This window comes from Halosimplex rubrum, from assembly GCF_013415885.1.
Classification (GTDB): domain Archaea; phylum Halobacteriota; class Halobacteria; order Halobacteriales; family Haloarculaceae; genus Halosimplex; species Halosimplex rubrum.
Window position 1 is genome coordinate 1,452,166 of sequence record NZ_CP058910.1, and the last position, 55,034, is coordinate 1,507,199.

General features: G+C 70.8%; 56 protein-coding genes and 1 pseudogene (2 of these 57 only partly in view). 29 read left to right on the top strand and 28 right to left on the bottom strand.

Annotated features, from left to right (window positions below):
• On the top strand, window positions 1–379 hold the final stretch of the coding sequence (locus tag HZS55_RS07160) for an LVIVD repeat-containing protein (RefSeq protein ID WP_179911015.1). Its footprint begins 1,361 nt before the window's first position; 379 of the gene's 1,740 nt are visible here — the last part of the coding sequence; the start codon falls outside the window, past its left edge; its stop codon occupies window positions 377–379.
• A 59-nt stretch (window positions 380–438) separates the two neighbouring features.
• Window positions 439–2,100 (top strand): LVIVD repeat-containing protein, encoded by a 1,662-nt coding sequence (locus tag HZS55_RS07165; protein WP_179911016.1) that lies wholly within the window; start codon window positions 439–441, stop codon window positions 2,098–2,100.
• A gap of 4 nt (window positions 2,101–2,104) precedes the next feature.
• Here HZS55_RS07165 and HZS55_RS07170 read toward each other — a convergent pair whose 3' ends face one another.
• From HZS55_RS07170 to HZS55_RS07180, 3 genes are all read right to left on the bottom strand, one after another.
• Entirely contained in the window at window positions 2,105–3,595 is a 1,491-nt protein-coding gene (locus HZS55_RS07170) for a DUF402 domain-containing protein (protein WP_179911017.1), read from the bottom strand.
• Window positions 3,592–3,966 carry a DUF7532 family protein gene (locus HZS55_RS07175; RefSeq protein WP_179911018.1) on the bottom strand — a complete coding sequence of 125 codons (375 nt, stop codon included), beginning with the start codon at window positions 3,964–3,966 and terminating at the stop codon, window positions 3,592–3,594. The genes HZS55_RS07170 and HZS55_RS07175 overlap by 4 nt, the downstream gene beginning before the upstream one ends.
• 108 nt (window positions 3,967–4,074) lie before the next feature.
• Complete coding sequence (locus HZS55_RS07180; protein WP_006881971.1) at window positions 4,075–4,233, bottom strand: preprotein translocase subunit Sec61beta; 159 nt, start codon at window positions 4,231–4,233, stop codon at window positions 4,075–4,077.
• 185 nt (window positions 4,234–4,418) lie between these two features.
• Between HZS55_RS07180 and HZS55_RS07185 the strand changes: the two genes are divergently transcribed.
• Window positions 4,419–4,685: a thioredoxin family protein gene (locus tag HZS55_RS07185; protein ID WP_179911019.1), complete on the top strand. Its 267-nt coding sequence runs from the start codon at window positions 4,419–4,421 to the stop codon at window positions 4,683–4,685.
• A 126-nt stretch (window positions 4,686–4,811) separates the two neighbouring features.
• Complete coding sequence (gene ribH, locus HZS55_RS07190) at window positions 4,812–5,228, top strand: 6,7-dimethyl-8-ribityllumazine synthase (RefSeq protein WP_179911020.1); 417 nt, start codon at window positions 4,812–4,814, stop codon at window positions 5,226–5,228.
• A gap of 14 nt (window positions 5,229–5,242) precedes the next feature.
• On the opposite strand, the gene npdG is transcribed toward ribH, so the two are convergent.
• The 5 genes from npdG to arcS form a co-directional block, all read right to left on the bottom strand.
• Window positions 5,243–5,911 carry an NADPH-dependent F420 reductase gene (gene npdG, locus HZS55_RS07195; RefSeq protein ID WP_179911021.1) on the bottom strand — a complete coding sequence of 223 codons (669 nt, stop codon included), beginning with the start codon at window positions 5,909–5,911 and terminating at the stop codon, window positions 5,243–5,245.
• A gap of 103 nt (window positions 5,912–6,014) precedes the next feature.
• Window positions 6,015–6,890, bottom strand: a complete 876-nt coding sequence (locus tag HZS55_RS07200; RefSeq protein WP_179911022.1) for a TIGR01548 family HAD-type hydrolase — start codon at window positions 6,888–6,890, stop codon at window positions 6,015–6,017.
• Window positions 6,891–7,376: 486 nt separating this feature from the next.
• Window positions 7,377–8,525 (bottom strand): archaeosine biosynthesis radical SAM protein RaSEA, encoded by a 1,149-nt coding sequence (locus tag HZS55_RS07205; RefSeq protein ID WP_179911023.1) that lies wholly within the window; start codon window positions 8,523–8,525, stop codon window positions 7,377–7,379.
• 81 nt (window positions 8,526–8,606) lie between these two features.
• On the bottom strand, window positions 8,607–10,616 hold the full coding sequence (locus HZS55_RS07210) for a hypothetical protein (protein WP_179911024.1): 2,010 nt from the start codon (window positions 10,614–10,616) through the stop codon (window positions 8,607–8,609).
• A gap of 444 nt (window positions 10,617–11,060) precedes the next feature.
• Window positions 11,061–12,854 carry an archaeosine synthase subunit alpha gene (gene arcS, locus HZS55_RS07215; RefSeq protein ID WP_179911025.1) on the bottom strand — a complete coding sequence of 598 codons (1,794 nt, stop codon included), beginning with the start codon at window positions 12,852–12,854 and terminating at the stop codon, window positions 11,061–11,063.
• Window positions 12,855–12,993: 139 nt separating this feature from the next.
• Here arcS and tmk point away from each other — a divergent pair, with 139 nt between their 5' ends.
• Entirely contained in the window at window positions 12,994–13,599 is a 606-nt protein-coding gene (tmk, locus tag HZS55_RS07220; RefSeq protein ID WP_179911026.1) for a dTMP kinase, read from the top strand.
• A 48-nt stretch (window positions 13,600–13,647) separates the two neighbouring features.
• On the opposite strand, the gene HZS55_RS07225 is transcribed toward tmk, so the two are convergent.
• Entirely contained in the window at window positions 13,648–14,001 is a 354-nt protein-coding gene (locus HZS55_RS07225; RefSeq protein WP_179911027.1) for a hypothetical protein, read from the bottom strand.
• Window positions 14,002–14,119: 118 nt separating this feature from the next.
• On the opposite strand from HZS55_RS07225, the gene HZS55_RS07230 reads away from it, so the two are divergent.
• Window positions 14,120–15,217 (top strand): thiamine pyrophosphate-dependent enzyme, encoded by a 1,098-nt coding sequence (locus HZS55_RS07230; protein ID WP_179911028.1) that lies wholly within the window; start codon window positions 14,120–14,122, stop codon window positions 15,215–15,217.
• A 63-nt stretch (window positions 15,218–15,280) separates the two neighbouring features.
• Here the strand turns inward: HZS55_RS07230 and HZS55_RS07235 are convergent, their stop codons facing one another.
• Entirely contained in the window at window positions 15,281–15,511 is a 231-nt protein-coding gene (locus HZS55_RS07235) for an Lrp/AsnC family transcriptional regulator (RefSeq protein WP_179911029.1), read from the bottom strand.
• A 182-nt stretch (window positions 15,512–15,693) separates the two neighbouring features.
• Here HZS55_RS07235 and HZS55_RS07240 point away from each other — a divergent pair, with 182 nt between their 5' ends.
• Window positions 15,694–16,374, top strand: a complete 681-nt coding sequence (locus HZS55_RS07240; protein WP_179911030.1) for a potassium channel family protein — start codon at window positions 15,694–15,696, stop codon at window positions 16,372–16,374.
• A 1-nt stretch (window position 16,375) separates the two neighbouring features.
• Complete coding sequence (locus HZS55_RS07245) at window positions 16,376–16,606, top strand: Lrp/AsnC family transcriptional regulator (protein ID WP_179911031.1); 231 nt, start codon at window positions 16,376–16,378, stop codon at window positions 16,604–16,606.
• A gap of 21 nt (window positions 16,607–16,627) precedes the next feature.
• On the opposite strand, the gene upp is transcribed toward HZS55_RS07245, so the two are convergent.
• Complete coding sequence (gene upp, locus HZS55_RS07250; RefSeq protein ID WP_179911032.1) at window positions 16,628–17,308, bottom strand: uracil phosphoribosyltransferase; 681 nt, start codon at window positions 17,306–17,308, stop codon at window positions 16,628–16,630.
• Between the two features lie 143 nt (window positions 17,309–17,451).
• Here upp and uvrB point away from each other — a divergent pair, with 143 nt between their 5' ends.
• The 6 genes from uvrB (at window position 17,452) to HZS55_RS07280 (ending at window position 29,430) form a co-directional block, all read left to right on the top strand.
• The gene (gene uvrB, locus HZS55_RS07255) at window positions 17,452–19,515 is read left to right on the top strand and encodes an excinuclease ABC subunit UvrB (protein ID WP_179911033.1); all 2,064 of its coding nucleotides are present in this window, start codon (window positions 17,452–17,454) and stop codon (window positions 19,513–19,515) included.
• A gap of 235 nt (window positions 19,516–19,750) precedes the next feature.
• Window positions 19,751–21,004: a sensor histidine kinase gene (locus HZS55_RS07260; protein ID WP_179911034.1), complete on the top strand. Its 1,254-nt coding sequence runs from the start codon at window positions 19,751–19,753 to the stop codon at window positions 21,002–21,004.
• A gap of 215 nt (window positions 21,005–21,219) precedes the next feature.
• A complete protein-coding gene (locus HZS55_RS07265) occupies window positions 21,220–23,778 on the top strand; it encodes a ribonucleoside-diphosphate reductase subunit alpha (RefSeq protein ID WP_179911035.1) in 2,559 nt (852 codons plus the stop codon).
• Window positions 23,779–23,803: 25 nt separating this feature from the next.
• Entirely contained in the window at window positions 23,804–24,799 is a 996-nt protein-coding gene (locus HZS55_RS07270; RefSeq protein ID WP_179911036.1) for a ribonucleotide-diphosphate reductase subunit beta, read from the top strand.
• Between the two features lie 161 nt (window positions 24,800–24,960).
• Window positions 24,961–27,774, top strand: coding sequence for a PQQ-binding-like beta-propeller repeat protein (locus HZS55_RS07275; RefSeq protein ID WP_179911037.1), 2,814 nt, complete (start codon window positions 24,961–24,963; stop codon window positions 27,772–27,774).
• 144 nt (window positions 27,775–27,918) lie between these two features.
• On the top strand, window positions 27,919–29,430 hold the full coding sequence (locus HZS55_RS07280; protein ID WP_179911038.1) for an aryl-sulfate sulfotransferase: 1,512 nt from the start codon (window positions 27,919–27,921) through the stop codon (window positions 29,428–29,430).
• 45 nt (window positions 29,431–29,475) lie between these two features.
• On the opposite strand, the gene HZS55_RS07285 is transcribed toward HZS55_RS07280, so the two are convergent.
• The 5 genes from HZS55_RS07285 to HZS55_RS07305 form a co-directional block, all read right to left on the bottom strand.
• A complete protein-coding gene (locus HZS55_RS07285; RefSeq protein ID WP_179911039.1) occupies window positions 29,476–30,540 on the bottom strand; it encodes a DUF7350 domain-containing protein in 1,065 nt (354 codons plus the stop codon).
• Between the two features lie 111 nt (window positions 30,541–30,651).
• Window positions 30,652–31,962: a DUF7405 family protein gene (locus HZS55_RS07290; RefSeq protein ID WP_179911040.1), complete on the bottom strand. Its 1,311-nt coding sequence runs from the start codon at window positions 31,960–31,962 to the stop codon at window positions 30,652–30,654.
• A gap of 130 nt (window positions 31,963–32,092) precedes the next feature.
• The gene (locus HZS55_RS07295; RefSeq protein ID WP_179911041.1) at window positions 32,093–32,605 is read right to left on the bottom strand and encodes a winged helix-turn-helix transcriptional regulator; all 513 of its coding nucleotides are present in this window, start codon (window positions 32,603–32,605) and stop codon (window positions 32,093–32,095) included.
• Between the two features lie 19 nt (window positions 32,606–32,624).
• Window positions 32,625–32,963, bottom strand: a complete 339-nt coding sequence (locus HZS55_RS07300; RefSeq protein WP_246308380.1) for a DUF7471 family protein — start codon at window positions 32,961–32,963, stop codon at window positions 32,625–32,627.
• Between the two features lie 87 nt (window positions 32,964–33,050).
• On the bottom strand, window positions 33,051–33,902 hold the full coding sequence (locus tag HZS55_RS07305) for a ZIP family metal transporter (protein WP_179911042.1): 852 nt from the start codon (window positions 33,900–33,902) through the stop codon (window positions 33,051–33,053).
• A gap of 119 nt (window positions 33,903–34,021) precedes the next feature.
• On the opposite strand from HZS55_RS07305, the gene HZS55_RS07310 reads away from it, so the two are divergent.
• Window positions 34,022–34,678: a rubrerythrin family protein gene (locus HZS55_RS07310; RefSeq protein ID WP_179911043.1), complete on the top strand. Its 657-nt coding sequence runs from the start codon at window positions 34,022–34,024 to the stop codon at window positions 34,676–34,678.
• Window positions 34,679–34,804: 126 nt separating this feature from the next.
• Window positions 34,805–35,236: a dCTP deaminase/dUTPase family protein gene (locus HZS55_RS07315; protein WP_179911044.1), complete on the top strand. Its 432-nt coding sequence runs from the start codon at window positions 34,805–34,807 to the stop codon at window positions 35,234–35,236.
• Window positions 35,237–35,255: 19 nt separating this feature from the next.
• Here the strand turns inward: HZS55_RS07315 and HZS55_RS07320 are convergent, their stop codons facing one another.
• A complete protein-coding gene (locus HZS55_RS07320) occupies window positions 35,256–35,432 on the bottom strand; it encodes a hypothetical protein (RefSeq protein WP_179911045.1) in 177 nt (58 codons plus the stop codon).
• 54 nt (window positions 35,433–35,486) lie between these two features.
• Window positions 35,487–35,714 (bottom strand): hypothetical protein, encoded by a 228-nt coding sequence (locus HZS55_RS07325; RefSeq protein WP_179911046.1) that lies wholly within the window; start codon window positions 35,712–35,714, stop codon window positions 35,487–35,489.
• Here HZS55_RS07325 and HZS55_RS07330 point away from each other — a divergent pair.
• The 3 genes from HZS55_RS07330 (at window position 35,713) to HZS55_RS07340 (ending at window position 37,122) form a co-directional block, all read left to right on the top strand.
• Window positions 35,713–36,267 carry a GNAT family N-acetyltransferase gene (locus tag HZS55_RS07330; RefSeq protein ID WP_179911047.1) on the top strand — a complete coding sequence of 185 codons (555 nt, stop codon included), beginning with the start codon at window positions 35,713–35,715 and terminating at the stop codon, window positions 36,265–36,267. The two genes, HZS55_RS07325 and HZS55_RS07330, sit on opposite strands and share 2 nt — an antisense overlap.
• Before the next feature lie 130 nt (window positions 36,268–36,397).
• Window positions 36,398–36,784 carry a 30S ribosomal protein S6e gene (locus tag HZS55_RS07335; protein ID WP_179911048.1) on the top strand — a complete coding sequence of 129 codons (387 nt, stop codon included), beginning with the start codon at window positions 36,398–36,400 and terminating at the stop codon, window positions 36,782–36,784.
• A gap of 125 nt (window positions 36,785–36,909) precedes the next feature.
• Window positions 36,910–37,122 carry a hypothetical protein gene (locus HZS55_RS07340; RefSeq protein WP_179911049.1) on the top strand — a complete coding sequence of 71 codons (213 nt, stop codon included), beginning with the start codon at window positions 36,910–36,912 and terminating at the stop codon, window positions 37,120–37,122.
• On the opposite strand, the gene HZS55_RS07345 is transcribed toward HZS55_RS07340, so the two are convergent.
• The 3 genes from HZS55_RS07345 to HZS55_RS07355 all read right to left on the bottom strand — a co-directional run bounded on the left by HZS55_RS07345 (window position 37,086) and on the right by HZS55_RS07355 (window position 39,265).
• Entirely contained in the window at window positions 37,086–38,258 is a 1,173-nt protein-coding gene (locus HZS55_RS07345; RefSeq protein ID WP_179911050.1) for an inorganic phosphate transporter, read from the bottom strand. The genes HZS55_RS07340 and HZS55_RS07345 overlap by 37 nt on opposite strands.
• An 84-nt stretch (window positions 38,259–38,342) precedes the next feature.
• Window positions 38,343–39,044 carry a DUF5828 family protein gene (locus HZS55_RS07350; RefSeq protein WP_179911051.1) on the bottom strand — a complete coding sequence of 234 codons (702 nt, stop codon included), beginning with the start codon at window positions 39,042–39,044 and terminating at the stop codon, window positions 38,343–38,345.
• Window positions 39,044–39,265, bottom strand: a complete 222-nt coding sequence (locus HZS55_RS07355; protein WP_179911052.1) for a hypothetical protein — start codon at window positions 39,263–39,265, stop codon at window positions 39,044–39,046. Before HZS55_RS07355 ends, HZS55_RS07350 begins: the two co-directional genes overlap by 1 nt.
• 244 nt (window positions 39,266–39,509) lie before the next feature.
• Between HZS55_RS07355 and HZS55_RS07360 the strand changes: the two genes are divergently transcribed.
• The gene (locus HZS55_RS07360) at window positions 39,510–40,142 is read left to right on the top strand and encodes a hypothetical protein (RefSeq protein ID WP_179911053.1); all 633 of its coding nucleotides are present in this window, start codon (window positions 39,510–39,512) and stop codon (window positions 40,140–40,142) included.
• On the opposite strand, the gene HZS55_RS07365 is transcribed toward HZS55_RS07360, so the two are convergent.
• The 4 genes from HZS55_RS07365 to HZS55_RS07380 all read right to left on the bottom strand — a co-directional run bounded on the left by HZS55_RS07365 (window position 40,139) and on the right by HZS55_RS07380 (window position 44,172).
• Complete coding sequence (locus tag HZS55_RS07365; RefSeq protein ID WP_179911054.1) at window positions 40,139–42,004, bottom strand: carbon starvation CstA family protein; 1,866 nt, start codon at window positions 42,002–42,004, stop codon at window positions 40,139–40,141. The genes HZS55_RS07360 and HZS55_RS07365 overlap by 4 nt on opposite strands.
• A 199-nt stretch (window positions 42,005–42,203) precedes the next feature.
• The gene (locus tag HZS55_RS07370; protein WP_179911817.1) at window positions 42,204–43,283 is read right to left on the bottom strand and encodes an ArsA family ATPase; all 1,080 of its coding nucleotides are present in this window, start codon (window positions 43,281–43,283) and stop codon (window positions 42,204–42,206) included.
• Window positions 43,284–43,359: 76 nt separating this feature from the next.
• Window positions 43,360–43,674: a hypothetical protein gene (locus HZS55_RS07375; RefSeq protein WP_179911055.1), complete on the bottom strand. Its 315-nt coding sequence runs from the start codon at window positions 43,672–43,674 to the stop codon at window positions 43,360–43,362.
• 87 nt (window positions 43,675–43,761) lie between these two features.
• The gene (locus tag HZS55_RS07380; protein ID WP_179911056.1) at window positions 43,762–44,172 is read right to left on the bottom strand and encodes an SRPBCC family protein; all 411 of its coding nucleotides are present in this window, start codon (window positions 44,170–44,172) and stop codon (window positions 43,762–43,764) included.
• Between the two features lie 192 nt (window positions 44,173–44,364).
• On the opposite strand from HZS55_RS07380, the gene HZS55_RS07385 reads away from it, so the two are divergent.
• From HZS55_RS07385 to HZS55_RS07395, 3 genes are all read left to right on the top strand, one after another.
• Window positions 44,365–44,889, top strand: coding sequence for a hypothetical protein (locus HZS55_RS07385; protein WP_179911057.1), 525 nt, complete (start codon window positions 44,365–44,367; stop codon window positions 44,887–44,889).
• Window positions 44,890–44,970: 81 nt separating this feature from the next.
• Window positions 44,971–45,417, top strand: coding sequence for a thiol-disulfide oxidoreductase DCC family protein (locus HZS55_RS07390; RefSeq protein ID WP_179911058.1), 447 nt, complete (start codon window positions 44,971–44,973; stop codon window positions 45,415–45,417).
• A 358-nt stretch (window positions 45,418–45,775) separates the two neighbouring features.
• Window positions 45,776–46,831 carry a lysylphosphatidylglycerol synthase domain-containing protein gene (locus tag HZS55_RS07395; protein ID WP_179911059.1) on the top strand — a complete coding sequence of 352 codons (1,056 nt, stop codon included), beginning with the start codon at window positions 45,776–45,778 and terminating at the stop codon, window positions 46,829–46,831.
• Window positions 46,832–47,092: 261 nt separating this feature from the next.
• Here the strand turns inward: HZS55_RS07395 and HZS55_RS22925 are convergent.
• Window positions 47,093–47,380: pseudogene (locus HZS55_RS22925) on the bottom strand (FAD-binding oxidoreductase); the annotation flags it as partial.
• Between the two features lie 119 nt (window positions 47,381–47,499).
• Here HZS55_RS22925 and HZS55_RS07405 point away from each other — a divergent pair.
• Together HZS55_RS07405 and HZS55_RS07410 are read left to right on the top strand one after the other, a co-directional pair.
• A complete protein-coding gene (locus tag HZS55_RS07405; protein WP_179911060.1) occupies window positions 47,500–47,790 on the top strand; it encodes a DUF211 domain-containing protein in 291 nt (96 codons plus the stop codon).
• A gap of 2 nt (window positions 47,791–47,792) precedes the next feature.
• A complete protein-coding gene (locus tag HZS55_RS07410; RefSeq protein WP_179911061.1) occupies window positions 47,793–48,371 on the top strand; it encodes a VIT1/CCC1 transporter family protein in 579 nt (192 codons plus the stop codon).
• A 45-nt stretch (window positions 48,372–48,416) separates the two neighbouring features.
• Here HZS55_RS07410 and HZS55_RS07415 read toward each other — a convergent pair whose 3' ends face one another.
• Together HZS55_RS07415 and HZS55_RS07420 are read right to left on the bottom strand one after the other, a co-directional pair.
• Complete coding sequence (locus HZS55_RS07415; protein WP_179911062.1) at window positions 48,417–48,866, bottom strand: pyridoxamine 5'-phosphate oxidase family protein; 450 nt, start codon at window positions 48,864–48,866, stop codon at window positions 48,417–48,419.
• A gap of 92 nt (window positions 48,867–48,958) precedes the next feature.
• Entirely contained in the window at window positions 48,959–51,673 is a 2,715-nt protein-coding gene (locus HZS55_RS07420) for a cation-translocating P-type ATPase (RefSeq protein ID WP_179911063.1), read from the bottom strand.
• Between the two features lie 166 nt (window positions 51,674–51,839).
• Between HZS55_RS07420 and HZS55_RS07425 the strand changes: the two genes are divergently transcribed.
• The 4 genes in view from HZS55_RS07425 to HZS55_RS07440 are tightly spaced (at most 41 nt apart) and all read left to right on the top strand, a layout consistent with a single transcriptional unit that may run on beyond the window.
• Entirely contained in the window at window positions 51,840–52,514 is a 675-nt protein-coding gene (locus tag HZS55_RS07425; protein ID WP_179911064.1) for a helix-turn-helix domain-containing protein, read from the top strand.
• A 41-nt stretch (window positions 52,515–52,555) separates the two neighbouring features.
• A complete protein-coding gene (locus HZS55_RS07430) occupies window positions 52,556–53,416 on the top strand; it encodes an SDR family NAD(P)-dependent oxidoreductase (RefSeq protein ID WP_179911065.1) in 861 nt (286 codons plus the stop codon).
• Window positions 53,413–54,681, top strand: coding sequence for an MFS transporter (locus HZS55_RS07435; RefSeq protein WP_179911066.1), 1,269 nt, complete (start codon window positions 53,413–53,415; stop codon window positions 54,679–54,681). Before HZS55_RS07430 ends, HZS55_RS07435 begins: the two co-directional genes overlap by 4 nt.
• Window positions 54,682–54,712: 31 nt before the next feature.
• Window positions 54,713–55,034: the 5' portion of a cupin domain-containing protein gene (locus HZS55_RS07440; RefSeq protein ID WP_179911067.1), read on the top strand. 59 nt of this gene lie beyond the right edge of the window; the window shows 322 of its 381 coding nt (coding positions 1–322); the start codon lies at window positions 54,713–54,715; its stop codon lies off the right edge, out of view.

Sequence of the window (55,034 nt, forward strand, 5' to 3'; positions counted from 1 at the left end):
CGACAACGCGGCGACGGTGACGCCCTCCGGCGCCGAAGTCGACCTGCCGACGGCGACGGCCGACCCCGTCGAGACGACGGCGTCGACCGGGACCGCGACGCCGACCGATACGCCCGCGGGCTCGCCGACGGCGACCGCGACCCCGACGGATTCGCCGACGCCGACCGACTCGCCGACCGCGACGAGCGGGATGGCCGGCGAGACCGCGACGGCGACGGCCGGCGGGGCCGCGGACGCCACCGACACGGCGACGGACGGGTCGACCGGCGGGGCCACCGACACCACCAGCGGCGACGGTCCCGGCCTGGGCGTGCTGTCCGGGCTGGCCGCGCTGGGCATCGGCGCCTGGCGGCTCGGCGACCGCGACGACGACGCGTGAACGCGTCGGTCCCGGCACCCACCGGGAAACTGATACCCGTCGACCGCTAGACCGGGGACGTGCATCGACGCCAGTTCCTCCGGGCGGTCGCGGGGACCGCCGGCCTCTCGACCGTCGCCGCCCTGACGGCCCGCGAGGGCGACGCTCGCCCGTCGTCGCGAGCGGGCGCCGCCGGGGACGCGACCACCGCGAGCGCCGACCCGACCGCGACGGTGACGCCGTCCGGGACGCCGACGCCCACCCCCACGGAAGCGGTCGCGACGCCCACCGCCGGCTACGAACCGCTCGGCAGCGTCGCGGTCGAGGGCGCGACGGGGGCGGTCCTGACCCCCGACGGAGGGACGGCGTTCGTCGCGGTCGGCGACGGGTTCGCCGTCCTCGACCTGCGCGACCCCGCGAACCCGACGGTCGTCGCGAGCGAACGGGAGATCTCGCCGCCGGGGACGACCCAGACGATGGGCGGCATCCGGGACGTGAAGTACGACGACGGGCGCCTGCTCGTCGCCGGTCCCGCGGGTTACGACCCCGGCAGCTTCTACGGCGTCGCGCTGTTCGACGTGAGCGAGCCCGCCGACCCCGCGTTCCTGCGGGCCTACGAGACGGCCTACCCGGTCCACAACTGCGACCTCGCGGGCGAGTACGCCTACCTCACTCGGAGCGACCGCGACGCCAACCCGCTGCTCGTCGTGGACGTGGGCCGCGCGGAGCCCCGCGAGGTCGCCCGCTGGTCGGTGCTGGACCACGACCCGGTCTGGGAGACGGTCCCCGGGCAGTTGCGGACGCTCCACGACGCGTTCGTCCGCGACGGCTTCGCCTTCCTCGCGTACTGGGACGCCGGAACGTGGGTCCTCGACGTGTCCGACCCCGCCGACCCAGAGTACGTCGCGGACGTGCGCGAGCGCGACCCCGAGACGCTGGCCGAACTCGACGGGCTGGCGGTCGCCCGCGAGCGCTCGGAACCGCCCGGCAACGACCACTACGCCGCGACCGATCCGGATAGCTCGCTGCTCGCGGTCGGCAAGGAGAGCTGGAACTCCAACTTCGGGAAGGAGGGCACCACACCGGGCCCCGACGATCCCGGCGGCCCGAGCGGGGTCGCCATCTACGACATCGACGACCCCCGTTCGCCCGAGCACCTGTCGACCATCGACCCGCCGCCGACGGCGGATTCCAATATCAACGGCGTCCGGACGACCGCGCACAACTTCGAACTGGCCGCGGGCCACCTGTACTCGTCGTGGTACCGCGGCGGCGTCGCCGTCCACGACCTGTCGGACCCGGCCGAACCCGAGCGCGTGCGGTACTTCCGGCGGTCGTCGTCGACGAGTTTCTGGACGGCCCGGCTCGCGGCGCCCGGCGAGGCGGTCGTCGCCACCAGTTTCGAGGACCCGTCCGACCTCGACGCGCCCGCGAGGGTCTACACGTTCCCCGACGTGGCCCGAGCGACGCCGACGCCCGCTCCCGGGCCGACCGACGCGACTACCGTCCCGACCGAGTCGGGCGGGCGACCGGCGACCGACGCGGGCGACGGGAGCGGGAACGACGGCGGTGACGGGAGCGGGACCGACGCGACCGAACCGGCGGGCGGGACCGGCGCGACCGAACCGGCGGGCGCGACCGCCGGCGACGGCCCGGGGTTCGGTCCCGCCGCGGCGCTGGCGGGGCTCGGAATCGGTGCGTGGCGACTGCTGGACGGGAGCGCGGGCGAGAACGAGGAGTAGTCGGTCAGAGCGCGTTCTCGACCGCACCGGCGACGCTGCGGGCCTTCTCCGCGAGGGCCTCGGGGACGTGGCCGGCCGCCACGGCGGCGTCGAGTTCGTCGTCGTCGACCCGCTCGACGCGGCCGTCGGCGTGTTTGACCACGTCGACGTGCAGGTCGACGTAGCGAACCGCCGACGGGAACACCTCGACCGGCGTGCAGATGTTGACGTAGGTGCCGCGCTTCTCGCCGTCCTCGCCGCGGTAGACCGTCGGGTACCACCACTTGCCCTCGGTGAGTTTCGTGACGGCCACGTCGCCCGTCTGCTGGTCGACGCCGAGCGCGTCGTAGGTGCCGCGGCCGGACATCTCCCGCTCGACGACGACGGTGCCGTCGGCGTCCCGACGGGTCACCTCGCCGGTCCCGAGCGAGAACATGCGCCCGTCGGGCTTGCCGTGGTCGATGCGGACGCCGTCGCCCTCTATCGGGCCGAACTGCCGCGTCACGGCGTCGAACGGGAAGTCCGTCTCGCCGCCGGTCCCGGCGTCGGGACAGACCGCCTCGACGAAGTCGACCGCCGCGCTGGCGCCGTTGGTCGCGGCCTTCGTGCGGTGGTGACCGGGCATCGTCGCCGTCACGTCGCGGCGGCGGTCGTCGAGGCCGAACCGCGACTCGCGGCCGAACCAGAGCCAGGCCGTCGCCTCGCCGGCCCAGTAGCAGTGCGGCGCCGCCTCCTCCGGGGCGGGCGCGTCGTCGAACGCCGAATCGAGCGCGGCCGCCCGCTCGACGAGGCCGTCGAGGGCGTCGCCAAGTGCGTCGAGGTCCGCGTCGTCGGCCGCCCGGTCCCAGTCGATCCCCCAGCCCTCGGGCGGGTCGACCGGGAGCAGATCGGCCAGTTCCGGCCCGTTACCGCCCGGCGACGAGCCGCGGACGAGCGTCGCCAGCCCGGCCTGAACCCGGACGGTCGTGTCGAGGACCGGTCGACCCGACCCCCACGGCGCCGCGGGTTCGCTCACCTGGACGCGCAGGCGATCCCCTTCCTCGACGTGGGCCGCCGTCTTCGAGTACGGCAGGAACCCCTCGGGGTCGGTCCCGGCGACGGGCGGTAGTGACGTGGACTCGGGCTCGGACGACGACCGCTCGTCCTCGACGGCACCACCGCCGAGTTCGACGACCGCGCCGCTGCCGAGCGTCTCGATCACCTCGCCGGCGTAGACGGCGCCCCGCGGCGTCGGGTCGCGCCAGGCCAGCGCGTCCGTTCCGACCCCGAGGGCGGCGTCGAGCGCCGCCGCGACCGCTTCGGCGTCGCCGACGATCCCGACCCCCTGTCGGTCGTCGGTCGTCGAGACCGCGGCGCCGGCGGGCGCGACGGCGAACTCGTCGTCGAAGCGGTCGCGGATCGGCGGCGACGCCTGGACGACCGACAGGCCCCGATCCTCGAACAGCCGCGTCAGCGCCGTCGTGTAGATGCCGCGGACGCGGACGGTCGAGTCACCGGTTTGCTCGTCGCCGCTCATAGGGCGTCGCGGTCGGCGGCGAAGCGGACCCGGTCGTCCACCGTCGGCCCCAGCGACAGTTCGACCACGTCGTCGGAGAGAATCCGACCGCCCTCGACGGGCACGCCCCAGGAGTCGAACCGGAGGTACCCGCGGATGTCGTCGGCGTGGGTGAAGAGATCGAGGTACTCGACGGTGTGCTCGGGGAACTCCTCGGCCGAGTGGGCCTGGTCCATGTCGGAGTAGACGGTCCCGCTGTCGGCGAAGAACGCTTCGAGGCCGTCGGCGGCCTCGCGGGTCGCCGCGACGACGCGCTCGGAGGCGTCTTGGATCTCCTCGGTCGAGAGACCGGCCTCGCGGAGCGCCGCCTGCGTCCGCTGGTCGAAGTGCATACCCGCGGGTTCGCGGCCGGGGCTTGAAAACGTCGCGGTCACGGCTCGCGACGGCGGTTCGCAGCCGTCGCCACTCTGGTCGTCCGCGGACTCGGAACGCCGCCTCCCTCAGAGGGTCGCGCGGAGGACGAGCACGAGGAAGCCGAACATGGCGCCGAAGGCGATGACCGTCTTCGGGTCGATGCGGATGGCGTTGCGGTCCTCGGCGTCGAAGTACCGGACCAGGCCCGCGCTGGACATCAGTCCGCCGCCGTCGTTGCTGCTCATGTCTCTCCCTCCCGCCCCCGCCCGCCTAAGCCTTTCGTCCTGACCCCGGCGCGCCGGGCCGCTCCCACCGGAAGTGCGCGCCGGCGACGGAGCCGCCGAAGCTGTCACTCGCGCGACCGTCACGGCGGCCGATCGGCGGTAGTGGAAACCCTTATCTCTCCGGATTCGCAACTTTCGGTGAACCCATGACAGTCACGCTCAAGGACTTCTACGCCGACTGGTGTGGCCCCTGCAAGACTCAGGACCCCATTCTGGACGACCTCGCGGACGAGTACGGCGAGGTGCAGTTCGAGAAGATCAACGTCGACGAGGAGCAGGACGTGGCCAACGAGTACCACGTCCGCTCGCTGCCGACGCTCATCGTCGAGAACGACGACGGCATCGTCGAGCGGTTCGTCGGCGTCACCCAGGCCGACGACATCGAGGACGCGCTCAACCAGGCCTCCGCCTGAGCCGCCGCTTTCGCTCTCCGTTTCTCGAACGCCCCGAGCGACAGCGGGAGCGACGCGGCCATCGTCGTTTCCTGTCTCGTTTCTGGGAACGATAACGGATTTATGGCTCTGTGACGGACCGCGCTCATGGTCTCGCTCGGACTCGTCGTCGCGGAGTTCTACGAGGGCCTCGCGGCGGAGATGGAGGAACGGGCGCGGACGAACGCCGACCGGCGCGACGCCACGGTCGCCGAACGGGTGGCCGTCCCCGGCGTCTACGACGCGCCGCTGGCGACCGACCGACTCGCCCGCCGGGAGGCGATCGACGCGGTGGTCGCACTGGGCGTCGTGATCACGGGCGACACGGGCCACGACCGGGTCGTCACGCACGCGGCCGCACGGCAACTGAGCGCCGTGAGCGTGGACCGCGACACGCCGGTCACCTTCGGCGTCCAGGGACCGGACATGAGCGCGGCGGAGGCGCGGGAGCGCATCGAAAAGGGAGCGGCCGCCGTCGACGCGGCGGTCGATCTGGTCGAATCGCTACCGGGAGCGACCGAGTGAGCTCGAGTCAGCCGCTAGTCGAACTTCACGCCCACGTCGTGCATCCCCTCGTTGTTCATCGCGATGTTGATCAGGAGAGGCGTCAGCCCCTCGACTTCCGCGGCGTTGGCGATACCGCCGGCGGAGACCGCGCGCAGGCCCTCGATGCCCTCGGCGAGCGCGGAGACGGTGTCGACGGCGTCCTCGTCGTCGCCGACGACGAGCGTGTCCACGTCCAGTTCGGCGTCGAGGTTCGCGAGGCGGTCGGCGGCGAGGTTGTGGAACGCGCCGACGACGGCCACGTCGTCCGGGGCCGCACCGGCCGCCAGCGCGGTGACGCTGCCGGCGCCCGGTCTGTTGTAGTGCATCCCGTCCTCGTCGCGTTTCATCCCGACGGCGGGGGAGACGAGCACGTCGCCAGCGTCCAGTTCGTCGGCGACGGCCTCGATCGTGTCGGTGAGGTGGTAGGCCGGGACCGCGGCGACGACCACGTCGGCGCGGGCGGCGGCCGCGGCGTTCTCGGCGCCGGCGATGTCGCTGTCGACCCCGCGGCTGTCGAGTTCGGTCGCGTACTCCTCGGCCTTGTTCTCGGCGCGTTCGGCGTCCCGGGAGCCGACGACCACGCTGTGGGAGGTGTGGTACGCCCACCGCAGCGCCAGTCCCTCGCCGATGTCGCCGGTCCCGCCCAGCAGTGCGATGTCCATACCGGAGCGTGGGCCGAGATCAGGATAAGGGTTAGCGATTCGGCGAACGGCCGGGTCACGTGTCGTCGGCCCGACGGACTACCCGTCGCCGAACGACGGGCCCTCAGTCGTCGCCGTCCAGCCACTCGGGCAGGTCGTTGACGGAGTCGATCACTGCGGTCGCGCCCGCCCGCTCGTACTTCCGGCGACCCTCCTCGCCGGTCAGCCCGCCGGTGAGGACGCCGACGCCCCGGTAGGTTCGCTCGGGGTCCTCGTCGGCGGCGTTGACCGCTGTCCGGATGTCGTCGAGCGTATCGCCGACGAAGACGACTCGCTCGGCGTCGAAGCGCTCGGCCAGCGTCACGAGCGCCCGGGGGTGGGGCTTGCCCGCCTCCCAGTCGTCCATCGTGAAGCGGTGCTCGTCGGGCACGTCCAGACCCGCGCGGTCGAGCGCGATGTCGGCTTCGGGCGCGGGTCGGCCCGTCAGGACGCCCACGTCGTAGCGAGCGTCGAGGGCCTCGATCGTCTCGTCGTCGATGATGACGGGTTCGTCGTGGATGTAGCCCGGCGTGTCCGCGTCGGGCTCGGCGCCTTCGAGGTCGCGGTAGAGGTCGCTCCCGAGGTACAGCTGCTGGAACACCTGCCGGAGGCGGTCGGGGTCCCACTCGTTCATGACGCGCTCGCGTTCGGCGGGGCCGAGCGCGTCGAGGACGACCGTCTCGGCCGCGGAGACGCCGCCGCCCGTGGCGGCTACCCGGTCGGTGAAAGAGGAGAGCGAGAGCGCGAGCCCCTCGTCGCGCGCGAGCACGTACAGCGCGGCCGCGTACGTGAGTTCCCAGTCGTTGTTGAAGCCGCCAGCGTCCTTGAACTGCTGGATATCGGCTTTCTCGATAGTGTCGCCGTAGACCCGGGACACCGACTCGACGATCGCCCGGCGGTAGGAGTCGGCCACGTCGACGAGTACGCCGTCGACGTCGAGCACGACCGCGTCCGCGTTCATCGGTGTCTCCGGGAATGCGCTCCTGGCAAAAGTCCGTTCCGACTCGGGGAAGCGTGTTCGGTCGCGTCGGTGCGGTGACGATGCGATGGCGGTGCAGTGACGGTTCGGTGCGGTGGCGGTGCGGTGGCGGTGCAGCGGCGTGGGTTTTCGCCCACGGACCGCTCCGATTTTCGGAGGCCGCGACCGCGGTCGCGGCGAGGGGTCTCGGCGTTCGCCCGCACCGAGGCCTCGATAGAGCCGAACACGGCGTCGTCACTGCGGACGATAAGGATAGGATGGGGGAACGTAGGGGCTGGAGCGTGTGACAGTCGGGGTCTCCAGGGCCCCTACGATTGCCTTGATCGTAGACGCATAAAAACCCACGGCAACCGGAGTGAAAGTGTAATCGCAGGACTGTACCGGACCGACCCGTGCCAACGGCAGACACACCGACGCGCTCAGGAGGGGATCGTTTCGGGTCGAACCGCCCGGGGAGCGGTCGGACGGCTATCGCGCCAGGGGGAGGGAGTAGCTGCGCTCGCGTTCGACGACGGCCTCCCAGGTGCGCCGGCAGTCGCAGGAGACCTGGTCGAAGACGGCGGGGTCCTGGCGCTGGTCGAAGTCCTTGACGGCGCGCTGAAGGCGGTCGTCGCAGTCGCCGCAGTTGTGCGGGCCGCGCTCGGAGCCGTGGCCGACGGGGTCGGAGACGACGATGCCGTCGACGTCCGCCGTCGCCTCCAGCACCTCGGCGACCGACCAGAGCCACGGCGGACGGTAGCCGCCCTCGTGGTAGAGGTCTTCGACCATCGTGTAGCGCTGGACGTTACAGGGGTTCATCGAGACGGTGTGACACCCCGCCACGTCGAGACAGCGCCGGACCGACCGCTTCATGTCCGCGACGGCCTCGCCCTCCGAGAGGAAGGGCGGTTTCATCAGGAGGTAGGCCTTGACGCCGCCGCGTCCCTGCTCGCGGCTCTCGTCGGTCGCCGCTCGCTCGTCCGGCGGTGGTCGCTCCGCTCCCACCGCCCGCGCCTCCTCGCAGGCGTCCTCGAAGTCGGAGAAGTCGAAGTACTTGTTGACGCAGTCCCGGCGGACGCGGTCAGTGGCGGTCTCCAGCCCGATGGCCACGTCGCAGTCGAGCCCGTGTTCGGTGAACTCCCGTATCTTCTCGCGGTCGACGAAATCGGGCAGGGACTCGACGACGATGCGGTCCCGATCCGCGAAGGTGTCGGCGATGGCCTGGCGGGTCTCGGCGGGCACCTCGCGCTCGTCGAGGAAGGACCCGGAGGTGTAGATCTTGATCAGATCGGCCTGCTCGCCGCGGAGGTCCTCGGCGTTCTCCTGCTCGTGTTCGAGGCAGGCGTCGATCTGGGCCATCAGGTCCTCGTGGGGGACGCTGCCGCCGTCGACGGACTCGGCGACGTAGCCGCACATGGTGCAGCCGCCGGCGCGGGCCCAGCGGCAGCCGCCGGTGTTGAGGATGATGGTGAGCGAGTTGACGAAGCCGTCGGGGGTGTTGTCCTCGTCGAGCCAGACCCGCGTGGGCTCGCGCGGGTCGTAGCTGGCGTCGTTGCGCGAGCGCACCTCGCGCATCACCTTGTTGTGGGCGTCCATCCCCTTGCCCTGCTCGTAGACGTCGGGGCTCGGCTGGCTCATTGCCCCGTCCTATCCGGTCGGGCGATAAAACCTCCGCGGTCGCGGGCTTGCCTCGCGGAGCGCGAGCGGGGTGGTCGCGGGTCAGCCGTTCGTCAGCGCGAGCCAGCGGAACTCGCCGCTGAGCGCGTCGACGGCCGGCAGCGCCGAGGGGCCGTAGTGGAAGAGGACGAACGACGTGAGCAGGAGGTAGACGGTCGCCATCGCGGTCGCGACGCCGAAGGCGCCCGCGGCGACCCCTCTGGCGCGGTCGTCGCGGCGACCGGCCAGCAGCGCGACCGCCAGGACCGCGGCGGCGGCCAGCGACGCCAGCCCGAACGGCTGGACGACCTCGCCCTTCGACGCGTCGAAAAACAGGAGCGCGCCGAAGGCGACGGGCGCCCCCAGCAGGATGCCCGCCTCGTAGCCGAGGGCGGCCGCCCGGGTTCGTTCGGTGAGCAGCGACCGGACCTCCGGGATCCGGAAGATCCCGTAGACAGCGAGCGGATAGATCGGGTGGAGATAGCGGACGGTCGCCTGGACCTGTACCGGGAGGTTGCCGACGTACAGCGAGAGGAACAGCGCCGCGAACACGAGGACGAGGAGGTCCACGGGGTCGACGGCCTCGCGGAGGCGCCGCTCGCCGGCGCGGACGCGGCCGCTCCACCGGCCGAGTACCGGCGGCAGCGCGACCAGCGCCGCGAGCACGGGCGCCGATTCCAGCACCGAGAGGTTCGTCTTCCCGTCGAAGAAGAGGTTCGAGACGTTCTTGTCGGCCTCGCCCCAGCGGACGAACGTCCGGAAGACCCCCTCCGGCTCGGTGAGCAGCGCGACGAACCCGCCGACGTACATGTCCAGCGCTCGCCGCGCCAGCGGGCGGACCGCCTCGAACCCGGCGACGACCGTCCCCGCGACCGCGGCGACGGTCCCGACGATAGCGGCGAGGGCGCCGCCGGACGCCGATCCCGCGCTCCCGCCGGTCCCGCCTGCGGCGTCGCCACCGCCGGCCGACGCGGCTCCGCCGCTCCCACCGTTCCCGCCGCCCGCCGCCCCACCGTCGGTGAGTTCGGCCAGCGACTCGCCGTGGTAGGAGTCGAGGAAGTGCGGCGGGAGCAGCGGGTTGCCCGAGACGACGGCGTTGGTCGCGAGGTACGGGACGAGCGAGAGGCCGGCCAGCCCGGCGACGACGGCCAGCGTCCGTCGGTCGTTTCTCGGGGCGGTCGGCAGGTCGACGGCGGCCAGCGCACCCAGCAGCGTGATCCCCTCGGGGGCGTGGACCCACGCGAGCAGGCCGCCGCAGGCGTAGGCACCGCCACGGAGCGCCGCGGCCTCCAGCGGCGCACGGTCGCGCTCGCGGCTCGCCGCGAACGCGTAGACGGCGAGTACGACGAACATCGCCGAGAGCGTGTGGCGCTTGGGCGTGCTCGCCCAGAAGGCGACGGGCGTCCCCAGCAGGACGGTCGCGCCAGCGAGCAGCCCGACGGTCGTCCCGTGACGCGACGCCAGCAACCGGTAGACGGCCGCGACGAGTACCGCGCCCGCGAGCATCGTCGCGATCTGAAGCGCGAACATCGACAGCTCCCCGATGTAGGACTTGTAGAACCAGGCGTTGCCAGCCAGTGCGAGCGTCCCCAGCCCGACGCCGGCCGCGAGACCGCGTCGGCGGTGGCCGACCAGGTCGCCGACGAGCAGCGCCGTCGCGAGCGTCAGCCCGCTGAACCCGACCACGACCAGCCAGCGCAGGTCGACCAGCGGGTCGAGGACTTCGACCGCCCAGTAGACCGGCAGCGCGAGCGCGACGAGCCCGTAGCCGCGACCCCACACCCGCCCGTCCCGATAGTGTATCCCGGGGTACCCCTGGTCGAGCTCGCCCGGGACGCCCAGCGACAGGTGGCCGTCGGCCAGCCGTTCGAGCATCCACGGGTACAGCCCGATGTCGTTGAAGAAGACGCCCATCCGCCAGGTCAACACGTACAGGGCGAGCGCCCCGCAGAACAGCGCCAGACCGGGACGGCCGCCGAACACCACGCGCGTCAACGTCGCGGCGACGCGGGCGACCCGCTCGCTCCGGGCCGATTCCGGGAGCCACGCGTACCGCACCGAGTCGCCGCTCATCGGCGTCCCCCGCTCGCGCGTCCGCGACCCGCGCCACCCCGTCGGTCGGTCCGTCCCGTCACGTTGGCTCCACGTTCCCCGCTCCCCGAGATAACTATTTGGGGGCGATTATCGCACGCGATAAGCGTCATCGGGTGTCTCGCGAGTTCGTTCGATTCGTGTCTCAGTTGTAACGGCTGTTTCTGTTTGTGTCGGTCTGGAACAAACAGTGACGACCGCGAGCGATAGCACGCGATGAACGCCCGCGAGCGATAGCACGCGATGAACGCCCGCGAGCGCGTCTCGCCCTTTCAATCCACCAGAATCGAAACCGCGACAGCGACCGTAGACGGCCACACACCTCCCCAACCGATTCGCTCGTTCGCTCCGCTCACTCACTCATCCCTCGCACGGCTACGCCGCGCGCATGAAAGCGCGCGACAGCGCGCGCCACCGCACCGCCGACTACAGTTCGTCGACGTGGCGGACCTGCGCGGCGATCCCGCGGGTCGAGCGGGCCATCTCCGGGCCGGACATCTCCGCGCGACCGACGGCGAAGGCGCTCGGTCCCTCGAAGACCACCTCGTCGCCGACGCGGATCGATTCGTCGGCGTCGACGATCCCCGGCGCGAGGACGCTCCCGTGGGGGACGAAGTCGTCGATCTCGACGCGCTTGGTCGGCGCGTCGCTCTCGGCCCAGTGGCGGGCGCCGGCGAGCGTGAACGCCAGCGTGCCGTAGGGGCGGACGACCACCGCGAGCTGCTCGCCGTCGCCGTCGTGGGCCTGCAGGCCGGGGTGGCTGCCGCGGATCGTCAGGTCGTCGAACAGCTCGTCGCCGGCACCGGCGCCGAACTGGTAGTCGGCGATGGCGCGGACGGTGTTGTGCTGGCGCTCGCGCTTGCCGTATTTCAGCTCGCCCGAGAGCTCGCTGGCGAGGTTCCCGAGCGACTCCGTGGTGGTGGGGTGGTCCTCGACGGTGTAGGTGAACTCGGTGCCGAGCGACCGCTCGACGCGCTCGCAGATCGGGCGGTAGTCCTCGGGGACGTGCGCGATGACGCGGGGATAGTCGGTGTGCTCCAGGTAGCGTTCCAGCACGCTCGCGACGAACTCGATCTCGTTCGCGCTCCAGCGGCCGGTCACGACGGAGTCGTAGTGCTGGGCGGGGTAGGTGAGTTCGAGTTCCTGCGGGACGCACCCGATGGGCGAGGTCATCGACACCTTGTGGGCGCGCCACTGGACGGCGTCGTGGTACTGGCCGTGACTCTGGGAGTCGCTGTAGGGTTTCCGCGCCGAGCAGGGCACCAGCACGAGCGGGTTGTCGAAGCGGTTGCGATAGCGCGAGGTGACTCGCTCGGCGAAGCGCTGGATCTCGACTCGCCGGACGGTGTCCTCGGTCGCGGCGGTGATCTCGGCCTGGCGCAGAATGGGGGTGCGCTCCTCCAGATAGCCGTACTGCTGGTCGAGCCGCCGGAAGACGGCGGTGAGCCACTGCTCGTGGCGGGCCTGGCCCTCGATGTAGTCGCGCAGGCGGCCGTCGCGGATCCGTCGGCGGACGGTCTTGAGCGCCGCTTCGAGGGCGTTGACGTTGTGGCGGGCGCAGTCCATCCGGTCGAACGCCTCGCGGGGCTGCTGGCAGGCCGGACAGGCGCAGGGGAGTTCGTCGAGGTCTTCGAGGAACTGGTGGCCGTCGACGGTGAGATAGCGGCCCTGCGTGCCGCGGACGACGGCGCGGTCGGCGTCGACCAGATCGACGCCAGCGTAGACCAGCGTCGCGACGTTCGCGGGCGTGGCGACGCCCGGCAGGTAGAGCGCGGCGTCGTAGGGGATCGCCTCGCGGACCCGAACCATCGAGTCGACGAACTTCTCGGCGTGGCCGGCGATACCGGGTGCTCCGGAGAGGACGTAGGCGTCGGTGCCCAGGTCCGCGGCGGTGTCGGCGGAGATCACGGCGGCGCTCGGATAGTCGGTCTCGGGGACCTCGGGCGCGAACGCCTCCTGCACCTCGTCGGGGGTCCCCGAGGGGAACCCGCGGGCGGGCAGGACGGTGAGTCGCGCGTCGTCGCCGTCGGGGGCGTCGGGTTCGGTCGCCCAGCCGGTCCCGGGGTCGGCCAGGACCGGCGCCGCGACCCCCGCTTCGGGCGCGTCGTCGTCGCGGTCGGCGTCGGTGACTAAGGCGGGCGTCGTCACCGGCGAGTCGAGGCGCACCTCGGCGAGACGGGCCGCCCCGTCGCGCTCGTGGACCTCGAAGTGGTCGGTCATATCCACCTCGTCGGTGTCGGCCGGGATGAGGCTATCGTCTCGGGCCGTTCGGCGCCGTCTCGGTGACTCGGCCGCGATCGTTCGTCTCGCCTCGTCGCGCTACCGAGTCGTTTAGGTGGGGCCACCGAGACGGGCAGGTATGCTCGTGACGCTGGAGGGGCTCGACGGCAGCGGGAAGTCCTCTGCGGCCGCCCACCTCGCCGAGAGCGACGCCCTGCCCGCCGACGCGGTGTTCACCCGCGAGCCCACCGACTCGTGGTACGGCGAGGCGGTCGCCCGTTCGATCGGCGACCCCGACGCCGACTCGCTGGCCGAGCTGTTCCTCTACACCGCCGACCACGCCGACCACCTCGACCGGGTGGTCCGGCCGGCGCTCTCGGAGGGCCGGCTCGTCGTCTCCGACCGCTACTCCGACTCCCGGTACGCCTACCAGGGCGCGACGCTCGACGCCCACCCGCACCTCGACGTTTCCGATCCGCTCGACTACGTCCGCGACGTACACGCTCCCTTCACTCGCCGCCCGGACGCGACGGTCTACCTCGACGTCGACCCCGAGACCGGCGCCCGCCGGGCGGGGTCGACCAACAAGATGGAGCAGGTGGGGTTCCTCGAATCGGTCCGCGAGAACTACGAGCGACTGATCGACGACGACCCCGAGCGGTTCGTCCGGATCGACGCGACCCGCCCCCAGGAAGCGGTGCTCTCGGACGTGGAGTCGGCCGTGCTGGACGTGCTGGGGGAGTGAGCTCGCGGTGCGGTCCGCGCCGGCGGGCTCCGGCGTCGCGGCGACCGGTCAGCGGTTCTCGTAGCGGCTGGGTCGCTCGTCCCTGTCCCAGCGCTCGGGCAGGTCCACCTCGTCGGGGGAGGGCATCCAGAAGTAATCGAAGGTGATGCCCGCCACCGTCGGCAGGAGGATGATCAGCGTCACGACGGCGCCGGCCGACCCCAGGTTCGGTCCCAGCGGCAGGATGCCGCTGAAAAACAGCGTCGACAGCAGTAACGCGAAGGGCACGAGGACGCCGGCGTAGAGGAACCCACCCCACCGGGTCGACAGGCGCACGCGGAAAAAGCGCGTCATCAGGGCGGCGACCGCGCTGTGGACGACGATCAGGAAGACCAGTTCGACCGCGTCGACGGCGGTGACCATACCGGCCGTTGGCGCCGCGCGCTCTTTGAGGTGTCGACTGCGAGCGGGCGCCGTCTCGGCCGGGTCGCCGTCCGGACCGACGCAATCGCTTTCCCGCCGCCGCTCCACAGTCTACGGCATGCACCGCGTCATCGGCGAGCGGTCGCTGAGCGAGACGAGCGTCGACCCGGACCTGGCGCGCGCGCTGCTTCGGGACATCGTCCGCGCTCGCGTCTTCGACGAGCGGGCGGTCGCGCTCCAGCGCCGCGGGTGGATGAGCGGCTATCCCCCCTTCGTGGGCCAGGAGGGGTCCCAGGTCGGCGCCGCCCGCGCCCTGACCGACGACGACTGGCTCTTCCCGACCTACCGCTCGAACGCCATGCAGCTCGCCCGCGGTCGCTCGCCCGCCGATATCCTCCGGTTTCGCCGCGGGTTCTCCGAGTACGAACCCGCGGACGGGTCGGAGACCCACGCCGGCCGGCGGCCGGTCACGTTCACGCAGGCGACGCCGATCGCGACCCAGCTCCCCCACGCGGTCGGCGCGGGGATGGCCGCCGCACACCGCGGCGACGAGCGCGTCGCGTGCGCCTGTCTCGGCGACGGCGCCACGAGCGAGGGGGACTTCCACGAGGCCCTCAATTTCGCGGGCGTGTTCTCGGCGCCGGTCGTCTTCTTCTGCGAGAACAACGGCTGGGCGATCAGCGTGCCGACCGACCGCCAGACCGCGAGCGAGACCGTCGCCGGGAAGGCCCGCGCCTACGGGTTCGAGGGCGTGCGAGTCGACGGCAACGACCCGGTCGCGGTCTACGAGACCGTCGCCGAGGCCCGGGAGTCGGCGCTGTCGGGCGACCCGGTCCTCGTCGAGAGCCTGACCTACCGGCAGGGGGCGCACACCACCAGCGACGACCCCGACCGCTACCGCGACGCCGCGGCCGAGGACCTGCCCGACTGGCGGACCGCCGACCCGCTGGAGCGGTACGGCGACTACCTGCGCGAGGCGGGCGTCGTCGACGATGGGTTCGTCGAGGCGGCGCGCGAGGCGGCCGAAGGCGAGATCGACGAGGCCGTGGCGGCCGCGGAGAGGAGCGAGCGCGACCCCGGCGACGTGTTCGACCACGCCTACGCGGCGCTCCCGCCTCGGGTCCGCGACCAGCGCCGGGCGGTCGCCGAGCGAGCCGCCGGCGACCGGCCCGCCGCCGGGAGCGAGGGGCTCCCGGGCGACGAGTCGCGGGAGTGACCGAAATCGGTGCCGAACGGCGGGCGGCGAGCGGAGGGCGACGGGGTCCGACCGCGGGAGCGGTCAGTCCAGACAGATGTAGGTCTTCGTGTCGGCGATACCGTCGAGGTCGCGGAGCCTGGTCGCGACGCCGTGCATCAGGTCGTACACCTCCTCGCCGGTCGCCTCGACGATGATGTCGTACTGGCCGGCGACGATGTGCGCCTCCTCGACCCCGTCGATCCCCCGGATCGAGTCGAGCAGCTGTTCGGACTTCCCGGCCGCCGTCTTCACCATGATAAAGGCCCGCACCATCGTAGGACGATCTTCTCTCGGTGACTCCAAAAACCTTCCCCCGTCCCTCGAAGCCGGCAGTAATTGGCTAGGGTGAGACTGACACGCACACAAGCGGCTGGGGGATCGATCGGGGGTTCGGAGCCACAGATCGGGGTGCGATCGGAGGTAGCTTTATTCCCCGTCTGGTCGTACGCGTTACCATGCGATTCGTTATCGTGGGTGCCGGCCGCGTCGGGCTGCGAACGGCACGCGCACTCGAAGACAGCGGACACGAGGTGGTCCTCATCGAGCGCAACCCGACGAAGGTCGACCGCGCGACGGCGGAGGGCTACGAGGTCATCGAGGGCGACGCCAGCGACGAGCAGGTGTTGCTCGCCGTCGACCTGGCAGCGGCCGACGCCGTCGGCGCGCTGACGGGCGACCTCTCGACGAACTTCGTCGCGTGCATGGTCGCGAAACACCACGGCTGTCGCACCGTCCTCCGGATCGACGAGGAGTACCGCGAGGACATCTACCGCAAGTACGCCTCCGACGTGGACGAGGTCATCTACCCCGAGCGGCTGGGCGCCATCGTCGCCAAGAACGCCCTCCTCGGCGGGAACATCCGCGCCGTCGCCGACATCGCGCAGAACCTCCAGCTCGTCGAGCTCACCGTCTCGCCGGAGTCGCCGATGCGCGGCTACACCCTGAGCGAACTCGAACTGCCCGCCGACACGGAACTGCTCGCCTTCGGCAAGCAGGGCGACCCGCTCATCATCCCCGACGAGGACGTGTCGCTCGAAGTTGGCGACACGCTCGCCATCCTCGCGGACTTCGAGAAACTGGACGACGTGCGCCAGATAGTCGTCGGCGAGGCAGTCGCCGCGACGGGGGGCGCCTGAGATGGTCCGCGCCTACGTCATGGTCAAGGCCCACTCCGGCGACGCGGAGCGGCTCAAATCCGAGATACTCGACGTGGAGGGGGTCGACGACGCCTACATCGTCGCCGGCGACGTGGACTTCATCGCCACCGTCACCGTCGACGAGACCGCCGACGTGAAGGCCGTCGCCGCCACCCACATCCAGAATTTGGAGGGCATCGAGGACACCCAGACCTACGTCGCGATGGACTGACCGACGCCGCGCCGCCGTCTCCTACTCCGTCGTCCGGAACGCCCGGTCGCCGGCGTCGCCGAGTCCGGGCACGATGTAGCCGTCCTCGTCGAGTTCGTCGTCGATCGCGACGGTGAGCAGTTCGGCCTCCGGGACGGCCTCGCTCACTTGCAACAGCCCCTCCGGGGCGCTCACCGCCGAGAGGACGAACAGGTTCTCGGGCTCGGGTTGGCCCTCCAGTACCCGCTCCAGCACGGCGCACATCGTCGACCCCGTCGCCAGCATCGGGTCGGCGACGATGACGGTGTCCTCGGGCTCGATGTCCGGGAGCTTCACGTAGTCGACGGAGATGGGGAACCGCCCGGACTCGTCCATGCCGGCGGCCTCGTCGCGACTGGCGGAGATGACGCCCTGGCGGGCGCGGGGGAACGCCTTCAGCAGCCCCTCGACGAACGGCGTCGCCGCGCGGAGCACGTTGACGATGACCACGTCGTCGAGGCCCTTGACGCGCTGGCCCATCGTCTCGGTCAGCGGCGTCTCGACGGCGACGTACTCCGTCTCCATCGCGCCGTCGATGATCTCGTAGCCGCAGATCCGGCCGAGCTTGACGAGTCCCTTCCGGAACTCCACCTGTTCGGTCTTCACGTCGCGCAACCGGGTCAACACGTCCGTCGCGAGCGCGTGAGTGATCAGGCTCGCGTCGCCGCGGTCTTCGATCGCCATACCCGCGAGTGGGTTCGGCCCCGTCAAATATCCACCGCGCGAGGCGTCGTCGGTCTCGTCGCCGGTGAACGCGGGACGAGAGCGGAGGGCGCCTCGCCGGTCGGACCGCGCTCCTCAAGTTCGTCCGACCCTACCTCCGGGTAATGAGCGACACCGAGGGGCCCCTGTCGCCGGACAGGCCGGACGCCGAAAGCGACTTCCGCGTCGACGCGCCGTTCGACCCGGCGGGCGACCAGCCCGAGGCGATCGAAGGGCTCGCCGCGGGCTTTCGCCGGGGCATGGACGAACAGACCCTGCTCGGCGTGACCGGGTCGGGCAAGACCAACACCGTCTCCTGGGTCGTCGAGGAGACCCAGATGCCGACGCTCGTCATCGCCCACAACAAGACGCTGGCCGCCCAGCTCTACGAGGAGTTCCGCGAGCTGTTCCCCGACAACGCCGTCGAGTACTTCGTCTCGTACTACGACTACTACCAGCCCGAGGCCTACGTCGAACAGACCGACAAGTACATCGAGAAAGACGCCTCCATCAACGACGAGATTGACCGCCTGCGCCACTCCGCGACCCGCTCGCTCCTCACCCGCGACGACGTGATCGTCGTCGCCTCGGTGTCGGCCATCTACGGCCTGGGCGACCCGCAGAACTACGTCGACATGAGCCTCGAACTGGAGGTCGGCCAGGAGATCGACCGCGACGAGGTGCTCAAACGGCTCGTCGACCTCAACTACGAGCGCAACGACGTGGACTTCACGCAGGGCACCTTCCGGGTGCGGGGCGACACTCTGGAGATCTACCCGATGTACGGCCGCTACGCCGTCCGCGTCGAGTTCTGGGGCGACGAGATCGACCGGATGTTGAAGGTCGACCCGCTGGAGGGCGAGGTGGAATCGAGCGAGCCCGCCGTCCTCGTCCACCCGGCCGAACACTACTCGATCCCCGAACAGCGCCTCCAGCGCGCGATCGCCGAGATCGAGGAATTGAAGGAGGAGCGAGTCAGGTACTTCGAGCGCAACGGCGACGCCGTCGCCGCCCAGCGCATCGACGAGCGCACCACCTTCGACCTGGAGATGATGCGCGAGACGGGCTACTGCTCGGGCATCGAGAACTACTCCGTCCACCTCTCCGAACGGGAGTCGGGCGACGCGCCGTACACCTTGCTGGACTACTTCCCCGAGGACTTCCTCACCGTCATCGACGAGTCCCACCAGACGATCCCCCAGATCAAGGGCCAGTTCGCGGGCGACCGCTCCCGCAAGGAGTCGCTGATCGACAACGGGTTCCGGCTCCCGACGGCCTACGACAACCGCCCGCTCACCTTCGAGGAGTTCCAGGACAAGACCGACAAGACCCTCTACGTCTCCGCGACGCCCGCCGACTACGAACGCGAACACAGCGAGCAGGTCGTCGAGCAGATCGTCCGTCCCACCCACCTCGTCGACCCCGCGGTCGAGGTCTCGCCCGCCGAGGGGCAGATCGACGACCTCATGGACCGGATCGACGGTCGCGTCGACCGCGACGAGCGCGTGCTCGTCACCACCCTGACCAAGCGGATGGCCGAAGACCTGACCGAGTATCTGGAGGAAGCGGGCGTCGCCGTCGAGTATATGCACGACGAGACGGACACGCTCGAACGCCACGAACTCATCCGGTCGCTCCGGCTGGGAGAGATCGACGTGCTCGTCGGGATCAACCTCCTCCGGGAGGGCCTGGACATCCCCGAGGTCTCGCTGGTCGCCATCCTCGACGCCGACCAGGAGGGGTTCCTGCGCTCGGAGACGACGCTCGTCCAGACGATGGGCCGCGCCGCGCGCAACGTCAACGGCGAGGTCGTCCTCTACGCCGACGACCCCAGCGACGCCATGGAGTCGGCCATCGCCGAGACCAACCGCCGCCGGGAGATCCAGGAGGCGTACAACGAGGAACACGGCTTCACGCCCACGACCATCGACAAGGAGATCGGCGAATCGTCGCTGCCCGGGAGCAAGACTGACACCGGCGACGCCGCCTCGCTGGCGCCCGACGACGACGAGGAGGCCGCCCGCGCCATCGAACGACTCCAGGAGCGCATGGAGGACGCCGCCGACAACCTGGAGTTCGAACTCGCCGCCGACATCCGCGACCGCATCCACGAGCTCCGCGAGGAGTACGACCTCGCCGGCGGCGACGACGAGGAGGGCGTCGTCCCCGAACCCGTCGACGAGTTCTGAGGACCACCGGTCCCGGCACGCGAAGGCGTGTGACACGCCGCCGTGATCCTGGACGTGGGTGTCCCGTACGAACGACTCGGCCGGACCCGCCTGTTTTCAGAGAAGATACTCGCGCTCCGTCGTCGGGTGCCGTATCGATCGATCCGATCTACGGCCCCCACAGCCGACGGTCCTGTGGTGTGTGGGTGGATACCATTCCGACGGTTATTTATCATAATTTGATAAACGAACACGTATGACAGGGGACGCGTCCGCGGAGGCCGGGGGCTTCCCGCGACAGGTGGTCGGTTCGGCCGCACTACTGACGGTCACGATGGTCGCAGAGGCGATCGCCCGTGCGAGCGGATGGGGGCAGTGGACAGGCGGTGGGGCGCTGGTGTTCACGGGGGAGTTCCTGGTCGGTGTCGTCACGACGATCCCGTTCCTCGTCGGGATCGGGTACGTCGGGTACCGACTCCCGGAGGGCGACCTGGACCCCGAGCGATACCCGCGGGTCCGGCGGTGGTTCGTCGGGTCGGCCGTCGCGTCCGCGGTCTTCAATCTCGTGCTCATCGCCGTGATCGGGACCACCTCGGTCGGGATGTTCGTCGCGTGGGTGCGCTGGAGCGCGGCCGTGGGCGCCGGGATAGGGTTGGCCGTCGGCCTCTCCGAGGCGAAGGCCATCCAGCGGTCGGTCGACGCGGCCCGCGCCGAGTTCCGCGCCGAGCATGCCGCCAGTCAGCGGGACTTCCTCGACTATCTCAACGGGCTACTCAGACACGAGATCCTGAACGCGACGCAGGTCATCTCCGGGAACGCGGAGGTGTTGCGCAACGACCACGACCCCGGGACAGCCGCGCACGACCGCGGCACGACGATCTACCGCCAGAGCCAGGACGTGACGGAGGTGATCCAGAACGTCCGGGAGCTCCTGCACGCCACGTGGACCGAGAAACCCCTCGAATCGGTCGACGCGGCGTCGGTCCTGCGCGCCCAGATCGAGACGGCCGACTCCCGGTACGACGAGGCGACGTTCGAGGCGGACGTGCCCGAACGCGCACTCGTCGAGGCGAACCCGTTGCTGGGACGCGTGTTCGGCAACCTGCTGGCGAACGCCGTCGAACACAGCGACGGTCCCGTGTCGGTGTCGGTGACGATGGCCGTCGCCGACGACGAGGTATCCGTTCGCGTCGCCGACGACGGCCCGGGCGTCCCGCAGGGCGAGGTCTCCGACCTGTTCGACCGCCCGGACACGCTCGCCGTCGACCACGGCATCGGTCTGTACCTCTCCGCGAAACTCGTCGAGCAGTACCGCGGCACGATCGACCTCGCCGAAAACGGCGGGGACGGCGCCGTCTTCCGCGTCCGCCTCCCCAGAGCCACCGACGACACCGCCGTGGACCCCGCCGAACCACGTGACCCCGATATCACACCCGCGACGCCCCTCGGATCGGTCGACCGCAGCGGCTCACCGACCGCCCCTTCGGACGGCCACCGCCGGACCGACTGAGCGACCACCCCGCCGACCGCCGGATCCAACGCTACCGGGGCGTAATACAATCTAAATTGTCTTAGTGCAAGCGGTGTTGGAAAGCTTTATTCGGGCGGGGCCGGTCAGGAACGAACGCACCGCGAGCGGCCGTATTCGGCGGTTTCGGGCGGGATCGCCCGGGTAGCCGAGCGGCCGCGTGTGCCGCTTTGCCACCGAACAGTGGCGACACTACCATGAGTACGCTGACAGCGCAGTCGACGATCCGCTCCGTCCTGGAGCGCGCACGCACAGGCCACGAAGACATCATCGACGACGAGACCCTCGACGAGCTCGTCGAATCGGTCGAACGCTCGCTGTACGACGGCGTCGACGCCGACGACCGCGACGAGGGCATCGTGGGGGAGCTGACCGCCCGCATCGAGCGCCACCCGGCCTACGACGACGCGGCCGCCCGCGTCGCCCGCCGCAAGCACTTCCGCGCCGTCACCGGCGAGGACCCGCCCGGCGACGGCTGGGCGCTCCCCGCCGACGAGGACGGCCGAGTCACCGACGACGCCGACCTCGACGACGACTACGCCGACGCCTACCGCGAGGCGTTCGTCGAGGGGATCGAGCAGGGGGTCCGCGCCGACATCGTCGACGAGCGACTCCTGACCTACGACCTGGCGGAGATGGCGGCGGCGATCCGGCCCGAGCGCGACGAGCGCTTCGACCACATCGCCGTCGACACGCTCGCCCAGCGGTACTTCCTCGACGACGACGGCGACCCGCTGGAACTCCCACAGGCGTTCTGGATGCGCGTCGCGATGGGCATCGCCCTGCGCGAACCCGTCGACGACCGCGCCGACCGCGCACGCGAGTTCTACGAACTGCTCTCGACGCTGCGGTTCGTCCACTCCTCGCCCACGCTCTTCCACGCGGGCACCACGCACCCCCAGCTCGCCTCCTGTTACGTCACGACCGTCCCCGACGACCTGGAGGGCATCTTCGACGCCTACAAGTCCCACGCCAAGCTCTCGAAGTGGTCCGGCGGCCTCGGAACCGACTGGACCCCCGTCCGGGCGTCGGGCTCGCTCATCGAGTCGACCGGCGTCGAGTCGACGGGGACCGTGCCCTTCCTCAAGATCTCCAACGACGTGACCGCCGCGATCAACCGCTCGGGCAAGCGCCGCGGCGCCGCCTGCGCCTACATGGAGCCGTGGCACCTGGACTACCCCGACTTCCTCGACCTGAAGCGCAACACCGGCGACGAGCGCCGGCGCACCCACGACATGAACACCGCCGCGTGGGTGCCCGACCTGTTCATGAAACGGGTCGCGGCGGACGAACAGTGGACCCTCTTCTCGCCCGACGAGGTCCCGGACCTCCACGAGGCTCACGGCGAGGAGTTCGAGGAGCTGTACCGCGAGTACGAACGGAAGGCCGACGCGGGCGAACTGCGCCAGTACGAGCGCGTCGACGCCGCCGACCTCTGGCGCGACACCCTCACTCGCCTCTTCGAGACCGGCCACCCCTGGATCACGTTCAAAGACGCCTGCAACGTCCGATCGCCCCAGGACCACGCCGGCACGATCCGCTCGTCGAACCTCTGTACCGAGATCACGCTCAACACCTCCACCGAGGAGACCGCCGTCTGTAACCTCGGCTCGGTGAACCTCTCGGAGCACGTGACTGGCGCGGCGCGAAGCGCCGCGGAAAACGCGAGCGGTGAAACCGCGAGCGACGGCATCCAGCGCGAGAAGCTCGAAGACACGGTCGAGACGGCGATGCGGATGCTCGACAACGTCGTCGACCTGAACTTCTACCCGACCGACCGCTCGGCGGACTCGAACATGACCCATCGACCCATCGGGCTGGGGATGATGGGCTTCCACGAGGCGCTGATCGAACAGCGCGTCCCGATGAACTCCGAGCGGGCGGTCGCGTTCGCCGACGAGGTCACCGAGTTCGTCGCCTACAACGCCATCCTGGCCTCCTCGAAGCTCGCCGCCGAGCGCGGCACCTACGACAGCTACGAGGGGTCGAAGTGGGACCGCGGCCTGCTCCCGCAGGACACCGTCGACCTGCTGGAAGCGGAGCGCGGCCGCGAGGTCGACGTCGACGTCGAGGAGCGACTCGACTGGGACCGGGTCCGCGAACACGTCGCCGAGCACGGCATGCGCAACTCGAACACGATGGCCGTCGCGCCCACGGCGACCATCTCGACCATCGCCGGCACCTCCGCCTCGATCGAGCCGCTCTACTCCAATCTCTACGTCAAGTCGAACATGAGCGGCGACTTCACCGTCGTCAACGACGACCTGGTCGCCGACCTCGAAGGTCGGGGCCTGTGGACCGACGAGATCCGCGACCGGATCAAGTTCCACGACGGCTCGGTCCAGGAGATCGCGGAGATACCCGACGACCTGCGGGAGCTCTATCGCACCGCCTTCGAGGTCGACCCGCGCCACCAGCTCCGCCTCTCGGCGGCCCGCGGCGTCTGGATCGACCAGAGCCAGAGCCACAACGTCTTCTTCCCCGAGACCGACGGGAGCCTCCTCGCCGACGTGTACGAGACCGCCTGGGATCTCGGCCTGAAGACGACCTACTACCTGCGGACGCTGGGCGCCAGCCAGTTCGAGAAGTCCACGCTCGACATGGGCGAGTACGGCCGCACCCAGACGAAAGAGCGCGGCGGCGACGTGGCCGACGGCGACGGGAGCGCGAGCGACGAGTCGGCAGGCGCCGACGGGGACCGCGCCGACGGCGACCTGCCGAGCGTCGAGGACCCGACCTGCGACGCCTGCCAGTGAGACCGAACTCAGGGAGATATCCACGATGCCGATAACCTACACGACGGACAACGACACGCACGACCCGAACAAGATCCTGCCGATGGACTACGAGTGGGCCCGCGAGTACTACCAGTCGGGCGTCGCCAACAACTGGACGCCCGAGGAGATCCCCATGGGCGAGGACGCCAGACAGTACGAGGACGGCACGCTCACGGAAGCCGAGAAGGACCTCGTCGAGTGGAACCTCGGCTTCTTCTCGACCGCGGAGTCGCTGACGGCCAACAACATCGTCCTCGCGGTCTACGATTACGTCACCGCCCCGGAGTGTCGCCAGTACCTGCTCCGGCAGGCCTACGAGGAGGCCGTCCACACGGACACGTTCATCTACTGCTGTGACTCGCTGGGGTTCGACCCCGAGTACCTCTACGGCATGTACGACCGCATCCCCGCCATCGAGGCGAAAGACGACTTCGTCGTCGACCTCACCCGCGTCGTCGACGACCCCGACTTCACCATCGACGACGACGAGGACGTGCGAGCCTTTCTCCGGGACCTGATCGGCTTCTACGTCGTCATGGAGGGCATCTTCTTCTACGCCGGGTTCGCGATGATGCTCGGGCTCAAACGCCAGAACAAGCTGACCGGTATCGGCCAGCAGTTCGAGTACATCATGCGCGACGAGTCGCTGCACCTGGGGTTCGGCGTCGACCTGATCGACCAGATCCGGACCGAGACCGACGCCTGGACCGACGACTTCGAGGCCGAGGTGATCGAACTGGTCCGCGAGGCCGTCGAGCTGGAGGCCCGCTACGCCCGCGAGGCCTGCCCCGACGAGATTCTCGGGATGGGCCCGGAGCAGTTCGCCGAGTACGTCGAGTACGTCGCGGACCGGCGGTGTTCGCAGCTCGACCTCCCCGAGCAGTACGGGACGGACAATCCCTTCGACTGGATGTCCGAGGCCGCGGACCTCAACAAGGAGAAGAACTTCTTCGAGACGCAGGTGACCGAGTACCAGAGCGGCGGGCAACTGGAGTGGTGACGGCCGTCGACGGCTGACTGGCGGGTGCGCCCGGCCGTCCACGACGGCCGCGGGGCGAGGCGAAGACGCCCGACCGGGGCCGTTCGGTCGCCTGCGCTCGCAAGCGGCGTGCGACAAGATATTTGACGGGCCCGGACGACTCCCCTGCAGAGGTCCGCTGGATGGACGATACGACCCCGCACTCAGACACGACACGCCCCGCACCGACGCGGCGGCGCTTCCTCGCCGGCCTGACCGCGGCCGGCGTCGCTGGTTCGACCCTCTCTGCCGTCGCCGGCGAACAGGTCCCGGCCGACCGCGCTCCCGCCGACCGCGCGGCGGACGCGGCCGCCTCCCGCAGGTGGCCGATGTTCGCTTTCGACGACGGCAACACCGGATACAGCGGCGCGAACGGACCGAACGACGGTATCGCTGTCCGGTGGGACCGGGCGATCGGCGCGACCGGCGAGCCGACGTTCGACGACGTCCGCGCGTACGTCCGGAGCGCCGACGGCAGTCTCTACGCGCTCGACCGCGCCTCCGGGGAGACGCAGTGGCGGTACGGGACCGACGGCGACGGCGGGTCCCCGGCGGCGGCCGCCGTCTCCGACGGGACCGCGTTCATGGACGACGGCGCCGCGGTGCTGGCGGTCCGGACCGCCTCTCAGGAGCGATACTGGCGCACCGAGGTCGACGGCGCCGTCTCGGCGCCGGTCACCGTCACCGACTCGCGCGTCCTCGCGGGGACCGAGGCGGGTACCTGCTACTCGCTCGGTCGCGACGGCGGCGCCCGCAGGTGGACGTTCGATGCGGGCGACCCGATCGCGGCGGCGCCAGCACGCGGCCCGAAGCGCGCCTTCTTCGCGACGGAGACGGGCACCGTCGTCGCCCGCGAGTCCCAGGCGGGGAGCCCCCGCTGGGAGTTCGAGGCCGACGATCCGACGGAGGACGTGCCGCCCGTCGTCAGCGGCGACCAGGTGTACATCGGTGACACCGGCGGGACGGTGTACGCCATCGACAGGGTCGACGGCGAGGCCCGATGGCGAGCGGACGTGGGGGGCGCGGTCGTCGGCGGCGCGACCGTCGCGCGCGACACCGTGTTCGTGGCGACGGCCGACGGGACGCTCCACGCCCTGAACGCGATCGGCGGGGACGAGCGCTGGTCGGTCGACCTCGGCTCGCCGGCGAGTCGCAAGCCGATCGCCACGGACGAGACCATCTACGTCGCGACCGCCGAGGACACCGTCTACGCGTACCTGTGGGGCGGCCGCAACGAGGGCACCGAGGCCTGGCGGGCCGACCTGCCGGTCGACGACCCGTCCCTCTCCGTGGTCAACGACATGGTCGCGGTCGTCGGCGGCCTCTACGTGGCCGTCGAGAGCGGCTCGCAGACCGTCATCGACCGCGCGTCGTTCGACGCGGTGACGACCCGGTGGACGTACGCGACCGACGGCACCGCGACCGGGTCGCCGGCGCTCACCGACGACGCGCTCTACACCGCCGACGACACGCAGGTCTGTTACGCGCTGGACCCGGCGGAGGGCGGCGAGCAGTGGCGGTACGAGGCCGACGCCGACCTGACGGGGCCGGTCACCGACGCCGACGGCGTCTACCTCGGCGCCGCCGACGGCACCGTCCGCGCTCTGGAAACCGGCGACGGGACCGAACGGTGGACCTTCCCGCCCGACGAGGGCGAAGTCGGCCCGATCCCGGCGCCACCGGTCCAGTGGTCGGACCTGATCGTCGCCCTGGACTCCGGCGGACGACTCTACGGGATCGACCGCGCGGAGGGAACCGAACGGTGGACCGGCCGCGTCGACAAGGGCGGAACCAGTCCGGCGGTGGGCGGCGACCGCATCTACGCGAGTTCGCCCAGCGGCGTCGTCTCGGCGTTCGACGCCGCGAGCGGCGAGGAGCTGTGGGGCTTCCGAGCGGGAGGGACTGCCGCGGCCCCCGCGGCCACCGCCGACACCGTCTACGTCGGCAACAGCAACGGCCGCTTCTACGCGGTGAACGTCGAGAGCGACGACGGGGCGACGGAACGCTGGTCGAGGGATCTCGACGCGGCGGTCAGGGCGGCGCCGACCGTCGCCGGCGACACCGTCTACGTCGGGACGGTCGCCGGGACGCTCTACGCCTTCGATACGAAAGGGAACCGCCGATGGCGAGCCGAGGCCCGCGGGGCGATCCGCGCCAAACCCGGCGTCGCCGGCGACCTCGTGACGGTCGGCAGCGAGAACGAGAGCATCTACGCGTTCGACGCGGCCGACGGGAGCGAGCGGTGGGCCTACGACACCGCCGCGCCGCTGCGGACGACCGCCGCCTTCGGCAACGACACCGTCTACCTCGCCAGCGCCGAGATCGCCGCGCTCGATCCGCCAAACACCGTCCAGACGCCGACTCCCTCGGCGACCCCGAGCGACACCGCGACCCCCACGGCGACGCCGACCGACACCCCGACGGCGACACCGACGGACACACCGGGCACCACGCCGACGCCCACCGACACGCCCGCGGGGACGACGCCGACCGACACCCCGACGGCGACACCGACGGACACACCGGGCACCACGCCGACGCCCACCGACACGCCCGCGGGGACGACGCCGACCGACACCCCGACGGCGACGCCAACCGAGGCGCCGACCCCGACCGACGCGCCGAGCGGGAGCACCGTGACCCCGACTGGGACGGCGACGCCCACGACGACGTCCGGCGGTGCGACCGGACCGACGGTGACGCCGACCGAGGCCCCGACACCAACGGCGACGACCGGCGGCGGTGGCGGCGCCAGCGGCGGCGGCCCGCTGGACGGCTTCGACGTGGAACCCGACTGGCTCCCGTACGCAGGTGCGGGAGCCGTCGCCGCGGTCGCCGCGCTCGGCGCCGCAGTCAAGCGCTTCGGCGGCGGCGGCAACGGCGGCACCGGCGGTACCGGCGGCAAGCAGGCCGACGCCCTGAACTGGGGCGGCGGCCTCGACGACGACGACAACTGACCGGTCCGCCGTCTCTCCGAGCCCGCTCTCGCCCCGGGAGCCGTCGCGCCGTCCGACGGGGTCGCCGACCGGGGAGGACCACCGGCACCGACCCGTCACGGACCCGAAAGCTTATTCGCGAACGAGGCGGAGAAACGTGCCACGATGGACGTATCGCGCGGCAGCGCTCTGGTCTTGCTCGGCGTCGGCCTCTTCGTCGCGACGATGGTCGTCGGCGCCGCGACCGCTCCCTCCGGGTCCGCCGGCGGCGTCGACGCCCCGGCGACCCCCACGCCCTCCTCGGACGACACCGCGGCCCCGTCGGACCCCGACGCCACGGCCGCTCCGTCCGGCACGCCCTCGTCCGACGAGCCCCAGACGCTCGTCGGCAACCAGGGCGGCTGGGTGACCCACGGCAGCGTCGTCGCCTTCGACGGCCGGTCGGTGGCCTGGCGCAACACGCAGGCCGACGGCTACTTCGAGGTGAGCAGGCTCGACAACGGGAGCGTCCTCGCCGCCTTCGCCAACGAGAGCTCCGAGGACTGTGGCGACCGCTCGGCCCCGTGCGCTCGGACGGGCTACCGGGTCATCGAGCCCGGGAGCGGCGAGATCCTCTCGGAGTACAGCTTCCCGGTCGGCTCGATCACCAACAGCGAGGTCCACGCCGCCGACGCCACCGGGTCGGGCGGCATCGTCTACACCGACATGGACGCCGAACGGGTCGTCGTGGTCGAGAACGGCACCGAGGTCTGGGAGTGGCGCGCCAGCGAGCGCTACGAGGCGCCCGACGACCCGACGAGCCGCGACTGGCTGCACATCAACGACGTGGACTCCATCGGCGACGGGCGCTTCCTCGTCTCGGTACGCAACGCCAACCAGCTCCTGATCGTCGAGCGCGGCGACGGCGTCGTCGAGGTGATCAACGAGGACGACGGGACGAGCGACGCCAACTGTCTCAAGAGCGGGCGGCTCACCGACGCCGACGGCGACGGCGACGTGCGCTGTGGCGACCCGAGCGTCATCAAGGAGCAGCACAACCCGCAGTGGCTGGGCGACGGCGCGGTGCTGGTGGCCGACAGCGAGAACGACCGCGTCGTCGAGCTCCACCGCACCGACGACGGCGACTGGGAGCCCGTCTGGGCGGTCGACCGGGCCGGCGGTATCGCCCTCACCTGGCCCCGCGACGCCGACCGCCTCCCCAACGGCAACACGCTGATCGCCGACTCGCGCAACCGGCGCGTGATCGAGGTCAACCCCCAGGGCGAGATGGTCTGGAACGTCTCGGTCGGCGCCGCCGCCCGGAGCGGCCCCGGCATCGTCTACGAGGCCGACCGGCTCCCCTACGGCGAGTACGCGGGCAGCTACGACGGCGGTTCGACGCCGACCGACGGCACCGCCACCGCTACCGCCACCGAGGGCGGGACCGCGACGCCGACGAAGACGCCCCTACCGCGGATGACCGCCGCGAACGGCTCCGCGGCCCTGACCGCCCCGGACGACAAGATCCCGCTGCTCTCCGAAGCGGTCGCCGGTCTCCAGGGCACCTTCGCCTGGGTCCCCATCTGGTTCGGCGAACTCCACCTCGCCGCGACGGCGCTCGGACTCGTGTTCGTCCTCGTCGGCGGCGTCGACCACCTGCTCTCGGCCCGCGGCGTCTCACTGCCCGGCCGGGAGTAGCGAGCGGACCCCCACTCCCCGAGCCGCACTTTCGAACTCGCGGACCTATTCACCCACCGTCAGCGACAGCTCGTCGAACGACAGGAACGCGGTCTCGTAGCCCTCGTGGCGGGCGATCTGCGGGACGGCGTCGACCGAGAGCGTCAGGTCGTCGCCGGACTCCACGTCCGCGACGGCGCCGTAGTGATACCCCAGGTCGGGGTCGACGGTGGGGGTGAGCGACCCGTCGTAGCGGGTCGTCCCGTCGCGCGTGACCGTCGCCGACAGCGACGCCTGCGGGATCGGATTACCGTTGTACGGCGTCCGCATCGAGACTGCGAGATACGACCCCTCGCCGTCCACGCCGGCCGGCGGCGACTCCAGTCGCGCGACGACGAACCGGGCGTCGCCGCTGGAGCCCTCGCCGACGACGGTCCCCGGCATCTCCCCGGGTGCGGGCGTCGCGGAGACGGGCATCATGTCCATCGACATGGGGTCGAGCGCGTCGCGCTCGCCCTGCCGGTCGGGCAGCGTCTCGTAGGAAATCTCCTCCAGCGCCGACTGGGAGAACTCCAGGGAGAACGAGGCGTTGCCCAGTTCATCGAAGCGGCCGTCGAAGGCGCCCGCGCGACGGGTCGGGAGCGGCGGGACCGTCACGTCGACGTCGTAGGTGCCCGCGCCGTCGAGTTCGAGGTTGTCGCCGGCGTGGACGCCCATGTTCTGGGAGAGCATCGGCCACAGCGACTTGCCGCTGGTGAGCGTCTCGCCGTCGAGCGTGATCGTCGCCGTGACCGAGCCGTGCGGGAGGACGGTCTCCGTCTCAGGGTCCCAGACGGTCGTCATGAGGTGCAGCGAGTCCGACCCCTCGATCTCGACCTTCTCGGTGCTGTCACCGCTGACGAGCCAGAACCGATGGGGGTAGCTGTAGGTCAGTGCGACTCGGAAGTCGCCGGCGGATCCCATCCCGACCATCTCCATCCCCTCGACGTGGCTGGGGACGTAGACGGCGTCGGGCCGGTCTTCGACCAGCGGCGGCGACCGCGCCGAGCGGGTCTGAAAGAGCGACCGACACCCTGCGAGCCCCACCGACGCCGCGGCGGCGCCCGCGGCGAGGAAGCGTCGTCTGTGCATGTCCGGCCCTAATCGCTATGCGCAAAAGCGGCTTCTGGTTGGGTTCTCGAAAGCGCCGACGCGTCGGAGCGCGCCGGCGGTCGCTGCTAGGACTGCGGCCGACGTGGCCCGTCACTCGCCGGGGCGGGGCGTCGGGAGCGCCCGCGACTCCCGTGGCGGGAGGAGGTAGTTGCCCCGCCGGCGGACGTTGATGTACTGGAGGATGCCGTTGTTGGCGCGCTGGCCGACGGCGCCCTCGGCGGCGGCGTCGGTGCCGTTCATCGCCTCGCGGGTGCCGACGAAGTCGGCGATCGACTCCTGCAACGCGAGGAAGTGCAGGCCCGCGCGGTCGCCGTCGGTCGAGTCGAAGTCCCGGCGGAGCATGACCGGGCGGCCGTCCTCCCGGGCGCGGGCGTTCTTCTGGGCGTGGCCGACGACCCCCTCGCGGGCGTCCTCTTCGACCGTCTCGGCGCAGCCGCCGACGCCGCTGGAGTTCCCGAGGTTCTCGCCGGTCCCCTCGATCGCGCCGTTCTCGGCGTGGGCCGGACAGAACATCGACGCCTCGCGGTGCTCGCGGCTGTCCTGCTCGTACCACTGGGTGAGGTTGAGGTCCATCGAGGAGACGTGCTGGGTGGTGCCACCGGCGAAGGGGCCATCGGCGATGGTGACCCGGTCCTCGGTGGCCTGGGTCTTCTCGAAGCCCGACTCGAACCCCATGTACAGCGGCGACTCCTCGGGGACTGGCTCCGAATCGGGGATCCCCGCCACGTCCTGGTTGTCGGCGGGGAGGCCGTCGCCGATGAACCCGGTCCGGCGCGCGCGGCCGTCCTCGGCGAGGGCGGCCCGCTCGAAGACGCCGTCGAAGGTGGCGTCCATCTCGCGACCGTTGACGGACGAGCGCTCGCCGAGCAACCCTTCCTCGGCGGCGAGGACGACCGAGCCGTAGTCGCTGGCGAGGTGGACGACGGCGTCGGGTTCGTCCGGGACGGGGTCCTCGAAGGGCGCGAGCGCCTCGGGCGCCGGCAGGTCGACGCTCTCGGGCAGTCCCCCCTCGAAGCGCTCGAAGTAGGCGGGGGCGTAGCCGATCGTCGAGAGGAGGCCGATGTCGCCGTCGTCGGTATTGGGCGGGTAGGCGCGTTCGAGCGACCGGAGGGCGGTCTCGACGGTCTCGCGATCGGTCCCGGTGGGCGTCCCGTCGCCGGCGTAGTCGAGATAGACCAGGAGGTGGTGTTTCGGCGGGACGTGGTTGCCGTGGTCGTCGGTGCGGAGGGCGTCGTTCCAGGCGTGCTGGCGGCGGGGTAGTCCCGAGAGGTCGTCGGGTCCCTGCGGGAGGTCGGGGCTCTCCCGACCGAGACAGGCCGACAGCGCCGCGGACCCGCCGATGGCGACGGCGGCCTTGACGAACTCCCGGCGCGAGACCCCGCGCTGGCGACTGGGTGGCATCGGCGACACTAGCGACCGGTCGGACAAGGGGGTTCTGGTCGGGCAGTCGAAAGCGGCCGGGGTCGACGGGCGCGGGTCCGAGCCCCGCCCGGTCGCCCGACCGTCCGCGCCACTCGGCTGTCCCGTCGGCCTACTCGGCGAGCAGGCGGTCGACCAGACGGGTGAACCGGTCGACCAGTCGCGCCGGCAGCGACGGCTCGACGGTGCGAAGCAGTCGGGCGGTCTCCTCGGGCGCTTCGAGCACGAGGGTCACGCGGCCGCGCTCGTCGCGGCGCTTGGCGACGAGGTCGAGGTCGGTCAGCCGTTCGAGGTGCCACTCCAGCGTGCTCCGGGCGACGCCGACGCCGTCGGCGGCCTCGGCGGCGGGCGTCGGCCCGTTCCGGAGAAGGAAGACGACGATGTCGGCGGCGGTCTCGCGGTGGAGGACCGCGAGCGCGCGCCGCTCGAAGGCGTCGCAGTCGGGCGGGTAGTAGTGGGTGCGGCCGTAGAGGTCGGCGGCGACGACGCGGTCGTCGAGCTTCCGCAGGTGGTACTGGACCTGTCCGGGCGCCAGGTCGAGCCGGCGGACGAGTTCGCTGAAGTAGACGCCCGGGTTGTCCGCGACGTGGGCGGCCACACGGGCGCGAGTGTCGGTGTCGGTCATTGTGAGCGGTCTGTCGTCGTCACTGCGGCTCCTCGGGGGCGCTCGGGCCGGCCGAACGCGCGTAGTAGATGGCGCCGAGCAGGAACGTCGCGAGCATGGCGTCGAGGGCGTGCTCGGCGAAGTGGTGCATGCCGGCGTCGAGCGGGCCGAACATCGCGAGCGCGGAGACGAGCGTACGGGCGAGCAGGGCGGCCAGCGCGAGGACGACCAGGAGATACGACCGGGAGCCCCGCTGGCCGAGCGCCGCGACCGCCAGCGCGAGCAGGAGCCCCGATCCGACGCCCGCCAGCAGGTGGACGCCGAGCAGGCCGGGGTCCGGCGAGGGCGCGGCGTGGGCGACCGGGCGCAGCGGTGTCACAGCCTCCGTAGTCGCCGCGCGCACCTAAGTCGGTCGCTTCCGGGCGATCGAACGCCGCGGACGACCCCGTCGACCGGCCGGCGGGCGCTACCCGAGCGACACGTCGAGATACAGCATGACGACGACGCCGGCCATCGTCCCGAGCGTCGCGACTCGCTCGTTGCCCCGGAGGTGGGTCTCGGGGACGATCTCGTCGCTGATGACGAACAGCATCGCGCCGGCGGCGAAGCCCATCGCGTAGGGCAGGATCGGCGCCGCGAGCGTCACCGCCAGCGCGCCCAGCAGGACCAGCGGTATCTCGACGAGTCCCGAACGGATCCCGGTGACGGCGGCGTAGAAGCGGCGGTCGAGGCCCGCGTTGACCGCGGCGACCGAGACGGCCAGTCCCTCGGGGATGTTCTGGATGCCGATGGCGAGCATGAGCGCGACGGCGCTCCCGATGGAGGCGTCGCCGGCCGCCGCCGAGCCGAAGCCGACCCCCACGGCGAGCCCCTCGGGCATGTTGTGCAGGGTAATAGCGAGAATGAACAGGACGACGGAGGCGAGGCGGTCGTCGTCGATGGGCAGGCCGTCGCCGGGGTCGGCCGCGTCCGCCCGGCGCTTCCCGGTCAGCAGGTAGTGTGCGTGCGGGACGAGCACGTCCGCTCGGTCCAGGGCGAGCGCGCCGAGGAGGACGCCGCCGAGCACCGGCAGGGGGTTGCCGCCGGGCGTCGCTTCGATCCCCGGGAGGATCAGGCTGGTGAAACTCGCCGAGAGCATGACGCCGGCGGCGAAGCCAAGCGCGCCGTCCAGCGCGCGCTCGGAGGGGTCGCGCCAGACGAACACCAGCGACGCGCCCAGGAGGTTGAGCCCGGCGATGACGAGTCCGCCGACCAGCGCCTGGACCACGAGCCGCTGGGACCCGAGCGTCTCGACGAGCATCTCGACCGGTCCGGACATCGCGTGGCGGGACGACGCGGGCCCCCGATATAAAGGTCGCCGACGCGTCGACCCGCTGTCGGCCGGACGCGACCGCGCCGACCGCAGGTATACCCGTCCGGCCGCCCAACGGACGGGATATGAACGGTCAGGAACTCCTCGAAGCGGTCCGCGAGGCGCGGGCGACGGAACTCGACCGGCTGGGGTCGGACAAGTACCTCATCGCCGCGACCGGCGCCGACCTGGAGCGGGCGCCGGTCCTGCGCTCGGTCGCCGAATCGGCCGCCAGCGGTCGCGATACCTTCTCGGAGTGGGCCGAGGAGGCCACCGGCGACGCGGCCTCGGCCTTCGGGACGACCGCAGCGGCCGAGACCGAACAGTTCGACCGCGTCGTCGCCTCGTTGGCCGAGTTACCGAACGACGACGCCGACGCCGCGGCGACCATCGACGGGACGGACGCGCCGCTACACGCCGCGCTGGCCGACACCGACGGGACCGTCGAGCGGCTGGCGGCGGGGTTCGTCGGCCGTCCGCTGGTCGCCGACCGGACGCTGCTGCAGGTGATCAACTTCTTCGTCAACGAAGCCGACGAGGGCCGGGCGGACCTGGCGCGGGAGCTGCGGAGCGACGCACAGGAACGGCTCGAGGAAGGTGTCGACCTGCTCGAGTCGGGCTGCGAGACGGACGCCGACTGGGAACGCGCCCGGGGGGCCGCCGAGAGCGTGGTCGCGGCCGCCTACGAGGGGTACGCGAGCGCGCTCGAAGCGATGGGCGTCGACCCGAAGCCGGTCTGCTAACTACAACCGTCCCTTCTGTCGTCGGGTGTCCTCGCTCGCTTCGCTCGCGCGAACGCCACTGCTCGACCCGCACTCGAACCGAACACCGACCCCACCCTTTTGCCCGGAGGGGTCGGAGACACGGCCGTGACAGACTTGACGGCGTTCGTCGACGGGATCGTCCACGAGCCGACCCAGACGGAGGGGCGCGGCCTCGACCTGACGGTGGCGGAGGTCTACGAGGTCGCCGAGCCGGGCCGCGTGGACTTCGGCGGGGGCGAACTCGAAGCGGCGGATCTCGACCCACACGACCGGCAGTACCGGGACGAGGACGACGATTACGAGTGGTGGCACCTCGACGCGGGCCAGTACCTGATCGAGTACAACGAGTCGCTTTCGGTCCCCGAGGATTCGGTCGCACGAGTACAGACGCGCGATGCCGTGGTCGCTCGCGGCGCGTTCCACCCGACGCTGGCGCTGTCGTCACTCGCGCACGTGCCACTGTCGGTCGGCGGCGCGGGACTACGGCTGAAAGAGAACGCCCGCGTCTCGACCGTGGTGGGGGTCGAACGGGACTGAGCGCCTCGAAGTGACGGCGCTACGCGGGGACGGCCCGGCGGGACAGTCCGTAGGCGACGGCGACGACGACCAGCGGGGCGACGGCGAGCAGCAGCGACCCCTTGATCACGACCGCGTACCAGCACAGGACGGCGTAGGCGAGCGCAGCGACGACGAGCCACGGACGGGGAACCAGCCGTGTGGACGCCTCGGCCATAGTGGGTCTGTGCACGGACTCGATAAATTATTTCCGGCCGACAGGACTGTCCGGTTACTCCCGTTCCATCTGTTCGGCGATCCGCTGGACGCCGTCGGCAATCGCCTCGACGGCGGCGACGACTCGCCAGACGAGGTAGCCGAACCCGATGAGTAACACCGGAAGGAGTCCCAGTAGGAGCGCGCCCTGGATCAGCAGCGCGTACGCCAGTATCAGGGCCGAGGCGAGCCCGAACCCGGCGACGATACCGCGCGACAGTTTCGGAGGGGACCAGCCGGACATGGGCGAGCGTTCGGCCCATCGTGTCAAAGTATTTGGGATAGAAGCGGGTCGCATCCGGTACGACCACGGGATTGACGGAGCGACCCTCCGGAGAGCGAGACGAATGTCGACGGCCACGGTTAGATCCGTTCGTCGGGACGAACTGGACGACCTGCTCGAACTGTACCGGCAGCTCAACCCCGCCGACCCGGAACTGGCTCCCGAGGAGGTAGCGGGCCAGTGGGACGAGATGATCGCCGACGCGGATCTCGACATCGTGGTCGTCGAGCACGACGGGCGGCTCGTCGCCACCTGCCTGCTGTCGGTGACGAAGAACCTGACGCGGGGCGCGCGACCGTTCGCGCTAGTCGAGAACGTGGTGACCCGCGAGGAGTATCGTGGGGAGGGATTCGGCACCCAGTGCGTCGAAGGGGCGGTCGAGCGGGCGCGCGAACGCGGCTGCTACAAGGTGATGCTGCTGACCGGGTCCGACGAGGCGTGGACACACGAGTTCTACGAGTCCTGCGGGTTCGACTCGGAGGCGAAGACGGGGTTCACGCTGGATCTACGGTGACGACGGGGAGGGGCAACGTGCGGTGGTGAGACGAGGTGCCGCCGAGCCGTTCGAGCGGGTGGCTCGGCGTGGACAGCGACGGACGGGGCGTTCCGACGGGCTTTTGAACGCGCGCCGAGTTCGACCGGGTATGGCAGATTTCACGGTCGCCGTCTCCGACCCGGAGGACGGCCACACCTACCAGGTCGAGATCGACGGACAGGACGCCAACCGGTTCATCGGCCGCGAGATCGGTGAGGAAGTCGACGGCGGGAGCGTCGGGCTCTCGGGCTACACCGTCGAGATCACCGGCGGCTCCGACGAGACCGGTCGCCCGATGCGCGACGACGTGCGCGGCACGGAACTCAAGCAGATCATGCTCGAAGGCGGCACGGGCTACGAGCCGGGCCGCGACGGCGAGCGCAAGCGCGTCACCGTCCGCGGCCGCGAGGTCGGCGAGGCGACCCGCCAGATCAACGCCCGGATCGCCGAGCGCGGCGGCGAGGACCCCGCCGAGCTGCTCGGCGACGACGAGTAAGTTCGCGACCGGCCTCCGGTCGAGGCGACGCTGCGTTCTTTTTCGGCTCGCCGCGTGGTGCGTGTTGACTCGCGTCGCGAGACGCGTCCCCAACGACTTTCCTCGCCCCGCCGCTCCACCCGACGATGGACTCGCTCGCGGGTCGACCGCTTCGGACGCTCGCGGATCGGCGGCTCCGGACGCTCGCGGTCGGTGACTCTCGGGCGCGACGGCGCCTGGTCCTGACGGTCGTCGGGCTGCTGGGAGCGGGATCGGTCGCGTTCCTGCTCGAACTCCACGAGGGGCATCGACGCCGAGGAACTCACAGCACGATGTCGACGGCGACGAACGCCCCGTAACTGACCCCCAGCGCCAGCGCCAACGACCCCACCCAGGCGGCGACGGTCTTGGCCATCTTCTCGCGGCTGACGGCGTTGTTACCGGCGGCGTAGCCGCTCCCGATGATCGCGGAGACGATGATCTCGTTGAACGAGACGGGGATCCCGAAGAAGACGGCGGTCTGGGCGATGGCGAACGAGGGGATGAGCGCGGCGATCGACCGCCGGGGGCCCAGCGAGGAGTAGTCCTGCGAGATAGCCTTGATCATCCGCGGCGCGCCGGTCCAGGAGCCGATCAGGAGGCCGAGGCCACCGCCCAGCAGGACGGCGACGATGGGGAGGTCGAACGGGTCCAGCAGGGGGACCAGCGGCCCGATCGCGAGGCCGACCTGGCTCCCCCCAGCGGAGAAGGCGACGAGGCCGCCGAGGACCAGCAGGAAGTGCCGCTGGCCGCGTTGGCTGTCCTCGCGCACGTCCCACCAGAGGGCGAAGGCGGTACAGGCGGCGACCAGCAGCGAGACGGTCGCGCCGACGGCGAGCGAGGGGCCGCCGATCGCGGCGACCGCAGAGGAGACGACGGAGGCCTGCTCGCCGGGCGGCCCGAGGAAGACGAACTCGACGTTGGCGAGGATGATGCCGACGACGCCGGCGAGCGCGGGGACCGCCAGCCGCTCGGGGACGCCCTCGCTCCTGAGCAGGCGGGCGGTGGCGTAGGCGATGCCGCCGCCCACGAACGGGACGGCGAGCCACAGCGCGGCGATCTGGCGGTACTTGGCCCACGCGGGGTCGCCCCCGAGCGCGAGGCCGACCCCGACGACCGCGCCGGTGACGGTGAACGCGGTGGCGATCGGGTAGCCCGCGAAGACGCCGATCGCGACCAGCGTCGCCGCGGTCAGCAGGCCGACCACGGCGGCGGTCGGCGAGAGCGTGACGCCGCGGATGAGTTCCTGTCCGACCGCCTCGGTGACGTTCGCGCCCTGAAAGACCGCGCCGGCCAGCCCGAGGATCCCGACGACGAAGCCGGCCCGCATCACCGAGATCGCGTTGGCCCCGACCGCGGGTGCGAAGGGCGTCGACCCCGAGGAACCGGCGCCGATCGCCCACGCCATGAACAGACTCGCCAGAGCCGCGACCACCAGTATCGCCAGCGATGCCATCTGCGGTCGGATAACGGCGGTTGGTATAATAGCCTGCCGACTGCGGTGCGGGACAGCGGAGGGAAACGGGTCGAGCGACCCGAGTCAGGTCGTCTCGGAGTCGGCCTGGTCCCCCAGGTCGGGCGCCTCGACGCCCTCGGCGGCCTCGGCGGCGTCGGTGGCCTTCTCGGTGTCGACGTGCCAGCGGTCGACCGTCGACTCGTAGTCGGCCAGTTTGTTCGAGACCTTGATCTTCAGGTCGTCGTCGTTGACGTTGATCTCGAAGACGTACTCCGGACGGTCGTCGCCGTTGACCCGCTGGAGGTTCGCGCTGACGAGTTCGTTGTCGAAGTAGTAGGGCGCGATCTGGGTCATCACGTTGCGGTAGACCGCGTCCTCGACCTTCCGGACGGCCTTCCGACCGGCCGAGTCGGCCGCGCGGGCGACGTAGTCGAGGGACTCGCTCCACTTGTCGACGGCCGCGTCGGTGTCCTCGTCTTCGAGGTTCTCGTAGGATTCGGTGAGCTTCTCGCCGGCTTTCTGGAGGTCCTCGTCGGGGTCTTTCCCCGCCTTCTCGCCCTCTCCCTCCTCGACGCTGGCCTGGTCGGCGGTCTTCTCGTTGACGTCCTCGTCGAGCCGCTCGTGGCTCTTGGGCCGCCACTCGTCGAACTCGTCGAGGGCGGCCAGCGACACGTCGTCCTCGCCGTCCTCGCGCAGGTCCTTCAGCGCGCGGACGATGCGCTCGCCGTGTTCGACCGCGTCGACCCATCCCCCGCGGGTCTTGAAGCCGGAGACGCTCTCCTCCATTATCGCCCGTAGGTGATCTTCGTCGCGACTCGGTCGATCCGGCGCTTCGCCCGGGCTATCAGGATCTGCGGTTTCGCGACGCGGCGCAGCTGGTCTTCGGGGACCTCGATGCGCGCGTCGCCGAACGGGTCGCGGTCGCCGTCGTCGTCGCCCTCGCTCGCGGCACTGACGACGCTGGTCATGCTACAGCGACCGCACGCCTCGGTGTCTTTCGGAGCCATCGATTCAACGGTGGTTTGCACTCGTCGGGGTTAAAGGTTGCTTGGCGTGCGAATTCACGACAGGATCGACCGCTGTCCTCGGATCCCGGCCGATGCGGGCAGCCTACTACCGACCGTCACCGGGGACGCGTTCCGGGGAGACGTTTTTACCGCCCCCGCCCGACGAGTGTGGTATGAGATGCCACCACGTTTCCGCGGGTGGTCGGGGCGTCGGCGACGGCCGCGTCGCCGAGGGAGGCGAGCGATGAGCGACCGCGGGGGACGCGACGGCGCGGGGGGCGGGAGCGCGGACCCGGACGAGGCGACCGCGACGGGCGAAGAGGCGCCCGAGGACGTGCCGGTCTGGGAGGACGAGTACGTCGAGCGGGTGAGCGGGCGGCTGCTGCACAACTTCGACCTGGAGAAAGAGCGAACGGTGGCGGGCGAGCCGTTCGCGCTGTACGGGCGGATGGACATCGAGAGCCGCAAGCAGCTGTTCCACGCGGCGCTGAACTACGCGAACCACGGCTCGACCGAGCACCTGTTCGTCGCCCGCCGGGACGGCGTCGGCGTCGCGGACCTGGAAGCGCTCGTCGAGTGGGCCCACGACCTGGCCGACGAGTGGATCGACGCCGACGAGGAACACTTCAGTACGGACTTCACGGTGGCGCTGGTCGTGCCGCGGATTCCCGAGGCGGTTCGCGAGTTCGTCGAGCGGTTCAAGGACCGGACGCTGATCAGGTACGGCTACTACGGTCACTACGAGGTGAACCTGGTCGTGGTGGCGCCCGAGCGCGAGGAGATCGCGACGAGTCGGGCGACGGACTTAGACCGGGCGTTCGCGCTGTGGGCCGAGCCGGAAGCGGAGTCGTCGGGACTCCTGAGTCGGCTGTTCTAGTCGTCGCCGGGTTCGACGCCGCCGCCCTCGGTGGAGCCGACGATGGCCTCGCGGTCGAGGCCGCCGCGGGCCTCCTTGACGTTGTCGTAGCTGAACCAGACGAGCCCGAAGATGAGCCCGACGAGCACCAGCGCGATGACGCTCTGGAGAGCGAGCGACGCGGCGCCGACGAGTCCGCTGTACTCGCCGGCCACGAGTGCGGTCGGGTTGCGGTAGAGGCCGATGGTCGCGAGCGCGATGACGGTCACCGCGAGCATGAAGACCAGCGGCACGCCGGTGCTGACGAGCTGTTTGTTGTCGTCCCAGTTGGCGAGCCAGACGGTCGCGACCAGCAGCGCGAGCGCCGCGAGCGCCTGGTTGGCGCCGCCGAACAGCGGCCAGATGTTCGACCACTGGCCGGAGGCGACGAGGAAGTAGCCCGCCAGCGAGAGGACGCCGGCGTTGACGTAGCGGTTGGTGACGGTGCGTTCGAGGTCGGTCTCGGGCGTGCCGACGATCTCCTCGAGCATGTACCGACCCAGTCGCATCGCGGTGTCGGTGCTGGTCAGCAGGAAGCTGACGAACACGAGGCCGATGAACGTCGCCGCGGCGGTGACCCCGACGCCGAAGACCGTCAGCAGGGCGCCGCCGCCGGCGGGGAACGTGACGAGCGCGGAGCTGAGCGAGTCGCCCGCGCCGACGACCAGCGAGACGGCGAGGATCGCGGTGATCGCGAGCAGGCCCTCGCCGAGCATCCCGCCGTAGCCGATGAGCCGGGCGTCGCTCTCCCGGTCGAGTTGCTTCGCGGTCGTCCCCGAGGAGACCAGCGAGTGGAACCCGCTGATGGTCCCGCAGGCGATGGTGACGAACAGGAACGGGAACAGCGCCCCCAGTTCAGGGTGGATGAAGCCGGTCCAGCCGGGGATCTGCGTCGTCAGCGACGTGACCTGGACGCCCTCGATACCGGCCGAAGCGACGTTGATCGTGATGTCGGTGAAGCCGACGACCGTGCCGACGATGGCGCCGAGGATCATGCCGCCGACGCCGACGTACAGCAGGCTGGAGGTGAGGAAGTCACGGGGCTGAAGCAGCACCCAGACGGGCAGGACGCTCGCGGCGAAGGCGTAGAGGACGGTCACGAGCACCCAGCCGGCCATGTTGGGGTTGGTCGCGCTCGCCATCGGGAGGAAGTCGCCGCTGCTCCCCAGCAGGACGATCGTCTCGGCCGGCAGCCCCTCGCGGGCGAACAGCGCGACGGGGTACTCCAGGCCGACCCAGACGCCGCCGAACACCATCGCCACGAAGGCGACGGCGCCCGGCAGGAACGGGCCGTTCAGCTGGTAGAGGTACACCCCGAAGAGGATCGCCAGCGCGATGTAGACGAACGACGCCGTCGCCGTCCACGGGAAGGCGTCGAACACCAGCCCGATCAGGTAGGCGAAGGCGGCGATGACGAGGATGATCGTCAGGTACGCGAACCACAGCAGCATGTCCTTGCCGCGCTCGCCGACGTACTGCCCGATGATGTACCCGATCGACTTGCCGTCGTGGCGGACGCTCGACGACAGCGACATGAAGTCGTGGACCGCGCCAAAGAGCGGGTTGCCGACCGCGACCCAGACGACCGCCGGGATCCACCCGAACGCCGCGGCGGCCGTGATCGGCCCCGCGATCGGCGCCCCGCCCGCGATACTCGAGTAGTGGTGTCCCAGTAAGACCGGCTTTTTCGACGGGACGTACTCCTGTCCGTCGTCGTATTTATGTGCCGGTGTCTCTCGGTCGTCGTCGAGTTCGACGAACCGGGCCAGGTACCTCGAATACCCGAGATACCCCACCGAGAACGTTGCCAGTGCCGCTATCGCGAGCCACATCACCTGTACCATGTGTTGTCACCACACACCGTACATCACGAAAGAACACCATAAAACTTGAAGATTATGATATACTATATCCGACACTTACTGGACGTAAAACGGCGGTACGAGCGACCGTGTCAGGTCAGTGCGCGGTGCGATACCTCCCTCGCGGGAGAGCGGTGTTCCCTGCGTTATGGATCCGGCGGCGAGCGCGGTCGGTCCCGTCTCACGCTTCGACGGACGCCGCGTCGACGTCGACGGCGAGGTCGTCGGCCACCGCCGCGAGGAGGTCGCCTTTCACCTCGCGGACGCGCGACTCGATCTCGGCGACGACCGGTTCGTCGAACTCGCTCCGGATCTCGTCGATCCGCTCGCGCTCGGTCGCGACGCGGTCGCGTAGCCACGTCGCGCCGCGGCCGCGCTCGTCGTCGTCGGGCGCGGGCGTCACCCTGTTGACGACGAGCCCCTCCACCCCGAGGTCCTGCTCGGCCATCTCCGCGACCGCGCGCTCGGTCTCGCGGATCGACAGCTCGTCGGGGTTCACAACGAGGAAAAAGGCCGACTCCTCGCGCAGCGTCCGGCCGGCGAACTCGAAGCGCTCCTTGCGACCCTGCAGGTGGGCGATCAGCGGGTCCTCGTCGAGCTTCCGGCGGGCCTCCCGGCCGCCGACGGCCGCCTTCTCGAACAGGTCGACCGACTTCGTCCGCTTGGCGACGAGCCGTTCGATCCACCCTTCGAGGAACTCCGGCAGCGCGAGCAGCCGCAGCGTCCCGCCGGTCGGCGAGGTGTCGAAGACCACCCGGTCGTAGTCACCGCTCGCGGCGTCTACCGCTCGCTCGTTCCGAGGCGCTCCCTCCGGTCGCGCCTCGCTGCTCGCGGGTCGTCCCTCCCCGCTCGCACTGTCCGAGGCGTCTGACGACGCCTCGTCGCGCATGACCCGGACGAACCGGTCGAACAGCGCGGCCTCGTAGGCGCCCGGCGTCCGGTGGGCGAGTTCGATCTGGCGGTCGATCTCGTTGACGATGGCGGCGCTGACCTGCTCGTTCATGCGCTGGCGGATCTCCCCCATGTGCCGTTCGACCTCCTCGTCGGGGTCTACTTCCATCGCCCACAGGCCCTCGTGGCCGTCGACCGCGCTCGGGTCGTCGTCGAAGGCCTGGTCGAACACGTCGGCGGTGCTGTGGGCCGGGTCCGTCGAGACGACGAGCGTGTCCAGCCCCGCCTCGGCGCACTTCAGCGCGTAGGCGCAGGAGACGGTCGTCTTGCCGACGCCGCCCTTCCCGCCGAAGAAGACGAACTTCTCCACGGTCAGGCCCTCCGTCGTCTCGCGGCGCTCGATCCGACGCCGCTCGGTCGGGTCCGTCGTCGGTCGACCCCCCACATCAGTGGACGTGGTACTGCTGGCCCTTGCGTTCGAGCCACGACCCGCGGTCCCACATGCGCCGCTCCCAGGCCTCGAACTCCTCGGCGAGGTACGGCAGCAGTTCGACCGTGTAGTACGACACCGGGCTCGGGATGCCGAAGGCGTCGGCGAAACAGGCGAACAGGAACGTGTCCTCGACGTCCTCGGCCTCCTTCTCGATCTTCTCGAAGGAGGGGTGCTCGACCATCCCGTGATAGAGCCCGTGGAGCCACTCCTCGACCCACTCGCGGAACGACGCGATACGCCGGGCGAGCGGCCGGCCGTCGTCTGTCATGAACGTTCGTAGTAGACCGTCGTACTTAAAGATGTCAGCGGCCCGCCGCGGCGGGCGTCGCCGACGGGCGCGGGGACGCCGCTCTATCTACCCGAGGTCGTCGGCGAGACGGGCGAGCGCGCGGTCGAGTTCGCCCCGGCGCTTCCAGGCGGCGACGCGGTCCGTGACGGCCGCCAGCGGGAGCCCCAGGCCGACCCCGGAGGTCGCGGTGACGCGCGTGCCCTCGTCGTCGGCCGCCCAGGTGAGGTCGGTCCACATCTCGTCGAACGGGCCGGCGTCGCCGACCTGCTCGTATCGCAGTCCGGCCTCCCGGGGTTCGAACCGGAGGGCGACGCCGACGCCGCGGGCGCCCGCGGTCACGAAGGTCGCCTCGTCGCGCTCCTCGATGTCGAGCACTTCGAAGCTCCCCTCGTACTCGACGACGACGCTCGGTTCGAGCGCTCGGCGCACCTCGGCCGGCGTCGCGCCGACGAATCGCTCGACCGTGACTTCCCGCATCGACCCGTTCGTCGGGGCCGCGGGGCTTAAACGCTGGCCCGGTCCCCTACGGCGGGCGCGCCGTCGCGTCCGTCCGCCGGTCTCGCGGGGAAATCCTTACCAGCGGGGCGTCCGTTCGGTCGGAGACATGTGTGGGGTCCGAGTGCGCGACGGCGCGTCGAGCGGTGAGCGAACGGCGACGCGAGGGGTGCGATGACCCGCGAGTCGCCCGACCGGACCGGCGCGGAGCGGGCGACCGACGGGTCGCCGGGGCTCACCCGCAGGGCGGCCCTGGCGGCGGTCGGCGCCGGGGCGGCGACGGGACTCGCGGGCTGTCTCGGCGGCGGCCGCGAAGAGATCGTCCTCACCGGGATGGAGCTGTACAACTGGACCGGCGCCTCGATCACGGTCGAGGTCACCCTCTCGGCGGGCGGGTCGGAGCTGCTGGCGACGACCGAGACCGTCGCGAACGACTCGAGTACGCGGGTCACCCGCGACTGGTCGGGCGAGCCCGCCGCCTACCGCCTGCAGGTCGACGCCGTGGACGCCGACCTCGCCGTGGACGCGGACCTGCCGGACGGCACCTGGCCCCGCGGGCGGTGCGCCTGGGCGGAGGTCGACTTCGGCAGCCCCAACCGCGAGCGCGAGCCCGGTGGCGCGACGGTAGCGTACTCGGCCAGTGCTCGCCTCCGCGAGAACGACGAGGGCCCCTTCGGCGAGCAGTGCCCCTCGGAGTGACCGTCCCCTTCTCCCGGAGTCGGCCCTCAGTCGGCCGGGGGCGTGGGGTGTTTCAAGTGCGTCGACCGCCTACTCCCGACGATGGCCGAGGACATTCCGCGCGAGAAGCCGATCCTGCTGTTCGACGGCGTCTGCAACCTCTGTAACGGGTCGATCCAGTTCGTCATCGACCACGACCCCGAGGGCGTCTTCCGGTTCGCGCCGCTGCAATCGGACGCCGGCGAGCGGTTGCTGGACGACGTGGGCTTCGAGGACTACGACTTCGACACGTTCGTCCTCGTCGACGGCGACGACTACTACACGAAATCCGAGGCCGCGCTGCGGGTCGCGCGTGAGCTGGAGTTCCCCTGGTCGCTCGCGGGCGCGTTGCGCATCGTGCCGCGGCCGCTCCGGGACGTCGTCTACGATACGGTTGCGAGTCACCGTTACGCCGTGTTCGGCAAGAAGGCCCAGTGCATGATCCCCTCGCCGGAGATCCGCGAGCGGTTCGTCGAGATGAGCGCCGAGCGCGCCGAAGCCGACGACTGACGACCGAGCGCGGCGGCCCCAGTCGCCTTCGGGGCCGACCATCAGCACTCCCCGCAGTTCGCACTGCGAGGCGCCGTTTTCGACGCCCGCGAGCGCCGATCCGCTCTTCGTCCGCGCCGGAACCGACCGTCGCGTCGTCGCGGCTCTACCCCGCGCCCATCGGTCGGTCCGGCGCGGTGAGGGACGGTCTCCGCCCGCGTCACAGTTATGCCCGTGTATCCCCAAACGCGGGTACCATCTCGACGGGTACGCGGGACGGGCGATCGAACATGTACGGGCACTATCCGCGGCGTGCGGACGGGCGGCGGCGACCGACCGACGGCGGCGGTCGCGAGTCGACGCGGCAGTGGGTGGTCGCGTGAGTTCCGCGATCCACCGCTCGGAGCGCTCGCTCGGGCGCGCCGCGCGCAGGGCCTTGGCGGTGATCGCGACGCTGGCGGCCGTCGCCGGAGCGGTCGCGGTCGTCGGTCCCGGGGCGATACGGGCGGCGCTGGCCGGCGCGGACGCCGGGACGGTCGCGCTGGTCGCCGGCGTCGCGGTCGCGGTGCTACTCGCGCGCGGGCTCGCGCTCCGCGTCCTACTGGGTATTCTCGGCCACGACGCCCCGCTGACTCGCGTCCTCGGCGCGTACGTCGCGACGACGGTCGTCAGCACGGTCGTCCCCGGCGGGCAGGCGGGCGGTGCGCCGGTCAACGGCCTGCTCGTCGCGCGCTCCTCGGCGGCCGACTACGAGGACGGCGTCGCCGCGGTCGTCGCCGTCAGCGCCCTCACCAACGTCCTCGTCGGGGCGTTCGGCGTCGTCGGCGTCGTCGCGCTGCTCGCGACCGCGGACGCCGGTCACGTGGCCGGGCTCGCGTCCGCCGGCGTCGCCCTCGTGGCCCTGGCCGCGGCGGGCGCGGTCGGCCTCTGGCGGGTCCGCGACCGCGCGACCGAGCGGGGCGTCTCGCTGGCCGCCCGGCTCGCCGCCGCGCTCCGGATCGTCCCCCGCTTCACCCCGCCGGACCGGGCGGCCATCGCCGAACGGGTCGGCCGGTTTCGGACCGCACTGGCGCGCCTGCGCGGCGGGTCGCCCCGGCAACTCGCGACGCTCGTCGGCCTGCTCGCCGTCGCCCACGCGCTGACGATCGCCGCGCTGTGGCTCTCCTTCCGAGCGGTCGGCGAATCGGTCTCGGTCGGCGTCCTGCTGGCCGTGATCCCGGCGGCCGTCGCGGCGGCGGTCGTCCCCGCGCCGGGCGCCAGCGGCGTCGACGCGGCGCTCGTCGGTCTGCTCGCCGCCGGCACGACCGCCGTCGCTCCGGTCGCCGGCGCCGCCGTCCTCGTCTACCGCGTCGCCACGTCCGGTCCGACCCTGGTCGCCGGAACGAGCGCGGTCGCGGTGATGGCGTCGCTCGGCTGGTTCCGAGACGCCGACTGACGCCACCGACGCCGACTGACGCCACCGACGCCGACTGACGCCACCGACGCCGACTGACGAGCCGCGCTCGCCGAAGACGAGGTGGGCGTCGCCGACGCCGACGCGGGCGTACTGCTTGACCATCGGGTAGATGGGGGTGATCCCGGTCCCGGTGGCGACGAAGACGGCGTCGCGGGCGAAGCTGCGGACGGAGAGGGTGCCGTCGACGGGTTCGACCTCGATCTCGTCGCCCGGCCGTCGCTCGTGCATGAACACGGAGCCGTTGCCGTCGTCGTAGCGCTTGATCGCGAGGACGAGCTCGTTCGTCCCGGGGAGGTTCGCGGCGGTGTACGGACGGGTCTCCTCGTCGCCGTCGAGTTCGAAGTGGACGGCGGTGTGTTGCCCGGGCTCGTAGCGAAAGCGGTGGTCCTCGGCGACCAGCCGGAACTGCTTCACGTCCGGTGTCATCCGATGCACGTCGGCGACGGTGACGGTGATAGACATGGGGAACCGCGCTATAGTAGAATTTGAAAGCGTTTGCTCGTCGACCGCGCGACTGCGTGCGGTCATCCGAGCGATGTCTTTCAAATTCTACTACAGGAGTCGCCGACGGAACGACGTGCTGGCGACCCGACACCTGACGGTTCCTCTGGCCCGCACTTTTGTACGTCGCGGTCTGACGGCTCACCATGGCACCCGTTCGCCGACTCGTCGTCGACGTGTTGAAACCGCACGACCCGCCGCTGCTCGCCTTTACCGAGCACCTGAGCGAGCTCGACTCCGTCGAGGGCGCGAGCACGTCGCTGGTCGAACTCGACCAGGAGGTCCAGAACGTGAAGATCACGCTCGAGGGCGAGGACCTGGACTTCGATGCCGTCGAGGCGGCCGTCGAGGACCTCAGCGGGACGGTCCACTCCGTCGACGAGGTGGCCTGTGGCGACTACGTCGTCGAGCACCGGCTCACGCCCCAGGACGGCTGACCGTGTCCGTCCTCGACCGCGCCCGCCGCCTGCTCGGCAAGGAAGACGTCCTCTCGATCGCCCGGCGGTACTTCGTCTCGAACGGCTTCGACGGGACGCTCACGGCGATCGGCGTCGTCGTCGGTGCGGTCCTCTCGGGCGTCCCCGACGGCGCGACGGTGATCAAGATCGGCGCCGGCGCGGCCGTCGGGCTGGGTACCTCGGCGGTCTGGAGCGTCTGGGAGATCGAGCGCGCCGAGACCCGCGCGGAGATCCGCCGCGTCGAGCGGGCGATGCTCACCGACCTCGACGACACGCGCATCCAGCGCGAGCAGAGCGGCGCCCGCGTCGTCCACGCGGCCGCCAGCGGCCTCGGCCCGCTCATCGGGATCGTCGTCCCCCTGATCCCCTTCTTCTTCGAGGGGACCGTCTTCTCGATGGTCGAGGCCGCGCTGGCTTCGGTCGCGCTGGGCGTCGGCGTCCTCGGCGCCTTCGGCGCGTACATGGGGTCGATCTCCGGCCAGCGCTGGTACGTCGCCGCCGCCCGGATGGGGCTGGCGGGCCTGGTCGTCGCCGTCATCAACGTCTTCCTGCCGGGGTGACCGACGGCGCGAGCGAGGCGGTCACGCCGGCCGCGCGGCCCCGACTCAATCGTTGACTGGCGACTCCCGGCGGCCGGTGAACTCGTCGGGGTCGAGCCGGAAGAAGTCGAACGACACCATCCGCAGCGGCTCCTCGAACACGTCGACCAGCGGGATGTCGACCCGCTCCATCTCGGCGAGCGTCTCCGTCGCGATCCCCTCTTCGTCGACGTTCTGGAGCCGCCCGCGGGCGACCACGCTCCGCCAGCGCCCGTCCCCGTCGCCGTACGCGACGAACGTCACCGCTCTGCCCGACAGGTCCCCGGGGTCGTCCTCGTGACCGAGCGAAACCCGGAAGTGAAACACGCGACGTTCCGCGTCGTAGCCGTACGACACCGGGACGGCGTCCGGCGGTTCGTCCCCCTCCGTCGACAGCGAGAGCACTCCCGTCCCCCCGCTCCCCAGGAACTGGTCGACCGCCGCCGCATCCATCTCGACCTCCTCTGCGTCGGTCATACAGACAGGTACGCACGTCGCGTTGTTAAGCCCGCCGCCGGCACCGTCGTCTCCGGCTGCTCTCCCACTGTCTCGTCGCTTCGCCCCCCTCGTTACGCGCCGCCCGGCCCCGTCTCCGGGGCCGCGTCCGCCGTCCCGTTCGGGTCGCGCAGGCGCCGGACGCCCACGGCCACGAGCAGGTACGCCGGGAGCGTGACCGCGAAGACGCCGGCGATGGTCCCCCAGTCGCCGACACCGAGCGCGACCGTGTCGAAGTACGCGGCCAGCGGGCTGTACAGGACGGCCAGCTGCAGGGCCAGCGAGCCCGCGACGGCGGCGAACAGCCAGCGGTTCGACAGCGTCGGCGTCTCCCGCAGCCAGCGGACGACGAACAGCTTCCCGAACTCCAGAACGACGAACGCGGTGAAGATCATCGTCCGGACGTAGGCGTCCACCTCGCCGGCGCCGTCGAGCAGGAGGGCCAGCAGCCCGAGCATGACGGCGGTCGTCACCGCTCCCGTGCCGCCGACGAGCCCGAGCATCGGCCGGTCGACGATGCCCCTGTCGGGTTCGCGCGGCGGCCGCTCCATCACGTCGCCGCTCTCGGGGTCGGCCCCCAGCGCCAGCGCGGGCAGCCCGTCGGTCAGCAGGTTGATCCACAGCAGTTGAACCGCCGGGAGGACGAGATACCCGCCGAGCGACGCGAGGAAGACGATCGCGACCTCGGCGACGTTGGCGCTCAGCAGGTAGGCGACGAACTTCCAGATGTTGTCGAAGATGGCTCGACCGCGCTGGACCGCCCGCGCGATGGTCGCGTAGTTGTCGTCGAGCAGGACCACGTCGCTGGCCTGTTTGGCCACGTCCGTCCCGCGGACGCCCATCGCGACGCCAACGTCGGCGTTTTTCAGCGCCGGCGCGTCGTTGACGCCGTCGCCGGTCATCGCCACGGTGCGGCCGTTCGCCTGCAACGCGCGCAACACACGGACCTTGTGCTCCGGGGAGGCACGCGCGAACACGTCGACCTCGCCGACCCGTTCGCGGAGTTCGTCGTCGCTCAGCCCCTCGATCTCCCGACCGTCGACCACGTCGCCGCCCAGCCCGAGTTCCGCGCCGATGGCCGCCGCGGTCCGGACGTTGTCGCCGGTGATCATCTTCACGTCGATGCCCGCCCGCCGGGTCCGCGCGACGGCGTCGGCCACTTCCTCGCGGGGCGGGTCGAGCATCCCGATCAGGCCGACGAACACCAGGTCGTCCAGGTCGTCGGCGCCGTCGAGTCCCCCCTCGCCATCGGCGTCGAACCCCCGACCGTCCTCGGTGTAGGCGACCGCGAGCACGCGCAGCGCGTCGTCGGCGAACGCGCGGGTCCGCTCGCGGACTCGCTCGGCGCCCGCCTCGTCCAGCTCGTCCGGACCGTCGTCGGTCAGCACGCGCGAGCACTTCTCGACGACCACCTCCGGCGCCCCCTTGACGTAGGCGCGGTCGCCGTGGACCGTCCCCATCCACTTGCGTTCGGAGGAGAAGGGGATCTCGTCGGTCCTGGGGTGCCCCTCGCGGAGCGCGGCCACGTCGAAGCCACGGTCCTCGGCGGCCGCGACGAGCGCCCGCTCGGTCGGGTCGCCCTCCTCAGCGGTCGCGTCGTTGCAGAGTGCGCCCGCACGCAAGAGCAGGTCGACGCGGTCGCGTTCCGTCGCCGCCCCGCTCTCGACGGGGTCGGTCGCCGCCGTCGCGCCGCCGTTCGCGGCGGCCGTCCCCTCGCCCTCCGCGGCGGCCACCGCGTCGAAGTCGACGACGCCGTCGTCGACCCACAGCCGGCTGACCGCCATCCGCCCTTCGGTGAGCGTACCCGTCTTGTCGGTACAGACCACGTCGACGGCGCCCAGGGCTTCGACCGCGGGCAACCGACGCACGAGGGCGTTCTCGTCGGCCATCCGCCGGACGCCCAGCGCGAGCGTCAGCGTCACGACGGCCGGGAGTCCCTCCGGGACGGCCGCGACGGCCAGCGATATCGCCGTCAGCGCCGTCTGTAGCGGCTCGACGCCGCGGAGCCAGAGCAGGGGAACGACCAGCGCCGCCAGCCCGACGACGCCCAGCCCCAGCGTCCGTCCGAGGTCGTCGAGCTCGGCCTGCAGCGGCGTCTCGGTCTCCTCCGTGTCGGCCAGCTGGCGCGCGATGGCGCCCACCTCGGTGTCCTCGCCGGTCGCGGTCACGACGAACGCCCCCCGGCCGCGGGTGACCGCCGTGGACTTGTAGCCCATCGACGACCGCTCGGCCAGCGGCGCGTCGGCGGCGACCGGCTCGACCGACTTCGAGACCGGGAGGCTCTCGCCGGTCAGCGCCGCCTCGTCGACCTCCAGCCCCGTCGCCTCGACCAGCCGGCCGTCCGCCGGTACCACGTCGCCGCCCGACAGTTCGACCACGTCGCCCGGGACCAGCTCGGTCGCCTCGACCTCGTCGGTCTCGCCGTCGCGGCGGACGACGGCGCTGGGCGCGGTGAGTTCCCGCAGCGATTCGAGGCTCTGCTCGGCGCGGTAGTCCTGGACGAACCCGAAGACGCCGTTGGCGACGACGATGACCGCGATGAGGACGGCGTCGACGGCGTGGCCGGCCCACACCGACAGCGCCGCGGCGGCGAGCAACACCCAGATGAGCCAGCTGTCGAACTGCGCGAGGAAGATGTCGACCGGCGAGCGGGCCGCACCGCGGGCGATCTCGTTCGGGCCGTGTTCGTCGCGCCGTTCGGCCGCTTCGGCCGCCGAGAGCCCCGACTCGTCGACCTCCGCGTCGGCGAGCGCCTCGTCGATCGACCGGCTGTGCTGGGGCTCTGTCACTGCCAGCGCCTTCTCGTTCCGGTCCTATCGGTGTTTGGTCGAGTCGGCGTTCGCGCGACCGCCCGAATCGCGGTCCCGAAACAGCACGGCGATGCGACTCCGTATTCAGCGGGCGTTACTCGCGCTCTCCGCAAACTTAACTGTGGGCGGGATCTGTCCCTGAACAATGGCGATCACCACCGAATTCATTCTCAGCTCGCCCGTACTCCCACTCGTCAGTATCACTGAGCGACTCCCACCGAACGAGATTGAATGCACCCACGCACTCTGTCTCCAGTCAGACGTTCGGATGTTCATCGTTCAGATCGACCCCGACGACGATGTTGCCGAAGCGGAACTCGTCGCGCTTGACGAGATCGAGGAGACGACCGTGCTCGGAGAGACGAGCGAAAAAGTCGTCTACAAACTCACTGTCGACATCGACGAGTCGGTCTCTGCGGCGTTCGATCCGGAACGCATCGACGGGGCGCCCGTCGAACCGACGACCATCACGCCGGAGGGGTGGCACGAACGAAAGGTGTTCACGGACTTCGAGGCGTTTACCGAGTTCCGCGAGAGCTGTGAGGACAACGGGATCTCTTTCGACCTGCTCTCGATGACCCCCGATCCATCGCAGGCCGATGAAGTGTCACAGGACGGGCTGACGGACCGACAGCGAGAGGCGCTCACACTCGCAATCTCTCGTGGGTACTACGAGAGTCCCCGTCAGGTCACGACGGAAGCTCTCGCCGAGGAGATGGGTATCTCCCAGCCCTCTCTGTCCGGCCTCCTCCGCAGAGCAGAGCGCCGAGTGCTCACCGCCTCGCTCGATACTCGGGTTACCTTAAACACCCTCTCCTGATAGGATCGGTTCTATTCAGTACAGTGGCCTCGATTCGAGTGATGCCATCAACGGCTGAGTCCGGGTGTGACGGACAGGTCTGGTTCATTACGGGTGCGAGCCGCGGTATGGGTCGTGAATTCGCCACAGCCGCTTTGGAAGCAGGACACGCTGTCGTGGCCACCGGCCGGGAGATCGACGCCGTGGCCGAGGCCGTCGGCGAGTCCGAGGATCTTCTGGTCGCGGAGTTGGACGTTACCGAGCCCGAAGACGCCGAGTCGGCAGCGCAGGCGGCCCTGGATCGGTTCGGCCGGATCGACGTGCTGGTCAACAACGCCGGCGTCTCGTACAAGGGCTTTTTCGAAGAGATGGAGATAGCGGAGATCAGACACCAACTGGAAGTGAATCTCTTCGGAGCGATGCGTGTCACCCGCGCTGTCCTCCCGGTCATGCGCGACCAGCGGTCTGGGCACGTCGTCTCCATTTCCTCGGGCGCGGGGCTACGGGGGTTCGGGTTCAGTTCGGCCTACGCCGCCTCGAAGCACGGGCTCGAGGGGTGGATGGACGCACTCCACGACGAGATCGAACCCTTCGGCATCGATACGACCGTTGTCAACCCGGGGTGGTTCCGAACGACCCTCCATTCTGACCGATCGATGCCGTTCACTGACCCCGCGATCGACGACTACGACGAGCGACGCGCGGAGCAGATCGAATGGTGGGGGAAACAGGGTGGCCAACAGCCCAACGACCCGGCCGAACTCGCCGACGCGCTGGTCGAGATCGCTGCCGAGGACGACCCGCCGCGCCGGTTCGTCGCCGGTGAAGACGCGGTCGAACTCGCCGAGGGGAAAGCCGCCGGACTTCGCGAGCAGGTCGACGCGTATCGCGACCGTTCGACGTCGATGAGGTACGACACGTGAGCGACTCGGAGATAGGGACCGCGACTGCAACCGAGCCGTCAACCGCACGCCAACAGGCCATCGACTCCGCGCGGAGCTGGCTGCTCGTCGCGCTGGGCGTCTGCATGCTCACCACCATCTGGGGCGTCATATTCACGTTCACCGTCTACGCGGGTCGGCTCTCGACCGCGTTCGACCTCACTGGGCTACAGGCCTCGTCGGTCTTCTCGATCACGACGGCGGTGTTTCTGGTCTCGGGCGGCGTCTTCGGCGTAGTCGCCGCGCGATTCCCGCTGCGGCCGGTCGTCGCGGCCGCCGGTGTCGGTCTGGCGGTCGCCGCCGCCGGACTCGGGGCCGTCGACTCGTACGTCGGCGTCATCGCCGCGTTCGCGCTGCTCGGGACGGCCGGCGGCACGGCGTTCATCGTCGTCGTCTCGCTGGTCCCCCAGTGGTTCGACGCCCACGAGGGTACCGCGATGGGCATCACGATGGCCGGCAACGGGCTCGGCGTACTCATCGTCCCGTTCGCGTGGCTCTGGCTGTTCGACCGCGTGGACTTTCCCACCGCCTTCGCCGCCGTCGCCGGCGCGGCCGCGGTGGTCGTCATCCTGTCGAGTCTCGTCTTCCGGCGACCGCCCGGCCACTCCGAGACGACGAGCACTGTCGGCGTCGACTGGCTGCGCCGGCGGCTCGCCGACAGATCCTTCGTCGGCGCGGCGCTCGGCTACGGCTTGCTGTGGGGCTGGTACTACGTCCTCTCCTCACAACTGGTCGACATCCTCACGGGGAACGGCGTCGACGCCGCCGTCGCGGCGGGCGCGTTCGGGATCGTCGGTGGTGTCAGCATCGTCGCCCGCGTCGGCGGTGGCTTCGTCGGCGACCGCCTCGGGGCGCGCAACGTGTTCGCGGCCTGTGTCGCGCTCACCGCCGCGTGCGTCCTCGTGCTCCCGGCAGTCGGGTCGCGACCGGCGCTGTACGCCGTGCTGGTCGGCTTCGGTATCGGCAACGGGACCCTCGCCGCGCTCTGGTCACCGATCGTCCTCACGCGATTCGGTTCCGAGAACGCAACGGCGACCGTCGGCCTCCTCAACACCTCGACCGCCGGTGCGGCCTTCCTCTCGCCGCTCGCGATCAGCGCGCTTCGCGGCGTCACGGGCGGCTACACCGTCCCGCTCGTCGCCCTGGCGCTCGTCACCGCGGTCGGCGTCGCGCTCTTCCATTGGGGGACCGCCCCGGCGAGCGAACGGGGGGTACTTGAACGGGCTTTCAGGATAGCATCGGACTGAAGGACGGACCCGCCCACGGTCTAGCCGAGCCATGGACGTTACCAGCTTGCAGTCCGCCGACACCGAGGAGACGGACCATCCGGTACAGGTCGGGACGCCGCTCCTCTCGGAGGGAGTCGAGAGCGCCTTCGACGGAGTCTCGGTCGACGCCGCCGAAGTGACCTTCCGCCCGGGCGAGCGCACCAAGTTCCACGCCCACGCCGGGGTGCAGATCCTCTACGTCACCGAGGGCACGGGGACGATCGGCAACCGCGAGGAGGAACGCGAGGTTTCGGAAGGCGACCTGGTCGTCTTCGAGCCCGGCGAGGAGCACTGGCACGGGGCGAGCGAGGACGCCGACTCGGCGTTCAGCC

What these genes read in the sequence shown, in the direction of transcription:
- uvrB (WP_179911033.1), top strand. Translation starts at nt 17,452, where the DNA reads ATGAGCGACACCGAGGGGCCCCTGTCGCCGGACAGGCCGGACGCCGAA.
- ribH (WP_179911020.1), top strand. Translation starts at nt 4,812, where the DNA reads ATGGTCTCGCTCGGACTCGTCGTCGCGGAGTTCTACGAGGGCCTCGCG.
- HZS55_RS07235 (WP_179911029.1), bottom strand. Translation starts at nt 15,511, where the DNA reads ATGGTGCGGGCCTTTATCATGGTGAAGACGGCGGCCGGGAAGTCCGAA.
- npdG (WP_179911021.1), bottom strand. Translation starts at nt 5,911, where the DNA reads ATGGACATCGCACTGCTGGGCGGGACCGGCGACATCGGCGAGGGACTG.
- HZS55_RS07320 (WP_179911045.1), bottom strand. Translation starts at nt 35,432, where the DNA reads ATGGCCGAGGCGTCCACACGGCTGGTTCCCCGTCCGTGGCTCGTCGTC.
- HZS55_RS07405 (WP_179911060.1), top strand. Translation starts at nt 47,500, where the DNA reads ATGGCACCCGTTCGCCGACTCGTCGTCGACGTGTTGAAACCGCACGAC.
- arcS (WP_179911025.1), bottom strand. Translation starts at nt 12,854, where the DNA reads ATGACCGACCACTTCGAGGTCCACGAGCGCGACGGGGCGGCCCGTCTC.
- HZS55_RS07275 (WP_179911037.1), top strand. Translation starts at nt 24,961, where the DNA reads ATGGACGATACGACCCCGCACTCAGACACGACACGCCCCGCACCGACG.
- HZS55_RS07355 (WP_179911052.1), bottom strand. Translation starts at nt 39,265, where the DNA reads ATGGCTCCGAAAGACACCGAGGCGTGCGGTCGCTGTAGCATGACCAGC.
- HZS55_RS07385 (WP_179911057.1), top strand. Translation starts at nt 44,365, where the DNA reads ATGACCCGCGAGTCGCCCGACCGGACCGGCGCGGAGCGGGCGACCGAC.
- HZS55_RS07290 (WP_179911040.1), bottom strand. Translation starts at nt 31,962, where the DNA reads ATGCCACCCAGTCGCCAGCGCGGGGTCTCGCGCCGGGAGTTCGTCAAG.
- HZS55_RS07285 (WP_179911039.1), bottom strand. Translation starts at nt 30,540, where the DNA reads ATGCACAGACGACGCTTCCTCGCCGCGGGCGCCGCCGCGGCGTCGGTG.
- HZS55_RS07270 (WP_179911036.1), top strand. Translation starts at nt 23,804, where the DNA reads ATGCCGATAACCTACACGACGGACAACGACACGCACGACCCGAACAAG.
- HZS55_RS07200 (WP_179911022.1), bottom strand. Translation starts at nt 6,890, where the DNA reads ATGAACGCGGACGCGGTCGTGCTCGACGTCGACGGCGTACTCGTCGAC.
- HZS55_RS07365 (WP_179911054.1), bottom strand. Translation starts at nt 42,004, where the DNA reads ATGGTACAGGTGATGTGGCTCGCGATAGCGGCACTGGCAACGTTCTCG.
- HZS55_RS07415 (WP_179911062.1), bottom strand. Translation starts at nt 48,866, where the DNA reads ATGACCGACGCAGAGGAGGTCGAGATGGATGCGGCGGCGGTCGACCAG.
- HZS55_RS07430 (WP_179911065.1), top strand. Translation starts at nt 52,556, where the DNA reads ATGCCATCAACGGCTGAGTCCGGGTGTGACGGACAGGTCTGGTTCATT.
- HZS55_RS07205 (WP_179911023.1), bottom strand. Translation starts at nt 8,525, where the DNA reads ATGAGCCAGCCGAGCCCCGACGTCTACGAGCAGGGCAAGGGGATGGAC.
- HZS55_RS07230 (WP_179911028.1), top strand. Translation starts at nt 14,120, where the DNA reads ATGCACCGCGTCATCGGCGAGCGGTCGCTGAGCGAGACGAGCGTCGAC.
- HZS55_RS07340 (WP_179911049.1), top strand. Translation starts at nt 36,910, where the DNA reads ATGGACTCGCTCGCGGGTCGACCGCTTCGGACGCTCGCGGATCGGCGG.
- HZS55_RS07185 (WP_179911019.1), top strand. Translation starts at nt 4,419, where the DNA reads ATGACAGTCACGCTCAAGGACTTCTACGCCGACTGGTGTGGCCCCTGC.
- HZS55_RS07295 (WP_179911041.1), bottom strand. Translation starts at nt 32,605, where the DNA reads ATGACCGACACCGACACTCGCGCCCGTGTGGCCGCCCACGTCGCGGAC.
- HZS55_RS07380 (WP_179911056.1), bottom strand. Translation starts at nt 44,172, where the DNA reads ATGCGGGAAGTCACGGTCGAGCGATTCGTCGGCGCGACGCCGGCCGAG.
- HZS55_RS07325 (WP_179911046.1), bottom strand. Translation starts at nt 35,714, where the DNA reads ATGTCCGGCTGGTCCCCTCCGAAACTGTCGCGCGGTATCGTCGCCGGG.
- tmk (WP_179911026.1), top strand. Translation starts at nt 12,994, where the DNA reads ATGCTCGTGACGCTGGAGGGGCTCGACGGCAGCGGGAAGTCCTCTGCG.
- HZS55_RS07280 (WP_179911038.1), top strand. Translation starts at nt 27,919, where the DNA reads ATGGACGTATCGCGCGGCAGCGCTCTGGTCTTGCTCGGCGTCGGCCTC.
- upp (WP_179911032.1), bottom strand. Translation starts at nt 17,308, where the DNA reads ATGGCGATCGAAGACCGCGGCGACGCGAGCCTGATCACTCACGCGCTC.
- HZS55_RS07360 (WP_179911053.1), top strand. Translation starts at nt 39,510, where the DNA reads ATGAGCGACCGCGGGGGACGCGACGGCGCGGGGGGCGGGAGCGCGGAC.
- HZS55_RS07425 (WP_179911064.1), top strand. Translation starts at nt 51,840, where the DNA reads ATGGCGATCACCACCGAATTCATTCTCAGCTCGCCCGTACTCCCACTC.
- HZS55_RS07170 (WP_179911017.1), bottom strand. Translation starts at nt 3,595, where the DNA reads ATGAGCGGCGACGAGCAAACCGGTGACTCGACCGTCCGCGTCCGCGGC.
- HZS55_RS07390 (WP_179911058.1), top strand. Translation starts at nt 44,971, where the DNA reads ATGGCCGAGGACATTCCGCGCGAGAAGCCGATCCTGCTGTTCGACGGC.
- HZS55_RS07180 (WP_006881971.1), bottom strand. Translation starts at nt 4,233, where the DNA reads ATGAGCAGCAACGACGGCGGCGGACTGATGTCCAGCGCGGGCCTGGTC.
- HZS55_RS07310 (WP_179911043.1), top strand. Translation starts at nt 34,022, where the DNA reads ATGAACGGTCAGGAACTCCTCGAAGCGGTCCGCGAGGCGCGGGCGACG.
- HZS55_RS07350 (WP_179911051.1), bottom strand. Translation starts at nt 39,044, where the DNA reads ATGGAGGAGAGCGTCTCCGGCTTCAAGACCCGCGGGGGATGGGTCGAC.
- HZS55_RS07240 (WP_179911030.1), top strand. Translation starts at nt 15,694, where the DNA reads ATGCGATTCGTTATCGTGGGTGCCGGCCGCGTCGGGCTGCGAACGGCA.
- HZS55_RS07305 (WP_179911042.1), bottom strand. Translation starts at nt 33,902, where the DNA reads ATGTCCGGACCGGTCGAGATGCTCGTCGAGACGCTCGGGTCCCAGCGG.
- HZS55_RS07265 (WP_179911035.1), top strand. Translation starts at nt 21,220, where the DNA reads ATGAGTACGCTGACAGCGCAGTCGACGATCCGCTCCGTCCTGGAGCGC.
- HZS55_RS07175 (WP_179911018.1), bottom strand. Translation starts at nt 3,966, where the DNA reads ATGCACTTCGACCAGCGGACGCAGGCGGCGCTCCGCGAGGCCGGTCTC.
- HZS55_RS07260 (WP_179911034.1), top strand. Translation starts at nt 19,751, where the DNA reads ATGACAGGGGACGCGTCCGCGGAGGCCGGGGGCTTCCCGCGACAGGTG.
- HZS55_RS07335 (WP_179911048.1), top strand. Translation starts at nt 36,398, where the DNA reads ATGGCAGATTTCACGGTCGCCGTCTCCGACCCGGAGGACGGCCACACC.
- HZS55_RS07375 (WP_179911055.1), bottom strand. Translation starts at nt 43,674, where the DNA reads ATGACAGACGACGGCCGGCCGCTCGCCCGGCGTATCGCGTCGTTCCGC.
- HZS55_RS07210 (WP_179911024.1), bottom strand. Translation starts at nt 10,616, where the DNA reads ATGAGCGGCGACTCGGTGCGGTACGCGTGGCTCCCGGAATCGGCCCGG.
- HZS55_RS07245 (WP_179911031.1), top strand. Translation starts at nt 16,376, where the DNA reads ATGGTCCGCGCCTACGTCATGGTCAAGGCCCACTCCGGCGACGCGGAG.
- HZS55_RS07345 (WP_179911050.1), bottom strand. Translation starts at nt 38,258, where the DNA reads ATGGCATCGCTGGCGATACTGGTGGTCGCGGCTCTGGCGAGTCTGTTC.
- HZS55_RS07330 (WP_179911047.1), top strand. Translation starts at nt 35,713, where the DNA reads ATGGGCGAGCGTTCGGCCCATCGTGTCAAAGTATTTGGGATAGAAGCG.
- HZS55_RS07225 (WP_179911027.1), bottom strand. Translation starts at nt 14,001, where the DNA reads ATGGTCACCGCCGTCGACGCGGTCGAACTGGTCTTCCTGATCGTCGTC.